Source organism: Escherichia sp. R1, assembly GCF_003000935.1.
Classification (GTDB): Bacteria; Pseudomonadota; Gammaproteobacteria; order Enterobacterales; family Enterobacteriaceae; genus Escherichia; species Escherichia coli.
On record NZ_PSRU01000012.1, the window covers coordinates 115344 to 173014 of the forward strand.

Sequence of the window (57671 nt, forward strand, 5' to 3'; positions counted from 1 at the left end):
CGAAATAGTAATCACGAGGTCAGGTTCTTACCTTAAATTTTCGACGGAAAACCACGTAAAAAACGTCGATTTTTCAAGATACAGCGTGAATTTTCAGGAAATGCGGTGAGCATCACATCACCACAATGAAGCAAATTGTGAACATCATCACGTTCATCTTTCCCTGGTTGCCAATGGCCCATTTTCCTGTCAGTAACGAGAAGGTCACGAATTCAGGCGCTTTTTAGACTGGTCGTAATGAAATTCAGCAGGATCACATTATGACCTTTCGCAATTGTGTCGCCGTCGATCTCGGCGCATCCAGTGGGCGCGTGATGCTGGCGCGTTACGAGCGTGAATGCCGCAGCCTGACGCTGCGCGAAATCCATCGTTTTAACAATGGCCTGCATAGCCAGAACGGTTATGTCACCTGGAATGTGGATAGCCTGGAAAGTGCCATTCGCCTTGGATTAAACAAGGTGTGCGAGGAAGGGATTCGTATCGATAGCATTGGGATTGATACCTGGGGCGTGGACTTTGTGCTGCTCGACCAACAGGGTCAGCGTGTGGGCCTGCCCGTTGCTTATCGCGATAGCCGCACCAATGGCCTAATGGCGCAGGCACAACAACAACTCGGCAAACGCGATATTTATCAACGTAGCGGCATCCAGTTTCTGCCCTTCAATACGATCTATCAGCTACGTGCACTGACAGAGCAGCAACCAGAACTTATTCCACACATTGCTCACGCTTTGCTGATACCGGATTACTTTAGTTATCGCCTGACCGGCAAGATGAACTGGGAATATACCAACGCCACGACCACGCAACTGGTCAATATCAATAGCGACGACTGGGACGAGTCGCTACTGGCGTGGAGCGGTGCCAACAAAGCCTGGTTTGGTCGCCCGACGCATCCGGGTAATGTCATAGGTCACTGGATTTGCCCGCAGGGTAATGAGATTCCGGTGGTCGCCGTTGCCAGCCATGATACCGCCAGCGCGGTTATCGCCTCGCCGTTAAACGGTTCACGCGCCGCTTATCTCTCTTCTGGCACCTGGTCATTGATGGGCTTCGAAAGCCAGACGCCATTTACCAATGACACGGCGCTGGCAGCCAATATCACCAATGAAGGCGGGGCGGAAGGTCGCTATCGGGTGCTGAAAAATATTATGGGCTTATGGCTGCTTCAGCGAGTGCTTCAGGAGCGGCAAATCAACGATCTTCCGGCGCTTATCGCCGCAACACAGGCACTTCCGGCCTGCCGCTTCATCATCAATCCCAATGACGATCGCTTTATTAATCCTGACGAGATGTGCAGCGAAATTCAGGCTGCGTGTCGGGAAACGGCGCAACCGATCCCGGAAAGTGATGCTGAACTGGCGCGCTGTATTTTCGACAGTCTGGCGCTGCTGTATGCCGATGTGTTGCATGAGCTGGCGCAGCTGCGTGGTGAAGATTTCTCGCAACTGCATATTGTCGGCGGCGGCTGCCAGAACACGCTGCTCAACCAGCTGTGTGCCGATGCCTGCGGTATTCGGGTGATCGCAGGGCCTGTTGAAGCCTCGACGCTCGGCAATATCGGCATCCAGTTAATGACGCTGGATGAACTCAACAATGTGGATGATTTCCGTCAGGTCGTCAGCACTACCGCGAATCTGACCACCTTTACCCCTAATCCTGACAGTGAAATTGCCCACTATGTGGCGCAGATTCACTCTACACGACAGACAAAGGAGCTTTGCGCATGACCACTCAACTGGAACAGGCCTGGGAGCTTGCGAAACAGCGTTTCGCGGCAGTAGGGATTGATGTCGAGGAGGCACTGCGCCAACTTGATCGTTTACCCGTTTCAATGCACTGCTGGCAGGGCGATGATGTTTCCGGTTTTGAAAACCCGGAAGGTTTGCTGACCGGTGGTATTCAGGCTACTGGTAATTATCCGGGCAAAGCGCGTAATGCCAGTGAGCTACGTGCCGATCTGGAACAGGCTATGCGGCTGATTCCAGGGCCGAAACGGCTTAATTTACATGCCATCTATCTGGAATCAGACACGCCAGTCTCGCGCGACCAGATCAAACCAGAGCACTTCAAAAACTGGGTTGAATGGGCGAAAGCCAATCAGCTCGGTCTGGATTTTAACCCCTCCTGTTTTTCACATCCGCTAAGCGCCGATGGCTTTACGCTTTCCCATGCCGACGACCGCATTCGCCAGTTCTGGATTGACCACTGTAAAGCCAGCCGCCGTGTTTCAGCCTATTTTGGTGAGCAACTCGGCACACCGTCGGTGATGAACATCTGGATCCCGGATGGCATGAAAGATATCACCGTTGACCGCCTCGCCCCGCGTCAGCGTTTGCTGGCAGCACTGGATGAAGTGATCAGCGAGAAGCTAAACCCTGCGCACCATATCGACGCCGTTGAGAGCAAATTGTTTGGCATTGGCGCGGAGAGCTACACGGTTGGCTCCAATGAGTTTTACCTGGGGTATGCCACCAGCCGCCAGACGGCGCTGTGCCTGGACGCCGGGCATTTCCACCCGACTGAAGTGATTTCCGACAAGATTTCCGCCGCCATGCTGTATGTGCCGCAGTTGCTGCTGCACGTCAGCCGTCCGGTTCGCTGGGACAGCGATCACGTAGTGCTGCTGGATGATGAAACCCAGGCGATTGCCAGTGAGATTGTTCGTCACGATCTGTTCGACCGGGTGCATATCGGCCTCGACTTCTTCGATGCCTCTATCAACCGCATTGCCGCGTGGGTCATTGGTACACGCAATATGAAAAAAGCCCTGCTGCGTGCGTTGCTGGAACCTACCGCTGAACTACGCAAGCTGGAAGCGGCGGGCGATTACACTGCGCGTCTGGCGCTACTGGAAGAGCAGAAATCGTTGCCGTGGCAGGCGGTATGGGAAATGTATTGTCAGCGTCACGATACGCCAGCGGGTAGCGAATGGCTGGAGAACGTGCGGACTTATGAGAAAGAAATTTTGAGTCGCCGCGGGTAAACACTGCCGGATGCGGCACAAGTGCCTTATCCGGCCTACAGGTCGGCAATAGTTGTAGGCCTGATAAGACGCGACAGCGTCGCATCAGGCATTGATTGCCGGATGCGGCACAAGTGCCTTATCCGGCCTACGGGTCGGCAATAGTTGTAGGCCTGATAAGACGCGACAGCGTCGCATCAGGCATTGATTGCCGGATGCGGCACAAGTGCCTTATCCGGCCTACGGGTCGGCAATAGTTGTAGGCCTGATAAGACGCGACAGCGTCGCATCAGGCATTGATTGCCGGATGCGGCACGAGTGCCTTATCCGGCCTACGGGTCAGCAACAGTTGTAGGCCTGATAAGACGCGACAGCGTCGCATCAGGCATTGATTGCCGGATGCGGCACAAGTGCCTTATCCGGCCTACAGATCGTACATCCGGCAACAGGCACGGACGTCCAATTAACAGGAACACAGAACATGCAAAACATAACCCAGTCCTGGTTTGTCCAGGGAATGATCAAAGCCACCACCGATGCCTGGCTGAAAGGCTGGGACGAGCGCAACGGCGGCAACCTGACGCTGCGCCTGGATGACGCCGATATCGCACCATATCACGACAATTTTCACCAACAACCGCGCTATATCCCGCTCAGCCAGCCCATGCCTTTACTGGCAAATACACCGTTTATTGTCACCGGCTCCGGCAAATTCTTCCGTAACGTCCAGCTTGATCCTGCGGCTAACTTAGGCATCGTAAAAGTCGACAGCGACGGCGCGGGCTACCACATTCTTTGGGGGTTAACCAACGAAGCCGTCCCCACTTCCGAACTTCCGGCTCACTTTCTCTCCCACTGCGAGCGCATTAAAGCCACCAACGGCAAAGATCGGGTGATCATACACTGCCACGCCACCAACCTGATCGCTCTCACCTACGTGCTGGAAAACGACACCGCGGTCTTCACTCGCCAACTGTGGGAAGGCAGCACCGAGTGTCTGGTGGTATTCCCGGATGGCGTTGGCATTCTGCCGTGGATGGTACCCGGCACGGACGAAATCGGCCAGGCAACTGCACAAGAGATGCAAAAACATTCGCTGGTGTTGTGGCCCTTCCACGGTGTGTTCGGTTCCGGACCGACACTGGATGAAACCTTCGGTTTAATCGACACCGCAGAAAAATCAGCACAAATATTAGTGAAGGTTTATTCGATGGGCGGCATGAAACAGACCATCAGCCGTGAAGAGTTGATAGCGCTCGGCCAGCGTTTCGGCGTTACACCACTCGCCAGTGCGCTGGCGCTGTAAGGAGCAAACATGATCCGCAAAGCCTTTGTCATGCAGGTTAACCCCGACGCCCACGAAGAGTATCAGCGTCGGCATAATCCAATCTGGCCGGAACTGGAAGCAGTGCTGAAATCTCACGGTGCGCATAACTACGCCATCTATCTCGACAAAGCGCATAATCTGCTATTTGCCACGGTAGAGATTGAATCTGAAGAACGGTGGAATGCGGTTGCCAGTACAGATGTTTGCCAACGTTGGTGGAAATATATGACCGACGTTATGCCCGCTAATGCGGATAACAGCCCAGTCAGTAGCGAACTGCAAGAAGTGTTTTACCTGCCTTAATGAGTTGCGGTGCCGGAAAATATCCAGCACCGCCCTTTCATCAGAAGAAGTATTTAAAGCGAACGCGTGCGCCGTAACGGTCATCACTATCGTCGCCGTGTATCTTATCGCCGTCGCTATCCAGAATGGAGTAATACGTGCCGAGGTAAATATTAAAGTTCTCCATATCCATCACATTAGCGAACTGATAAGACGCATGAATGGTGTGAATGTTGTATGTTCCTTCATCATCAATCCAGCAATCGTTATCACAAACCACGCCACTAAATTCATCAATCTTATTATGTGCATAGATATAACCCAGCTCGAAACGTTTCCACAGCGCGTTAATCCCTGCCGTGAAATCTTTTTCATTATTAGCATCTAAATAGGCGGTATTAAGATTAACCACGATGCCATTTTCCGGATCGGTTTTCAGGCCATTCCAGGTCATACTCATGCCATAACCGGTACGATCGGACTGATCGACAAAATTACCCTTGCTATCGGTATAACCATAAGCATTATTTACCACATTCGCTTCCATCGCTGCGGAAACGGTGAATTCTTCCGTCGGCGACCAGGCAATTACCGGACGCAGATAAGCAACATTTTTCTGCTGTTCCATATCGCGTCCATGATAATTACCGTCGTTATATAAAGATGTTCCGTCTTCCAGTAACGTGTTTAATTCAAAATACCAGTTATCGAGTTGTTTGCTGACGAGGAAATTACCGCCAGCGTTAGAACGTCCGCGGCCCTCTTTCATCATATAGATATAACCGCTGCCATCGTCATAAAGATCGTTCGCAGTATTACCGGAATGTTCAACAAAGGTATCCTGATTCAGCGGGAACATATCGTAGGCTTCAAAACGGCCTACTTTGACCTTCCAGTCGTTTTCTTTGCCAAAGAAGAAAACCGCATCATCGATATTTACTGAACCGTGCATATCCCCCAGCGGTTGTGCGGAGAACCCAGCGAAATAGCCATTATCCAGTTTTCGCATACCATCAAAACCTAACAGAATACGACCATTGAGATTCCACTGTTCATTAGTGGGATCGCTATTCACATCAGCGTTGGTCATTGCCAGCAGGCCATGATTACTTTCCGCATCCATATTAAATTCTACGTCACCGTAGATTTTTAAATCGCCATACCCTGAAAGCAGGAGATTAGGCGGGGTGGCGTTTTTCTTCTCTGACTCCGTCGTTGATTGACCGTTTACCGGCGTGTTGCCCTGTGCGGTTTTAATTTCGCGGATCTCGGCGGCTTGTTGTGTCTGAAGCTGTTTAACCTGCCCCTCTGCTTTTGCTGCCCGCATTTCTGCCGCTTCCAGGCGTTCTTCCAGCAATGCCATGCGTTGTTCCAGCGTTAAATGCTGTGTTTTTGCCATACCGGTACTACATGCCAATAATAAACCGATGGCTAAAGATAATGTCGATTTTTTCATTATTTACGTTCCCTGAAATAAAGGAGACCCTACGCTTTCCAAAAGGAATACGTATATAGAGAAATATAAGGTGTGCACTTTCGAATTTTTAATCCAACTTCAGCAGGCCGATGGATAGTATCCCGCCGCATAATATGAGTAAATCCGCTGATTTCCTGGAACGTGAGGAATATAACAATAGTGCCGTTTTTAACTAAATATCGTAAAAAATATTAGATATGATTCACGCTGACTCATAAGCCACAAATATAAATAACGCTTAAACAAATTATCTGAGACATTTTAACATTCACAAAATCATTAAATAATGATACTTTATTCACAAAATTTATCCTTCACTCTGCTTTATATTGTTACGACTTCGTGACATATCCGTGCTCATCACAAACCCGCCCCGCGATTACAATTAACTGAAATATTTCATCGACCATTTCGTTGTAATCGCATAACGCTCGTGGAAATGAGTCTTCGGCCATCCAGCTTGAGTTTGCGTCCTGAAGTTGCTCTTTATCCCAGTCAGAGTACGGGACTTTATCTCTGATGCGGCGAACGTATTTTTTAGCCTCGAGTTGATACTGGCCTGCCGAATTAATAAACGAGAAATTCATGCCGCTTTTATCCGCTTCTTTGGCCTGCGCCACCAGCGTTTCCAGTTCAGACACTTTCTTCATTGCCGCTTCTGCATCAAACTTATCTTGCGATATCAGGTTATTAATTTGTTTCGCTGAAATCATGACTGCCAGAGAGTAGTAGTGGAATGTTTTCCCTTTCTCAAACGCATCGTCTTTATAATTTTCCTGGGTGTAATATTTATCCATTTCGTTAATGGTATTACCCAACGCTACGGCAGCATCAATATAACTCACCGCCACGCCATCAATAGGTTGCAGCGCAGGCGTTAACGCCACTACACGCGTTTTGTTTATAAAAAAATAACAAAATTCACGAAATGAATAAGTCCTGTAATTTAATATATATCGCAGGACTTATTTTAATTAATTGCTCAAACGCTGCGGATGGGTATAAACCGTTGCCCGACCCGGTTTACAAAAACCTACCAGTGTCAGATTACAGCACTCAGCCACTTCTACAGCAAGCGTGGTCGCGGCAGACACCGCAAACAAAATCTCTACGCCGCACATCGCCGACTTTTGCACCATTTCATAACTGGCACGGCTGGAAACCAGCACCGCACCTTGCTGCCAGCTTTCCCCTTCTTGTGACCGGCGGCCTAACAGTTTATCCAGCGCCACATGGCGACCCACGTCTTCATGCCCGCCGACCAGTTCGCCAGATGGCAACATCCAGGCGGCGGCGTGAGTACAACCGGTCAGTTGCCCCACTGGCTGAAAATCATTGAGATGACGTAATGCATCATCCAGTTTGTTGAGATCAAACGTCTGGGTGAACGGTAGCGGCTGCACCGGTTTTCCGATGTCATTAAGTTGCTCCACGCCGCACACGCCACATCCCGTACGTCCCGCCAGTGCCCGGCGACGCTCCTTCAACCCCATAAAGCGGCGGCTGGAAAGCTCAATTTGCACTTCCAGACCATTACAGGAAGGAACGACATCCATACCGAAGATATCGCGCGGACTTTCGATAATCCCCTCGGAAAGCGAAAAACCGAGCGCAAAGTACTCAAGGTCTTTGGGTGACGCCATCATCACTACATGCGAAATGCCGTTGTAGACCAGCGCAACGGGAACCTCTTCCGCCACCTCATCTAACCGTGGGTGTTGTAAATCATCACGCCGCCATAACTCAATTTGACGAACACCTGTGACACTTGTCACATTTTCGATTTCTTTTTGCTGTGTTTTTTTCACTTTCTCTTAACCAGATAAGAACACACACACCAACATTATGGTATTCTGTTACAAACCCTTCCTGGATGGAGGGAAATTGAGCCAATTCTGGACCTTTGCGGCCCCTTCCGCAAAGAAAAATAACTCCCACTCCCTGCACACGCAGCAAGCGAATGTAAATGGGACGTGACAATGTCGAAACAAGGAGCAATCCATGCAGGTCAGCAGAAGGCAGTTCTTTAAGATCTGCGCTGGCGGTATGGCAGGCACCACGGCAGCGGCACTGGGTTTTGCACCCAGCGTAGCACTCGCGGAAACCCGGCAGTATAAACTGCTGCGCACCCGCGAAACCCGTAATACCTGCACCTATTGTTCCGTAGGCTGTGGGCTGTTGATGTACAGCCTCGGTGACGGAGCAAAAAACGCCAAAGCATCTATCTTCCATATCGAAGGTGACCCGGATCACCCGGTCAACCGCGGAGCACTTTGTCCGAAAGGCGCTGGCCTGGTGGATTTCATCCACTCCGAAAGCCGCCTGAAGTTTCCGGAATACCGTGCGCCAGGTTCTGATAAATGGCAACAAATCAGTTGGGAAGAGGCGTTTGATCGCATCGCCAAACTGATGAAAGAAGACCGCGATGCGAACTACATTGCGCAAAACGCCGAAGGCGTGACTGTTAACCGCTGGCTCTCCACCGGGATGCTGTGTGCTTCCGCGTCGAGTAACGAAACCGGCTATTTAACGCAAAAATTCTCCCGCGCGCTGGGTATGCTCGCGGTCGACAACCAGGCGCGTGTCTGACACGGACCAACGGTAGCAAGTCTTGCTCCAACATTTGGTCGCGGTGCGATGACCAACCACTGGGTCGACATCAAGAATGCCAACCTCGTCGTGGTGATGGGCGGTAATGCCGCTGAAGCTCACCCGGTCGGGTTCCGCTGGGCGATGGAAGCCAAAATTCACAACGGCGCGAAGCTGATTGTGATCGATCCTCGCTTTACGCGTACGGCGGCGGTGGCTGACTACTATGCCCCTATTCGTTCCGGGACTGACATTGCTTTCCTGTCAGGCGTATTGCTGTACCTGCTGAACAATGAAAAATTCAACCGCGAATACACCGAAGCCTATACCAACGCTAGCCTGATCGTGCGTGAGGATTACGGCTTTGAAGATGGCCTGTTCACCGGCTACGACGCGGAAAAACGCAAGTACGATAAATCCAGCTGGACCTACGAGCTGGACGAAAACGGCTTCGCCAAACGCGATACCACGCTGCAACATCCGCGCTGCGTGTGGAACTTGCTGAAACAGCACGTTTCCCGTTATACGCCAGATGTGGTTGAAAACATCTGTGGTACGCCGAAAGACGCGTTCCTGAAAGTCTGCGAATACATCGCAGAGACCAGTGCTCACGATAAAACTGCCTCGTTCCTTTACGCGCTCGGCTGGACGCAACACTCCATTGGTGCGCAAAACATTCGTACGATGGCGATGATCCAGCTGCTGCTCGGCAACATGGGGATGGCAGGCGGCGGCGTTAACGCCCTGCGCGGTCACTCCAATATTCAGGGGCTGACCGACCTGGGGCTGCTGTCGCAGAGTCTGCCAGGTTACATGACGTTGCCAAGCGAGAAGCAGACCGATCTGCAAACTTACCTCGCTGCCAACACGCCAAAACCACTGCTGGAAGGCCAGGTCAACTACTGGGGCAACTACCCGAAATTCTTCGTCTCTATGATGAAGGCCTTCTTTGGTGATAAAGCGACGGCGGAAAATAGCTGGGGCTTTGACTGGTTGCCGAAGTGGGATAAAGGCTACGACGTCCTGCAATACTTCGAGATGATGAAAGAGGGCAAGGTCAATGGCTATATCTGCCAGGGCTTTAACCCTGTTGCCTCATTCCCGAACAAAAACAAAGTGATCGGCTGTCTGTCGAAGCTGAAATTCCTCGTGACTATCGACCCGCTGAACACTGAAACCTCTAACTTCTGGCAGAACCACGGTGAGCTGAACGAAGTTGACTCGTCGAAGATCCAGACCGAAGTGTTCCGTCTACCATCGACCTGCTTCGCGGAAGAGAACGGTTCTATCGTTAACTCAGGTCGCTGGTTACAGTGGCACTGGAAAGGTGCGGACGCCCCGGGGATTGCGCTGACTGATGGCGAGATCCTCTCCGGTATCTTCCTGCGCTTGCGCAAGATGTATGCCGAACAGGGTGGCGCGAACCCGGACCAGGTGCTGAACATGACCTGGAACTACGCCATTCCGCATGAGCCATCTTCAGAAGAAGTGGCAATGGAGAGCAACGGCAAAGCGCTGGCCGATATTACCGACCCGGCAACCGGTGCGGTTATCGTCAAGAAAGGCCAACAACTTAGCTCGTTCGCCCAACTGCGCGATGACGGCACAACCTCCTGTGGCTGCTGGATTTTCGCCGGTAGCTGGACGCCGGAAGGCAACCAGATGGCGCGTCGTGATAACGCCGATCCGTCTGGCCTCGGTAACACGCTGGGCTGGGCATGGGCATGGCCGCTTAACCGCCGCATTCTGTATAACCGCGCCTCCGCAGATCCGCAGGGTAACCCGTGGGATCCGAAGCGTCAGTTGCTGAAATGGGACGGCACTAAGTGGACCGGCTGGGATATTCCGGATTACAGCGCAGCGCCTCCGGGCAGCGGCGTAGGGCCGTTTATCATGCAGCAGGAAGGCATGGGACGTCTGTTTGCCCTCGATAAGATGGCGGAAGGTCCGTTCCCGGAACACTACGAGCCGTTTGAAACGCCGCTGGGAACTAACCCGCTGCATCCAAACGTTATCTCGAATCCGGCGGCGCGTATCTTTAAAGACGATGCCGAAGCATTAGGTAAAGCCGATAAGTTCCCGTATGTCGGAACCACCTATCGTCTGACCGAGCACTTCCACTACTGGACCAAACACGCGCTGTTGAACGCGATTTTGCAACCAGAGCAGTTTGTGGAAATCGGGGAGTCGCTGGCGAATAAACTTGGCATTGCCCAAGGCGATACTGTGAAAGTCTCCTCCAACCGTGGCTATATCAAAGCCAAAGCGGTAGTGACCAAACGTATTCGCACGCTGAAAGCAAACGGCAAAGATATCGATACCATCGGTATTCCGATTCACTGGGGCTATGAAGGTGTTGCGAAAAAAGGCTTTATTGCCAATACGTTGACGCCATTCGTCGGTGATGCGAACACGCAGACGCCGGAGTTTAAGTCCTTCCTTGTGAATGTGGAAAAGGTGTAACGGAGACGACATATGGCTTATCAATCGCAAGATATCATTCGTCGTTCCGCGACTAACGGTCTGACCCCCGCGCCTCAGGCGCGGGACTTCCAGGAAGAAGTGGCGAAACTCATCGACGTCACCACCTGTATCGGCTGTAAAGCCTGTCAGGTGGCGTGTTCAGAGTGGAACGACATTCGCGATACCGTCGGCAATAACATTGGGGTGTACGACAACCCCAATGATTTAAGTGCCAAATCGTGGACGGTGATGCGATTCTCGGAAGTGGAGCAGAACGACAAACTGGAATGGCTGATCCGCAAAGACGGCTGTATGCACTGTTCCGATCCAGGCTGCCTGAAAGCGTGCCCGGCGGAAGGGGCAATTATTCAGTATGCCAACGGTATCGTCGACTTCCAGTCCGAGCAGTGCATCGGCTGCGGTTATTGCATTGCGGGCTGTCCGTTCGACATTCCGCGCCTCAACCCGGAAGACAACCGCGTCTACAAATGTACGCTGTGCGTTGACCGCGTGGTGGTTGGGCAAGAACCGGCCTGCGTGAAGACCTGCCCAACGGGCGCGATTCACTTCGGTACGAAAGAGTCGATGAAAACGCTGGCGAGCGAGCGCGTGGCGGAGCTGAAAACCCGTGGTTACGACAATGCGGGTTTGTACGACCCGGCAGGCGTCGGTGGTACACATGTTATGTACGTGCTGCACCATGCTGACAAGCCAAATCTGTATCATGGCTTGCCGGAGAACCCGGAAATCAGCGAAACCGTGAAATTCTGGAAAGGCATCTGGAAACCGCTCGCAGCTGTTGGCTTTGCGGCTACCTTCGCAGCCAGTATCTTCCACTACGTGGGTGTCGGTCCGAACCGTGCGGATGAGGAAGAGAATAATCTGCACGAAGAGAAAGACGAGGAGCGCAAATGAAACGACGTGACACCATCGTGCGCTACACCGCGCCGGAACGTATCAACCACTGGATCACCGCCTTCTGCTTCATCCTGGCGGCGGTGAGCGGGCTGGGCTTTTTGTTCCCGTCCTTCAACTGGTTGATGCAAATCATGGGCACACCGCAGCTGGCGCGAATTCTGCACCCGTTTGTCGGCGTGGTTATGTTTGCCTCGTTCATCATCATGTTTTTCCGTTACTGGCATCACAACCTAATCAATCGGGATGATATCTTTTGGGCGAAGAATATTCGTAAGATCGTCGTCAACGAGGAAGTAGGTGACACCGGGCGTTATAACTTCGGTCAGAAATGCGTTTTCTGGGCGGCGATTATTTTCCTGGTCCTGTTGCTGGTGAGCGGCGTGATTATCTGGCGTCCTTATTTTGCGCCTGCTTTCTCAATCCCGGTGATCCGATTCGCGTTAATGCTGCATTCATTTGCCGCAGTGGCGTTAATTGTGGTTATCATGGTGCATATCTACGCCGCCCTTTGGGTGAAAGGCACGATTACCGCCATGGTGGAAGGATGGGTGACCAGCGCATGGGCAAAGAAACATCACCCGCGCTGGTACCGTGAGGTCCGCAAGACAACGGAAAAGAAAGCTGAATGAGTATTCGCATAATCCCGCAAGATGAGCTGGGTTCGAGCGAGAAACGTACGGCGGATATGATTCCGCCGTTATTGTTCCCTCGGCTCAAGAATTTATACAACCGCCGCGCCGAGCGTCTGCGCGAGCTGGCAGAAAATAATCCGCTGGGTGATTACCTGCGCTTTGCTGCGCTTATCGCCCACGCCCAGGAAGTGGTGCTGTACGACCATCCGCTGGAGATGGATCTGACCACGCGCATTAAAGAAGCCAGCGCACAAGGCAAGCCCCCGCTGGATATTCACGTTCTGCCGCGTGATAAGCACTGGCAAAAGCTGCTGATGGCGCTGATTGCTGAGCTGAAACCTGAAATGAGCGGCCCGGCGCTGGCAGTGATTGAGAATCTGGAGAAGGCATCGACTCAGGAGCTGGAAGATATGGCCAGCGCACTGTTTGCCTCTGATTTCTCGTCCGTCAGCAGCGATAAAGCGCCGTTTATCTGGGCTGCGCTGTCGCTCTACTGGGCGCAGATGGCTAATCTGATCCCCGGCAAAGCCCGCGCTGAATACGGCGAACAACGTCAATATTGCCCGGTATGTGGCTCTATGCCGGTGTCCAGCATGGTGCAAATTGGCACCACTCAGGGTCTGCGTTACCTGCACTGCAACCTGTGTGAAACTGAATGGCACGTAGTGCGCGTAAAATGCAGCAACTGTGAACAAAGCGGCAAACTGCATTACTGGTCGCTGGATGACGAACAGGCCGCGATTAAAGCCGAAAGCTGCGATGACTGCGGCACTTACCTGAAGATTCTTTATCAGGAAAAAGAACCGAAAGTTGAAGCCGTGGCAGATGACCTCGCCTCTCTGGTACTGGACGCGCGAATGGAGCAAGAAGGCTATGCCCGTAGTTCCATTAACCCGTTCCTGTTTCCGGGTGAAGGGGAGTAATCTCTGACGTTTTCCGGGTGGCGCTGGTCGCCCGGATTACAGCTCATAGGGTGTGACGACACCTGCTATTCCCGCAAAATCTCTCGTATTTCGCGAGGCGTTTTCCAGATATGATGTAACAGTTGCAGTTATTATAAGTTCAAGTAAAACAGCCTTGTATTAATACCAGAATAAGGGCATCTGGTTTTTTATATTCATGAATAAAAAAACTTTTGTCATTCCTTATGCTGCTTACATAGTTCTTCAACACCAACTGCCTCGTCCCTTTGCCTGCCGCCTTTTGCCTTACGCACCGGAAATTGCTGCCGCTCCAGATATTGCTCTACCGCTTCGCGTAAAATTGCAGAGCGCGAAACCTTACGCCATCCCCGAAGCTTGTTCAGCCGTTTAATTGCCTCTTCTGATAAATGAAGAAAAACCGTATTCATCGCCATTACCACCACCTTACATATATTACTCATTAATGTATGTGCGAAAATTACGCCGGAAAGTTAATTAACGAAAGCGGATTTTTTCATATTGTTTTGTTTTTGCGAGACGGCATCCAAAGATAATGTAACAGTTTCAGTTATTTCAATTGTTACTCAAAAATGGTTTATTACTTTTAATTAAGCGGGGGCACATCTACAGAAAAGAAACAACAAATAATAAGGATGAATTATGGATGCTATAAATATTTTATATTCAAGAATATTTTTTGATTGGGTCTTCATTTGCTTCATCAGGATGGTGTACCCGAAAAAGTCAGCAGCTTTACCGCACCAGGGTTTAAGGTGAAATCTACCATTCATAACGACCGGTCAGTGCCGCACCAACCGGTCTTTAATTGTTAGTAGTAGTAAATTTGTGGATAACAGTCCGGGAACCAGACGATTCCTTCCGGATCATCCCCCTGCATTACCCGATGACATTGGCGTCGATCATCTGCGCGACGGCGAAGCGTAGTATAGAGCCGCTTCCATTCATGATCGCCCGGTGTACTGTAGTTTACCCAACAATCCATTGAAGGGTGACGCCATTTACCTGTAAGTGTTGGGATCCCTGAATGCTTATGCGGCTTCGCTTTACCATTACGATCCCTATCTTTACGCGTATTAAACGTGGACATTTTTAGTCTCCTGTTAAGAGTTCTAAAAATGTGCTTCCTTAAAATAGTTCATCATTTTCCCTTAATTCGCATAGCGTGCTTTTGCACGAATTTCCGATACGCGGGGACCATTATGATAGCGTCGATGCCCACACATCCAACAAGAACAAATACAGGGAGTACGAAAGCAAATACCTGATGCTTTTTTGCTTCCATCGCCTGCAGTGCGATAACGACAGCGGATTTTTTTTAATCGCACCATATGATGGCGACGTTCAGCACGATTACGGGTCATAGCAAAACTCCTGAGCAGGCGGCACTATGCCGCTTTCATAGGAGTTCTGAATGCTGGTGCTTTCTGTATGGCATAACCATGCCTCTAACGGTTAAGTGCTTGCAGCACATGTTGCGGATCATTGGCAATCGCTCGCAGCAAAGCCTTTGCAGGCCCGGTCGGTGAACGTCGCCCCTGCTCCCAGTTACGCAACGTGTCTACGCTTACGGAAATAAGATCGGCAAATTTAGATTGTGACAACCCTGAAGCGCGGCGTATTTCTTTGATTTTCATAGCATCAACTTCAAAAGTACGTGAAGGCTGTCGCGTTCCTTCAATAATTTCATTCATCTGGGCCATGCTGTGAGTCAACCGCTCAAAAAGTGCCTTATCCATTTACCACCTCGTATTTAACAACCGGAGCATTGCTTTTTCCTGGGGAGACAGATCATCTTTAATACCCTTACGATAAATAAGCAGTAATCTGATCTCATAATGTTTAACCTGATGAAAGTAAATAACCCTGACACCAGCACGTTTCCCCTTTCCTCCTGAGACCCATCGAACCTTTCTTAACCCACCAGTTTCAGGTATTACCTCACCATAGTCAGGATTCAAGGCCAGGAAAAACTGAAAACGACTGAATTCATCGTCGTTCAGCAGTTTTTGAACATCTTCAGTAAAAATTTCCGTTTCGATGAAGAGCATAATTATACACCATTGGCTTAGAGTAACAATCCTTTTTGTACGTCATTGACGTACCATTGAAACCACTAGCTTACTGATAGTGCTCCAGCAAAACCACGTCTCTGCCGGGTTTGTCTTTACATTTGCGAGGTGCTTTCCAGATTTTTCACGCCCGTGAATTTCCCTGTATCCATCCAGCAAAAACGGGTGTATAAAACTGTACATTCATACAGCAAAATGAGTTCTACTATGGCACTGGAAAAAGGAATTGCAGAGTTAGTCGAAGAGTTTATCGCTGCGGGTCGCCCCTCATCGCGCCAACAAAGTATTACGCAGCGCAGAGAGGGCTATATCGCCAGCGCTGTCCTTGCGGGTGAGACAGAAACGCGGGTAGATATTCAGACTATCGAACTTGAAGGGATGACCTTACGAATAGTGTCACCGCTGAATGCCCCGACATTACTCCCGACGATAATTTATTACTACGGTGGCTGTTTTGTTAGCGGCGGGTTCGCAACTCACGACAACCAGCTGCGCCAGTTAGCCTATTACGGGCAATGTCGGATTATTGCCGTCCAGTATCGGCTGGCACCGGAACATACTTTCCCCGCCGCCCATGATGATGCACAACGAGGTGCAGAATTAGTCCGGCAACACGCCGAACAACTCGGCGTTGATAAACAACGAATAACTCTTGCCGGTGACAGTGCGGGAGGGCATCTGGCGCTGGTAACTGCTTTGCGATTGAAGCGTGCTGGCGAGTGGCAACCAGCACAACTCATCTTAATTTATCCTATGCTTGATGCGACTGCGCATTTCGAAAGCTACATACGCAATGGTCACGATTACATCATCACACGCGACACTTTACTGAGCGGCTTTGAGATGTACCTGCCAGGCATTGAACGCAGGCATCCTGAAGCCAGCCCTATTTGGCGCAATGATTTCAATGGCTTGCCACCTGTACATATCATTACCGCTGAATACGACCCACTTTGCGATGAAGGTGAAGCGTTGTATCACCGCATGACAGGGCAAGGAGTGCAATGCACCTGCCAACGCTACCTTGGCGTTATCCACGGATTTTTTCAGTTAGGTGGTATCAGTGAGGCTGCGCGATCGGCGCTACGGGATGTTGCCTGGAGAGCGGGAAGGTAACTCCGGACCAGGGCCCAGAAAAGGTTTTCAGATTGAAAACCTTTTCAGTCAAGTAAAACGCCCCTACTCTTCTTCGTTTCCGCCCTCTTCATACGGACCAAATGGCTTCGCGGGCAGAACGATATACGTGCCTTCAAACACTGCACCCGGCGTCTCGTCGCCAAAGATTTCTACTTGCATCTGCACCCGTGCTTTTCGTCCGCGCGCCAGACGGTCGAGATCGCCACTTAAGGCACCAAGGTCGGCTACCGCATGGGGTTTTCCGCTAATCGGTTTGCTATAGCGGATATGCGCATCCGCCAGAATAATCGTTCCGCCGAGGTGGCGTTCGCGCAGCATCAGCCAGATAAGCCCCCAACCAGTGAGCGTTGCCAGCGAGAATAAACTCCCGGCAAACAGCGTGTGATGCGGATTCTGATTGCCTGTTTCCGGCATGGTGGTGATAAATTTTTGCCCGGTATATTGCTGAATGCGCACGCCCATTTTTTCGCTTAGCGGGATATGTTCGTACCACGCCTGTTGCAGCTGCGCGCACCAGTCGCCGCGATGCAAAATATCATCCAGAGTGGCGACAGGTTTAATCATCAAAAAATGGCGAATCGGCGTGGTGGTTGGCGTGGTGATTTCTCCCTGATTAACAAACCCCAGCTTGGCGAAAAACTCCACCGCGTCTTCACGGGCGCTACAGGTCACGCGCTTAACGCCTTCCTGACGCGCCACCGACTCCAGAGTCATCGCCATCAGCGTGCCTAACCCTTTGTCCTGCACGTCGGGATGAACGGCCATAAAACGGATGGACGCTTCGTTATCGGCATTAATATACAGCCGCCCTACTGCCACCAGATTACCCTGCTCGTCGACGACCATCTGGTGATGCGCCATCGCATCCCACGCGTCGCGTTCCGAACCTTTCGGTTGATGCAGGGGTTTACGCAACATCTCCCAGCGGAACTGATAGTAGCGCTCTAATTCTTCTTCTGTTTGTGGAACCCGAAGGTGATACATAGCGATACTCTCTCTTGTTTCCCGTGACACACCTGGAAGCTGGCTCATACCTGCAACCAGAATGTCACGGGGCCATCATTGACCAGCGATACCTGCATATCCGCAGCGAAGCGCCCTGTTTGCGTGTTCATCTCCTGCTGACGGCAGCGTTCGACGAAATAGTCATATAACGCCTCTGCGCGATCCGGTGATGCGCCTTTTGAGAAGCTTGGGCGCATCCCCCGTTCGGTATCTGCGGCGAGGGTAAACTGGGAAACCACCAGCACACTGCCGCCCGCCTGTTGCACGTTGAGATTCATCTTGCCATCGGCATCGCTGAAGATGCGATAGCCAAGCACACGCTCGCACAGACGGTTTGCTTTCTGTTCGTCGTCATCCTTTTCGACACCCAATAACACCAAAAGTCCCGCGCCAATTTCGCCCGTCACTTCTCCCTCCACGGTGACGCTGGCACGGGTTACGCGTTGAATTAATGCAATCATGGTTCGTCGTCTTCTTCTTGTTCAGCAGCTTGTTTTAATTTTCGGTATTCCCCGAGAGTGACAGTAATTTCCGCGCCAAGCAAGACGATACACCATGTCCAGTAGACCCAAACAAAGAGAATGGGGATCACCGCCAGCACACCGTAAATGAGCTGATATGATGGGAACATGGTGATATAAAGCGCGAAACCTTTCTTTCCTGCTTCGAACAGGAGCGCGGCGACAAACGCGCCGACAATCGCGTCGCGGTTAGGTACACGGATGGTAGGAACGATGCTGTACAGCAGCCAGAAAGAGATCCACGACAACAGCAGCGGAAAAATACGCAACACATTATCGATGACAGTATTGAGATCGCTCGCCCAGCGCAGAGAGAGCAGATAGGAGCTGATCGCCAGACTGGCCCCTGCCAACAGCGGCCCCAGCGTTAAAATCATCCAGTACACGGCAAACGAGTAAATTTTGGGTCGCGCTCGTTTACTGCGCCAGATGGTATTCAACGCGCTATCGATGGAGTACATCAACAATAACGCCGTGACGATCAGCCCGCACGCCCCGACGGCGGTCATTTTGTTGGAATTGGCGACAAACTGTTCGATATATCGCTGGATAACATCGCCAGTAGCAGGCAGAAAGTTGGCAAAAATAAAGTGACGCAACTGAATGCTGACGTCGGAAAACATGGGAAAAGCGGCGAAAAGCGCAAAAACAACGGCAACCAGCGGCACTAATGAGAGCAACGACACATAGGCAAGGTTACCTGCCAGGGTTGTCATGTTGTCCTCATCAATGCGTTGCCAGAGTAGTTTTAGCCAGGCCCATAGTGGACGGGTACGATGCCTGGCTTTGTCCTGAATGGTTTTTAGCATAACACCTTCGCGAAATAGTCCGGGATGGTGGTTTTATCTTTCACCAGAATACTAGTAATGCCTAGCTGATTAGCTCCTTCTATATTATCGGCGTTATCGTCGAAAAAGACCGTATCGTCTGGTGAAAAACCTTCTGCCTGCAAAACATGCTGATAAATTCGTGCTTCAGGTTTGCGCATACCCAAGTCTTGCGACAGATAGATATGGTCAGCAGCATCACGGATTTCCGGGTATTCCTCCGGCCAGAAGGTAGTATGCAGGCGGTTAGTATTGGAAAGCACCACCACGCGATGCCCCTGCTCACGCAGTTTATGCATGATGGCGATCACTTCCGGGCGCAGCGCGACAAACACCGCCTGCCAGCCGTGAGAGAACTGCTCGTAGCTTAGCGGTAGAGCCATCTCATGACACAGCGCCTCTGCGAACGCTTCGTCGCTAATTTCCCCACGCTCATGCTGATGAAACGCCTCGCCCATGTGGAAACTCTTCTTAAGCGTAGCCAGTGGAACACGCGTTAAATCGCTCCAGGCTCCCAGCACACGGTTAAAGTCGATATCGACAATCACATTACCTAAATCAAAGATATAGAGCATTTTTGCCTCCTTTCGCGCCACAAGAAATTAACTGTAGCGGGAAAGGATGGGTTTGGCTATGTGGTCAGGTATGAAGCCAGGTCAACGGTCACAAAATTCTACGCGTCTTCCTGGGGAAGGATGATTTCAATTTGGCTGTCTTGTAAGCGTGATTTTAGCGCAGCGGGCGGCAGCTCGTCGGTAAAGAGCGCAGTGACCTGTGCCACATTACCAATTTCAACCGCCGCCGAAGCATGATACTTAGTGTGATCGGCGACCAGCAGAATATTTCTCGCGTGCGCCATCATCGTTTTCACCACGTTAGCTTCGTTAACATCAAACTCCATCAACGCGCCATCGCTCTCAATTGCGCCTACACTTGTTACCAGATAATCGGCGCGAAAATCGGCCACAAAGGACGCCGCTGAAGGGCCAATGATCCCACTGTTATGGGAACGCAGCGTTCCGCCAGGCACCATCACTTCAAAGCGCGGGTTGTGGTAAAGAATATGCGCCACACGCAGGCTGTTGGTGATTATCCGCAAATGGTTATGGTTAAGTAACGCCCGGGCAACATGCTCAACGGTCGTACCAATGGTGATAAATATTGTTGAACCATCAGGAATATAATCTGCCACCGCTTCGGCAATCGCTTTTTTTTCTTCGGTTTGCGAAACCTCACGCTGCTCGAACGCCGTATTAACGACGCTGGAAGCCCGACCCGCGCCACCGTGATGGCGCGTAATCAGTCCTTGCTCGCTTAATTTACGAATATCCCGGCGGACCGTCTGCGTGGAGACATCCAGCAGATTTGCCAGCTCATCAATATTCATATACCCACGCTCGGCGATCAGCATGAGGAGTTGGTCGTGCCGCGGGTTACCGGTTAGTTCGGTAAGGCTCATGAAAATTCCTCGAAAAACCATCACCCTGGCATTTTATACAAAAAGTGACAAAAAAGATCGGGTTTGATCACAGTCAGGGATCCCAGCTCGTCCACCGGGACGTGTGCATTTTAACGCCGCTACACCGCTGGCGAAGCGGACTGACTCCGCTAAATCCCCACCTGTGGCCAGCGCCACCGCCAAAGCGCCGTGAAAAACATCACCCGCTCCTGTGGTATCTACCACATCAACTTTGAAGGCCGGTTGATGTTGACGCCCGCCATTTTCCAGCCAGTCGCAGCCTGCGCTGCCCTGGGTCACATAGACATGACCATTTGTGAGCGTTTGTGCCTGTTTTAGCGCACTGGCCATCTCTTTCACCCCCGTTAAGCGCGCCAGACCCGGTTCTGAAAAGGCCGCATGATCGCTTAATGCCACCAGCTCACTGATATCCTGCGGCGTAATGTCCCCGTCCAAAACAGTCATCACGCCCGCCTGCCGGGCCAGGGTGAAGGCTTTTTTAGCACCTTCGTGCCAGCGTACATCCGCCAGCACAACATCCCACTGAGAGAAATCAATTTCCTCCAACCACTCTGCGTCAGGCAGCAAGTCCGGGCTGGGGTAGTTAATGATTATCCGCTCGCCTTTGGTATCCACCATGATGGCGGATTGCGAAGATTTCGCCTCGTTATACCGTTTGGTATAACGGGTGTTAACGCCCCAGGATTCCAGCTCTGCCAGCAGGCTGTTGCCTGTGTCGTCGTCACCGACGCGACCAATAAAATCGACCTGCGCACCTAGTCTGGCCGCCGCAACTGCTGCTGTAGCCGCTGGCCCGCCGCCAACTTCCGTATAATTTTTCGCCACGTATTTACCGCTCTCCGTCGGCAATCCTTCCACGTAATAGATGCGATCCATCACGGTAATTCCTACACAAGCAACACGAATCATGGTCATTCCTTAAGCATTTTGGGATGCGTTCATTTTAATTTCACCAATTGTTTAAAAAGTGACGGCTGTCAATTTTTTGACGATAAATTACAAATACGATCAAAAACAGACAAGCAAGGCATGTCATAAATGACAAAAAGTGACATTACTGTATTCAGGAGAGGGTTATGGCAGCAATCGCGTTTATCGGTTTAGGGCAAATGGGTTCGCCAATGGCGAGCAATTTATTGCAGCAAGGGCATCAACTTCGCGTCTTTGATGTGAACGCCGAAGCTGTGCGGCATCTGGTAGACAAAGGTGCGACTCCCGCCGCCAACCCGGCGCAGGCCGCTAAAGATGCCGAATTTATCATTACCATGTTGCCGAATGGTGATCTGGTGCGCAGCGTGTTGTTCGGTGAAAACGGTGTCTGTGAGAGCTTATCTTCCGATGCGCTGGTCATTGATATGTCGACCATCCATCCGCTGCAAACCGATAAATTGATTGCTGATATGCAGGCCAGAGGCTTCAGCATGATGGATGTTCCGGTAGGCCGTACTTCTGCAAATGCCATTACCGGTACTCTGCTACTGCTGGCTGGCGGCACTGCTGAACAAGTTGAACGCGCCACGCCGATCCTGATGGCGATGGGCAGCGAGTTGATCAACGCGGGCGGTCCGGGCATGGGGATCCGCGTTAAGCTTATCAACAACTACATGAGCATCGCGCTCAATGCGTTGTCGGCAGAAGCCGCCGTTTTGTGCGAAGCCCTGAATCTTCCCTTCGATGTTGCCGTCAAGGTGATGAGCGGTACCGCCGCCGGTAAAGGCCACTTCACCACTTCCTGGCCGAACAAAGTCCTCAGCGGGGATCTTTCTCCCGCCTTCATGATCGATCTTGCCCATAAGGATCTTGGCATCGCCCTTGATGTCGCCAACCAGTTGCATGTGCCGATGCCACTGGGGGCCGCCTCACGGGAGGTTTATAGCCAGGCGCGCGCAGCGGGTCGCGGTCGCCAGGACTGGTCCGCCATTCTGGAGCAGGTCCGTGTCAGTGCCGGGATGACTGCCAAAGTAAAAATGTAACGACTGGATAAAGGAATAAATGAATGAATAAGTACACCATCAACGACATTACGCGCGCATCGGGCGGTTTTGCCATGCTGGCGGTCGATCAGCGCGAAGCCATGCGCATGATGTTTGCCGCGGCTGGCGCACCCGCTCCAGTAGCCGATAGCGTTTTAACTGATTTCAAAGTTAACGCCGCGAAGACTCTTTCACCTTATGCATCGGCGATTCTGGTAGATCAACAATTCTGCTACCGCCAGGTGGTTGAGCAAAACGCGATTGCCAAAAGTTGCGCCATGATTGTCGCCGCCGATGAGTTCATTCCTGGCAACGGTATTCCGGTAGATAGCGTGGTCATTGACCGCAAAATCAATCCGCTACAAATCAAACAAGACGGTGGCAAAGCCTTAAAACTGCTGGTGCTGTGGCGTAGTGATGAAGATGCGCAGCAACGCCTGGATATGGTGAAAGAGTTTAACGAAATGTGCCACTCACACGGTCTGGTAAGCATCATTGAGCCAGTCGTCCGCCCACCGCGTCGTGGCGATAAATTCGATCGCGAACAAGCAATCATCGATGCAGCCAAAGAGCTGGGCGACAGTGGCGCTGATCTCTACAAAGTTGAAATGCCGCTTTACGGTAAAGGTCCGCAACAAGAGCTTCTCAGTGCTTCACAACGTCTGAATGACCATATCAATATGCCGTGGGTGATCCTCTCTTCCGGTGTCGACGAAAAACTGTTCCCGCGTGCCGTACGCGTGGCAATGACAGCGGGTGCATCGGGCTTCCTGGCTGGTCGTGCCGTCTGGGCATCGGTCGTCGGTTTACCAGACAACGAGCTGATGCTGCGTGACGTTTGCGCACCGAAATTACAACAACTTGGCGATATCGTCGACGAAATGATGGCTAAACGCCGTTAAGATGGGGATACAAAAATGAAATGGTTTAACACTTTAAGTCACAACCGTTGGCTGGAACAGGAAACCGATCGCATCTTTGATTTTGGTAAAAAATCCGTAGTACCGACCGGATTTGGCTGGTTAGGCAATAAAGGGCAAATCAAAGAAGAGATGGGCACCCATCTGTGGATCACAGCTCGTATGTTGCACGTTTATTCCGTTGCTGCGGCGATGGGCCGACCTGGCGCTTACTCGTTGGTTGATCACGGTATCAAAGCCATGAATGGCGCACTGCGCGATAAAAAATATGGCGGTTGGTATGCCTGCGTGAATGACGAGGGCGTGGTGGATGCCTCCAAACAGGGCTATCAACATTTCTTTGCTCTGCTGGGTGCTGCCAGCGCCGTCACTACCGGTCATCCGGAAGCGCGCAAGCTGCTCGATTACACCATTGAAATTATCGAGAAATACTTCTGGAGCGAAGAAGAGCAGATGTGCCTGGAGTCCTGGGATGAAGCCTTCAGCAAAACCGAAGAGTATCGCGGCGGCAATGCCAATATGCACGCGGTGGAAGCCTTCCTGATTGTCTATGACGTCACCCATGACAAAAAATGGCTGGATCGCGCGATTCGCGTGGCTTCCGTGATTATCCACGACGTCGCCAGAAATAATCATTATCGCGTTAACGAACACTTCGATACCCAGTGGAATCCGCTGCCAGATTACAACAAAGATAACCCGGCGCACCGCTTCCGCGCGTTCGGAGGTACTCCGGGCCACTGGATCGAATGGGGCCGTTTAATGCTGCACATTCACGCGGCCCTGGAAGCCCGTTGCGAACAACCGCCAGCATGGCTGCTAGAAGATGCCAAAGGTCTGTTTAACGCCACCGTGCGCGATGCCTGGGCACCCGATGGCGCGGACGGGATTGTTTATACCGTTGACTGGGAAGGAAAACCGGTGGTCCGCGAACGTGTGCGTTGGCCTATCGTCGAAGCGATGGGTACGGCCTACGCGCTCTACACCGTCACTGGCGATCGCCAGTACGAAACTTGGTATCAGACATGGTGGGACTACTGCATCAAATACCTGATGGACTACGAAAATGGTTCATGGTGGCAGGAGCTGGATGCGGACAATAAGGTCACCACCAAAGTCTGGGACGGCAAACAGGATATTTATCATCTGCTGCATTGTCTGGTGATCCCACGTATCCCGTTAGCGCCAGGCCTGGCTCCGGCGGTTGCGGCGGGTCTGCTGGATATTAACGCGAAATAACTGACTAAAAAAACGACATATCAGGCTGCACGCCGGGTATGTCGTTATTCAATAAAGGTACCTCGTATGCAAATCACCAACATGCATTGCAGTGGACAGACCGTTTCACTTGCCGCGGGGGATTATCACGCGACCATTGTGACCGTCGGTGCAGGTCTGGCTGAATTAACCTTTCAGGGCTGTCATTTAGTTATTCCGCATAAACCCGAAGAGATGCCGCTGGCACATCTGGGCAAAGTCCTTATTCCGTGGCCAAACCGGATCGCCAACGGCTGTTATCGCTATCAGGGGCAGGAATATCAGTTACCCATTAATGAACATGGTTCAAAAGCCGCTATTCATGGGCTGCTCGCCTGGCGTGACTGGCAAATCAGCGAATTAAGCGCCACCAGCGTCACATTAACCGCCTTTCTGCCACCCAGTTACGGCTACCCGTTTATGCTGGCTTCGCAGGTGGTTTATTCGCTCAACGCCCGCACGGGTCTTTCCGTTGAGATCGCAAGCCAGAATATCGGCACTGTCGCAGCGCCTTACGGTGTGGGTATTCACCCTTATTTAACCTGCAACTTAACATCTGTTGATGAATATCTGTTCCAGCTTCCGGCAAACCAAGTTTATGCCATCGATGAGCACGCTAATCCGACAACGCTTCACCACGTTGATGAGCTGGATTTAAATTTCACGCAGGCGAAAAAAATAGCCGCGACAAAAATCGATCACACCTTTAAAACCGCTAATGATTTGTGGGAAATGACTATTACCCATCCACAGCAGGCGCTTTCGGTGAGCCTCTGTTCCGATCAACCCTGGGTGCAGGTTTATAGCGGTGAAAAATTACAACGTCAGGGACTGGCAGTTGAACCAATGAGTTGCCCGCCTAACGCCTTTAATTCAGGTATCGACTTATTATTACTGGAACCAGGGAAAACGCACCGCCTGTTTTTTAATATTCACGGGCAGCACAATTAATTTTATTAAGAAAAGAACGAGATCATTGTTTAGAGTTGTATTTACACAACAGGAAATATTATGGACTTTTTTACGTTATTTTCACCGGATGGGGTCATGCTGGAAACAAACGTGGTATGTATCGTTATCGCGTTAATGTTTCTTTATACCTTTGTGGGGATATGCGCGGGATTTGGCGGTGGTTTAACCACCATGCCGCTCGTCACGTTAATGCTCCCCGTAAAAATGGCAACTCCGCTCTCGGTGATTGTCGGCACCGCGACCGCCTTGTACGCCACCTGGCTGTCACGTAAAGAAACGGATTGGCGATCGGCAATGGTACTGATTATTTTCTCGTTTCTGGGAATACCCGTCGGTTTATATGCGCTGTCGTATTTACCCGACCATTTTATGAAAGTGGGCTTAGGCGGATTCCTTATCCTGTACTCCTTTTACAGTATGTTTATTCCACGCCTGCCGATTTATGACCGTAGCTGGATCGCCGCACCTATCGGCGCCGTGGCAGGAGCGTTAGGGGCAGCATTTTCAACCAACGGACCGCCGATGGTTATCTACGGTATGCTGCGTAACTTAGGCCCGGCGGCATTTCGCGGCACTCTGAACGCTTTCTTCACCGCAAACAACATCGCGGTGATCGGCGGGCTGGCGACCAGCGGAATTTTGACTGTCTCTATCTTTAAACTGGTGCTGTTTTGTATTCCCACCATGATCCTCGGTTCACTGGTTGGACAATATGTGCATAAACGCATTTCGGTCAAAGTGTTCCGTGTGATGGTCTTTTTATTGCTGATTGCCTCCGGTTCTATGTTGATAAAAGGCGCGCTGGGAATTCCCGCCGCTGCCGCACTTCTTCCTCCGTTTACCTTGTTAGTTATACTGCAACTGGCATTTGGTAAAAAAGTGGCGGCAATCCGTCGGGCGGAAGAAAGTAAATAATCATTATGCGGGTTTTAATTTATACCCGCACACATTCTTTAATTAATGAAACCTGTAATAACAGGATGGCATGAAATATTAGTTTTATATCTATGGAGATTATTTATGGATACGCCACGCCCACAGCTATTAGATTTTCAATTTCATCAGAATAACGACAGTTTTACTCTACGTTTTCAAGACCGCCTTATTTTAATCCATAGCAAAGATAATCCTTGTTTATGGATTGGTTCAGGTATAGCGGATATCGATATGTTCCGCGGTAATTTCAGCATTAAAGATAAATTGCAGGAGAAAATTGCGCTTACCGACGCCATCGTCAGCCAGTCACCGGATGGCTGGTTAATCCATTTCAGCCGTGGTTCTGACATTAGCGCCACGCTGAATATCTCTGCCGACGATCATGGCCGTTTATTGCTGGAACTACAAAACGACAACCTTAACCACAACCGCATCTGGCTGCGCCTTGCCGCACAGCCGGAAGATCATATCTACGGCTGCGGCGAACAATTCTCCTACTTTGATCTGCGCGGCAAACCGTTCCCGCTGTGGACCAGTGAACAAGGCGTTGGTCGCAACAAACAAACCTATGTCACCTGGCAGGCCGACTGCAAAGAGAATGCGGGAGGGGATTACTACTGGACCTTCTTTCCACAACCCACGTTTGTTAGCACGCAGAAGTATTACTGCCATGTTGATAACAGTTGCTATATGAACTTCGACTTTAGCGCGCCGGAATACCATGAACTGGCGCTGTGGGAAGACAAAGCAACACTGCGTTTTGAATGTGCTGATACATACATCTCCCTGCTGGAAAAATTAACCGCGCTGCTGGGACGCCAGACAGAACTGCCCGACTGGATTTATGACGGAGTAACGCTCGGCATTCAGGGCGGCACTGAGGTGTGCCAGAAGAAACTGGACACCATGCGTAACGCGGGCGTGAAGGTCAACGGCATCTGGGCGCAGGATTGGTCCGGTATTCGTATGACCTCTTTTGGCAAACGCGTAATGTGGAACTGGAAGTGGAACAGCGAAAACTACCCGCAACTGGATTCACGTATCAAACAGTGGAACAAAGAGGGCGTACAGTTCCTTGCCTATATCAACCCGTATGTTGCCAGCGATAAAGACCTCTGCGAAGAAGCGGCAAAGCGCGGCTATCTGGCAAAAGATGCCGCCGGCGGCGATTATCTGGTGGAGTTTGGCGAGTTCTACGGCGGCGTTGTCGATCTCACTAATCCGGAAGCCTACGCCTGGTTCAAGGAAGTGATCAAAAAGAACATGATTGAACTCGGCTGCGGCGGCTGGATGGCTGACTTCGGCGAGTATCTGCCCACCGACACTTACCTGCATAACGGCGTCAGCGCCGAAATTATGCATAACGCCTGGCCTGCGCTGTGGGCGAAATGTAACTACGAAGCCCTTGAAGAAACGGGCAAGCTCGGCGAGATCCTCTTCTTTATGCGCGCCGGTTCCACCGGTAGCCAGAAATACTCCACCATGATGTGGGCGGGCGACCAGAACGTTGACTGGAGTCTGGACGATGGACTGGCGTCTGTCGTCCCGGCGGCGCTGTCGCTGGCAATGACCGGACATGGCCTGCATCACAGTGATATTGGCGGTTACACCACCCTGTTTGAGATGAAGCGCAGCAAAGAGCTGCTGCTGCGCTGGTGCGATTTCAGCGCCTTCACGCCGATGATGCGCACCCATGAAGGTAACCGTCCTGGCGACAACTGGCAGTTTGACGGCGACGCGGAAACTATCGCCCATTTTGCCCGTATGACCACCGTCTTCACTACCCTGAAACCTTACCTGAAAGAGGCCGTCGCACTGAATGCGAAGTCCGGCCTGCCGGTTATGCGCCCTCTGTTCCTGCATTACGAAGACGATGCACAGACCTACACCCTGAAATATCAGTACCTGTTAGGCCGCGACATTCTGGTCGCCCCGGTACACGAAGAAGGTCGCAGCGACTGGACGCTCTATCTGCCGGAGGATAACTGGGTCCATGCCTGGACGGGTGAAGCGTTCCGGGGCGGGGAAGTTACCGTTAATGCGCCCATCGGTAAACCGCCGGTCTTTTATCGCGCCGATAGCGAATGGGCGGCACTGTTCGCGTCATTAAAAAGCATCTAATCACATCCGCCCGTGGGGAAACTCACGGGCAAAGGGAGAACAACGATGAGTCACATCACAACGGAAGATCCGGCTACTTTACGCCTGCCCTTTAAAGAGAAACTCTCTTACGGTATCGGCGATCTGGCCTCTAACATCCTACTGGATATCGGCACGCTTTATCTTTTGAAGTTTTATACCGATGTTCTGGGGCTGCCTGGCACCTATGGCGGCATTATCTTTTTGATTTCAAAATTCTTTACCGCCTTTACCGATATGGGTACCGGCATTATGTTGGATTCCCGACGCAAGATCGGTCCAAAAGGTAAGTTCCGTCCTTTTATTCTGTATGCGTCATTTCCGGTCACCCTGCTGGCGATCGCCAACTTTGTCGGCACACCGTTTGATGTCACCGGTAAAACGGTGATGGCCACCATCCTGTTTATGCTTTACGGACTGTTTTTCAGCATGATGCACTGCTCGTATGGCGCGATGGTCCCCGCTATTACTAAAAACCCCAACGAACGTGCATCGCTGGCAGCATGGCGTCAGGGTGGCGCTACATTGGGCCTGCTGCTGTGTACGGTGGGATTCGTGCCGGTTATGAATCTTATCGAGGGTAATCAGCAACTTGGCTATATCTTCGCCGCCACGCTGTTTTCACTGTTCGGCCTGCTGTTTATGTGGATCTGCTATTCGGGCGTGAAAGAGCGTTATGTCGAAACCCAACCTACCAATCCGGCGCAAAAGCCTGGCTTGTTGCAATCTTTCCGCGCAATTGCGGGGAACCGCCCACTGTTCATTTTGTGCATTGCCAACCTCTGTACCTTAGGGGCGTTTAACGTCAAGCTCGCCATTCAGGTCTATTACACCCAGTACGTGCTTAACGATCCCATCCTGTTGTCATATATGGGATTTTTCAGCATGGGCTGTATTTTCATCGGCGTGTTCCTGATGCCTGGTGCAGTCAGACGTTTTGGTAAGAAGAAGGTCTATATCGGCGGTCTGCTGATCTGGGTGCTGGGCGATCTGCTCAACTATTTCTTCGGCGGCGGCTCGGTCAGCTTTGTGGCTTTCTCCTGCCTGGCGTTCTTTGGTTCGGCGTTTGTTAACAGCCTGAACTGGGCGCTGGTTTCTGACACCGTCGAGTATGGCGAGTGGCGCACCGGTGTGCGTTCGGAAGGTACGGTCTACACCGGTTTCACCTTCTTTCGCAAAGTATCTCAGGCGCTGGCAGGTTTCTTCCCAGGCTGGATGCTGACGCAAATTGGCTATGTGCCAAACGTCGCCCAGGCTGACCACACTATCGAAGGGTTGCGCCAACTGATCTTCATCTACCCAAGCGCACTGGCAGTAGTCACCATTGTGGCAATGGGTTGCTTCTACAGTCTGAACGAGAAGATGTACGTCCGCATTGTTGAAGAGATAGAAGCCCGTAAACGCACGGCGTAATTATAATAAACAACGCCCTGCGGGGCGTTATAAGGAGTGATTATGTCTAACCATAATCCACTGACATTAAAACTGAATCTGCGGGAAAAAATCGCCTATGGTATGGGCGACGTCGGTTCGAATTTAATGCTTAGCATCGGCACTCTGTATCTCCTCAAATTTTATACCGATGAATTAGGGATGCCTGCTTACTATGGCGGGATTATCTTTCTGGTGGCGAAATTCTTTACCGCATTTACCGATATGCTCACCGGATTTTTACTCGACTCGCGGAAAAATATTGGACCTAAAGGAAAATTCAGGCCGTTTATTTTATACGCAGCGATTCCGGCGGCGTTAATTGCAACGCTCCAGTTTATCGCCACCACTTTTAGTTTGCCGGTTAAAACGACGATTGCCACCGCGCTGTTTATGATGTTTGGACTTTCATACAGTCTGATGAACTGCTCGTATGGCGCGATGATCCCGGCCATTACCAAAAACCCGAATGAGCGCGCGCAACTCGCTGCTTACCGCCAGGGTGGTGCAACCATAGGGCTATTGATCTGTACCGTGGCGTTTATTCCTTTGCAGTCACTATTTTCTGACTCCACCGTCGGCTACGCCTGCGCGGCACTGATGTTCTCCATTGGCGGCTTTATTTTTATGATGCTGTGCTACAGAGGTGTCAAAGAGCATTATGTGGACGCGACGCCAACCGGACATAAGGCCAGTATTCTCAAATCATTTTACGCAATATTTAGTAATCCACCTTTGCTGGTATTGTGCATTGCTAACCTGTGTACCCTGGCGGCATTTAATATCAAACTGGCGATTCAGGTCTATTACACCCAGTATGTGCTGAATGATATTAACTTATTGTCGTGGATGGGATTCTTTAGTATGGGATGCATTCTCGTCGGCGTATTACTGGTGCCACTAACTGTAAAATGTTTTGGTAAAAAACAGGTTTATCTGGCTGGCATGGTGCTGTGGGCGGTGGGGGATATCCTGAATTATTGCTGGGGCAGTAACTCATTCACTTTCGTCATGTTCTCTTGTGTCGCCTTTTTTGGCACGGCCTTTGTAAACAGCCTGAACTGGGCACTGGTACCAGATACCGTAGATTATGGTGAATGGAAAACAGGTATACGTGCCGAAGGTTCTGTTTATACCGGTTATACCTTCTTTCGTAAAATTTCAGCCGCACTTGCTGGCTTCTTGCCAGGCATTATGCTGACGCAAATCGGTTATGTTCCCAACATCGCGCAAAGCGATGCAACATTACAGGGTTTGCGTCAGCTCATTTTTATCTGGCCTTGTGCGCTGGCAATTATTGCTGCATTGACGATGGGGTTCTTTTACACGCTCAATGAGAAACGGTTTGCACTGATTATTGAGGAAATTAACCAACGCAAAAATAAAGAAATTGAGACAGAAGAAAAAACGGCTTCCGTAACGTTATAAATGTCAATAGCCGCTATTTCCATCCTGATGGGTGGCGGCCTCCCTACGTTTAAAAAATGGACTTATTATGAAAAATATTAATGCAATAATTTTATTATCTTCTCTGACCTCTGCCTCGGTATTCGCTGGCGCATACGTCGAAAACAGGGAAGCATATAATCTCGCCTCCGATCAGGGTGAGGTTATGCTACGTGTGGGTTATAACTTCGATATGGGCGCGGGTATTATGCTAACCAATACCTACACCTTTCAGCGAGAAGATGAACTCAAACATGGCTATAATGAAATTGAAGGTTGGTATCCTTTATTTAAACCTACCGATAAATTAACCATCCAGCCCGGTGGCTTAATTAATGACAAGAGTATCGGTTCGGGTGGTGCTGTTTATCTGGATGTTAACTACAAATTTACTCCGTGGTTTAACCTGACGGTGCGTAATCGCTATAACCATAATAATTACAGCTCTACAGATTTGAACGGCGAATTGGATAATAACGACACCTATGAAGTTGGCACCTACTGGAACTTTAAAATAACAGAAAAATTTTCCTATACATTTGAACCACATTACTTCATGCGAGTGAATGACTTTAATAGTAGCAACGGGAAAGATCATCATTGGGAAATCACTAACACCTTCCGTTACCGTATTAATGAACACTGGCTTCCTTATTTCGAATTGCGCTGGTTAGACCGCAACGTCGAGCCGTACCACCGCGAGCAAAACCAGATTCGTATCGGAACGAAGTATTTCTTCTGATATGAAAATGTAAAAAGCCGCTGATATTTAAGCGGCTTTTTACACAGATATTCACAATATAAATAACTCCCCATAATTATATAACCCCATTGATTATAAAATATTCCTCATCCTCTCTATCAAAGCCATTGACTACCCGGTAAGATCTTTTCCACTGCAACACCCACAAGGAATGAGAAAATGGAAAAGAAATTTTTTATAGATTGGAATAATGAGATCCCGCAAGAAGAATTTATTAATAATATTTTAGCTGATGAAGACTTGGTAAAAATTCGCTCTTTGGTCATTAGTCGTTGGGGGGAATGCTACGAGGAAAGTTGTCAACCGATAATCGACATGTTTGCTGAACATGCAGAACGCTTTGCTCATCTTGAGTCCCTGTTTATCGGCGATATGGAAAGCGAAGAGTGTGAAATTTCGTGGATAAAACAAGGCGATTATTCTCGTCTGTATGCCGCACTGCCGAACCTCAAAAAGCTGACGATTAAAGGTACTCAAGACCTGGAACTGGGAGAAATCGCCCACGACAAACTGGAGCACCTGGAAATCATCTCTGGCGGTACACCGTGTAATGTGTTTGCGTCATTGCAAAACTCTCAACTGCCTGCGTTAAAAACACTTATCGTTTATATTGGCGTTGAGGATTATGGTTTTGATACATCGCTGGATATCGTGATGAAACTGGCGTCGAAATCCCTCTTCCCAAGCCTGACGCATCTTGGTCTGGTGAACAGCGAAGAGCAAAACGAAATCGTCCGCCGCGTGCTGGAAAGCGACATTCTGCCGCAACTGGAAGTGTTGGCACTCTCCTGCGGTACGCTTACCGACGAAGGTGCAGAGCATCTTCTCAAACATGCCGATCGCCTTAGCCATCTAAAGTTGCTGGATTTGTATCATCATTACCTGACAACAGCGATGCAGAAAAAACTGCAAAAAACACTGACATGTACTGTTGAATTATCAGAAGCGCTAACGCCTGAAGTCTATGATGACGAAGTTTATATGAATCCGATGTTTACTGAATAAATAACATTTTTGGGAGAGAGTCATCTCTCCCATTATTTATCACAGAAAAGGAATTCTTCGTGATTACGCTAATTGGTCATCCTGAAAGCAAGCGCACATTTTATTTTTGCCAGGCAGCGTCACGCTTACAGGAACATATCAACGTGGTGAACTATGATCAAGCGCTTACCCTGCCGCTAAATAAAAGCATGGTAAAAATCGATCCCCCCTTACATCAGGAAACAGATATTCGCTTAATTAATACGGTTAGCCAAAACTATATTACTTTTTTACAAAAAATGGCTAACCGAAGGGAAATCCGTTTTATTAACTCACCAGAAAGTATTATTCATCTTCTGGATAAACGCCACTGTAAACAGCGATTAATAGAACACGCGATCCCGACACCGCCGATATTAGCGGATGATATCCGTAGCTACGATCAACTGATCGCCTGTATGCGCAGCGAAAAGGTTTATCGCGTGTTTATTAAGCCGAATTTCGGATCAGGGGCCGCCGGGGTGCTGGCTTTGAGTCTACATCCCGGCGATAACCGTCAGGTGCTTTATTGCGCCATCCAGGTTGCAGGTAACAGGCTGGTGAACAGTAAACACATTATCCGCTATGAAAACAGCGATGATATTACGTTGATTGTGAATACTATTTTACAACAAGAAAATATTATCGAACGCTGGCTGGCAAAAGCCAGAGTGGGCAATAAAAGCTACGATTTACACATCGTGTATGTTAATGGCGAAATCGTCTGGCGGGTTGTCAGAACATCATCACAGCCGATCACCAATTTGCATCTGCAAAATGAAGCTATCCGTTTTGCCGATCTTAATTTACCCGCCGAAAAAGTGGCTGAAATTGACACGCTTTGTCTCAACGCCATGAAACTCTATCCGGACGTACACATTGCCGGGCTTGACGTATTACTCACGCAAAATTTAACACCCTATATTATCGAAATTAACGGCCAGGGCGATCTTATTTATCAGGACACCTGCGAACAAAACATAATTTATCAACGCCAGATTCAGGTAATGAGAGAACACCATGTATAACGTAACAGACGAAGTACCGGAAAATACCCGCACGGCAATCCATTCCTGCGATGGCGAAATCAATATGAATGATTTGATAGCCAGGGAGGCGAATGTTCTGTTTGTAGTGCTTGATTCCCTGCGTTTTGATATTGCGGTTCAGGAACAAGAGGCGGGCAATACGCCGAACATTAACCGCTATGGTCGCTGGATCAAGTGCGAAGCCGCTGGCAATTTTACCTGGCCTTCGCATCATTCGATGTTCTCTGGTTTTATGCCTAAGCCGCTGGAAGCGGCACCGGGTCATTCAATGCTCTTTTTCCCGAAAGATATTGGTTTAGGGCGTTTAGGGCCAAAAAATGCGTTCGCATTCAGCGAAGAGACGTGGATTAAAGGGCTGGAAAACAAAGGTTACCGCACTATCTGCGTGGGTGGCGTCTCCTTTTTTAATAACCGTTCAGGGATGGGGAAAGTGTTCCCGGCGATGTTTAAAGAGAGTTACTGGTATCCTAATTTCTCCTGCACGGTAAAAGAGAGCATGGATAATCAACTCACCTTAATTAATAAAAAGGTAAATGCTGAACATCCGCTGATGATGTATATCAATATCGACACCATTCATTATCCCAATCATTTTTATATTGAAAATGCCAAGCCTGGCGATACGGTAGAAACTCACGCCGCTGCCCTGCATTATATTGATGCGAGAATCGAAAAACTTTTCGATATCTTTCGGCAAACCGGGCGGGAGACGTTAGTTATTCTCTGCTCCGATCATGGTACCTGCTACGGGGAAGACGGTAAATATTTCCACAGTTTTAACCATCCGATTGTCAATACCGTACCCTATTTTCACTTTGTGTTAGACGGCAAAACCCATGAATAATGAATCGATTTATCAGCAATATATGTACAGTTACCCGCATAAGACCGCTTATCGGGAATTAAACAATATTGCTTTTGCAGATGTGAAGTCGCGTATTTACGAGCATAAAACACATCTCTATATTCATATGCCTTTTTGCCAGAGCCGCTGCGGGTTTTGTAATCTTTTTACCTGCACGGGCGCAGACAATGCTTTTATCGACAACTACATAGAGGCGATTATCGTCCAGGCCCGGCAAATGCAACTTGCGCCTGTAGACTGGGCCAGTTTTACCATTGGCGGCGGTACGCCACTGCTGCTTAATGTCGGGCAACTGTCGCGATTGTTTCGCGGGGTGTTTGACGAATTACAGGTCGATGCGCAGATTTTTAAGGCCATTGAAACATCGCCTTCCGATACCACTGCCGAAAAAGTCGCGTTGTTGCGCCAGCTTGCGGTAAACCGTGTCAGTATTGGTGTTCAGAGTTTTAACGATCTGGAACTTGCCACATTACACCGCCGCCATAGCACTAAAAATGCCCATCGGGCGCTGGAGCTACTGCGCACGGGTAATTTCCCGATACTCAATATTGATATTATTTACGGTATTCCCGGTCAAACAGCCGCAAGTTTATTGGCGTCGCTTAATCAGGCATTAGATTATCAACCTGACGAACTGTTTCTGTACCCACTGTATAACATGCCTCGCCAGCCGGATATGTATAGCCTCTATATTGAAGCCCGCGATCGCTTATTGCATGAAGGTTATACGCAAACGTCAATGCGCCGTTTTGTGCGGGTGAATAATCATTCGGCGGTTGAAAGTTGTGGCTTTGAAAATTCGCTGGCGCTTGGCGCGGGCGGGCGCAGTTACCTTGGCAATTTACATTACTGCACGCCGTGGTCGCAAAACCAGCCTGCATCGCGACAAATTGTCGCGGATTTTATCGCCCGACAAGATAAAACCCTTATTAACCACGGCTATGTGCTTTCGCAAGCAGAGATGAAGCGGCGTTTTGTTATCAAGAATCTCTTTTTCTATAAAGGGCTTTCGTTACGTGATTATCAGCGCCAGTTCTCCTCTGAGGTATTAAGCGATTTTCCCCTGCTGGGCGATTTTATCAAACAAGATTATTGCCACCAGCAGGATAATCGCATTCAGCTCACCGCGCAGGGTATGGCGCTTTCGGACCAGCTTGGCCCGCTGTTTATTTCCCCGGAAGTTCGCAGGCTGGAGACGCATAAACGATGACGCTCAAGCAGATCCAGACGCTGATTTATCGCGGCGAGATAAAGTCGTGTAATTATCGCTGTGGCTATTGTCCGTTTCATAAACAAGACCGCAATGATAAGCAGCAGGATGAAGCGGCATTATGGCGCATGGTTGAGCATTTACCGGCGCTGGGTTCACCGTTAAATGTGTTGATTACGCCCTACGGCGAAGCATTGCGTTATCGGTATTATATGGCGGCGATGGCGGTAATCAGCCGTTATTCCCATGTGCAAGCGGTGGGTATTCAGACCAATGCCTCGTTTAATTTATCTGCGTTAATTGCGACTTTTCAACATCATCTGGGCGATCTGGCAAAGCTGCGGCTGTGGTGTTCATTTCATCCTTCCCAGGTCAGTAAAGAAGTTTTCCTTAAACAGATACTGGCAATTAAGGACGCAGGGATTGCCTGTTGTGTGGGGGCCGTTGCCAGCGTAACCGACTATGACGCATTCCAGTGGTTACGCGCGCATCTTCCTGCCGATATCTATTTCTGGCTAAACGCCAATGAGCGCGATAAAAGGCCCACCAGCGACGAAAGAAATAGCCAGTTTCAGAGGTTGGACCCGCTTTATCATCTGGAAACCAGCCTCTGGCCTGCCAATGTTGCGTTTTGTCTCGGCGGCAAAAAGAGCGTGTTTATGAATGCCGAAGGCGATCTCTTCGCCTGTAATATCAGCAAAATTAAAATCGGCAATTTATATCAGCAGCAACTTTCATCTCCAGCCTGTATGGCCAGGCACTGCCACTGTTATCTGGCTTATCATCTGCGTCAGGATATCCCGGCCCTCTCACAATTTGATGCTGAACGCTGTTTTCGGATCTTCCCTTAATGATCTGCCGGTTAATCGCGCTCGATCTAGACGGCACATTGCTGAACAGCAAGAAGATGATTTCCCCTGCGTCGGTTTCGGCGCTGCAAAGCGCACAACAGGTAGGTGTGAAGATTATTCTCGCCACCGGACGTTCGCACAGCGAAGCCCTGCCGTATTACCAGCAATTGCAGTTAACCGGGCCGATGATTTGCTGTAACGGCAGCTATCTTTATCATCCGCGCCAGCGGCAAATATTGCGTCCGCTGCCGCTTGATATCCACAAGGTGGAACGGCTACGACGCTGGTTTTCACAACAGGCATTACAGCCACATTTTTATACGTATGATGATTTTGTTTTGCAGATTAGCCTGGTACATCGCAAGGCTTCGTTATTGCGCCAGGCTGAGGAATTTGCCCGGCAAGAATTATCGCTGGCCTGTAGCTGGTCCTGGCATCATCAACTGGATATTACACAGGCGGGGTGTGAGAAAGGCAAAAGTCTGGCCTGGTATGCACAGCAGCAAAATATCGCTCTGGATGAAATCATCGCCTTTGGCGATAACGATAATGATGCGGGGATGTTGCAGATGGTAGGGAAAGGTATTGCGATGGGCAATGGTAGCTTTCTGGCAAAAGCCAGCTCTAACTGCGTTATCGGTCACAACAACACTGACGCGATTGCGGATTTTCTTTATGCGCAGGGGTTCAGTTCATGATGCCTCTTATCAGGTCTACAAAAGCAAAAAAACCTGCCATCGCTGGCAGGTTTTTTTATGACTAAAAAACGAAATTAATCGTCTTTCGGTGCGCGGTTGGCGCGACGACGATCGTTTTCCGTCAGGTGACGTTTACGAATACGGATAGAGGTCGGAGTCACTTCTACCAGTTCGTCATCATCGATGAACTCCAGAGCTTGTTCCAGAGTCATGCGGATAGGCGGAACCAGAACAACGGCTTCGTCAGTACCGGAAGCACGCATGTTGGTCAGTTTCTTACCGGTCAGGCAGTTTACAGTCAGGTCGTTAGAGCGGCTATGAATACCGATAATCTGACCTTCGTAAACTTCTGCACCGTGACCGAGGAACAGCTTACCACGGTCCTGCAGACCGAACAGCGCGAACGCGACCGCTTTACCCTGACCGTTAGAGATCAGTACACCGTTCTGACGCTGACCCACTTCGCCCGGACGTACGTCGTCGTAGTGGCTGAAGGTGGAGTACAGCAGACCAGTACCGGAAGTCATGGTCATGAACTCAGAACGGAAGCCAATCAGACCACGGCTTGGGATCACGTAGTCGAGACGTACGCGGCCTTTACCGTCTGGATTCATGTTTTTCAGGTCGCCTTTACGTTCGCCCAGCGCCTGCATCACAGAACCCTGATGCTGTTCTTCAACGTCCAGCGTCACGTTTTCATACGGCTCTTGTTTACGACCGTCGATTTCACGGAAGATTACTTTCGGACGGGATACCGCCAGTTCGAAACCTTCACGACGCATGTTTTCGATCAGAACAGACAGGTGCAGTTCGCCACGACCAGAAACGCGGAACGCATCGGCGTCTTCGGTTTCTTCTACGCGCAGCGCAACGTTGTGTACCAGTTCTTTGTTCAGACGATCCAGGATCTGACGAGACGTTACGAACTTACCTTCTTTACCGCAGAACGGCGAGGTGTTAACGCAGAAGAACATAGAAACGGTCGGCTCATCAACGGAGAGTGCCGGCAGCGCTTCAACGTTTTGCGTGTCGCAAACGGTGTCAGAAATGTTCAGTTCGCCAAGGCCCGTGATCGCCACGATATCGCCAGCTTCCGCCAGATCGGTTTCGATACGTTCCAGACCGAGGTGGCCCAGCACTTTACCGACTTTCGCGTTGCGGGTTTTGCCTTCGCTATCGATGATAGTAACCTGCTGGTTCGGCTTCACTTTACCGCGCTTGATGCGGCCAATGCCGATAACGCCAACATAGCTGTTGTAATCGAGCTGAGAAATCTGCATCTGGAACGGACCGTCAAGGTCAACGTCCGGCGCAGGAACGTGGTCAACAATCGCCTGGTACAGCGGGGTCATGTCTTCCGCCATATCTTCGTGGTCCAGACCCGCGATACCGTTCAGCGCAGAAGCGTAAACGATCGGGAAGTCCAGCTGCTCGTCGGTCGCGTCGAGGTTAACGAACAGATCGAATACCTGATCCACAACCCAATCAGGACGCGCGCCAGGGCGGTCAACTTTGTTGATAACAACAATCGGCTTCAGGCCGTAAGCAAACGCTTTTTTGGTTACGAAGCGCGTTTGCGGCATCGGGCCGTCAAATGCGTCAACCACCAGCAGCACTGAGTCTACCATGGACATTACACGTTCAACTTCACCACCGAAGTCGGCGTGCCCCGGGGTATCAACGATGTTGATACGGTAATCATTCCATTTGATAGCGGTGTTTTTCGCGAGGATGGTAATCCCACGCTCTTTCTCCAAATCGTTGGAGTCCATCACGCGCTCTTGGGTTTCGGCACGAGAGTCGAACGTACCGGATTGTTGGAGCAGCTTGTCTACCAGGGTGGTTTTACCATGGTCTACGTGCGCGATGATGGCGATATTACGCAATTTTTCGATCACAACTTTGCCTCAGGCATTAGAAATAGCGCGTTATTGTACACGGATTAATCGCACTACAAAACAGGATCACAAACATCCTCCGCAAACAAGTATTGCAGAGTCCCTTTGTGATCGCTTTCACGGAGCATAAAAAGGGTTATCCAAAGGTCATTGCACCAATATGGTGCTTAATGTTCCCATTGAAGCACTATATTGGTGCAACATTCACATCATGGTGCAGCCCTTTTGCACGATGTTAAGCATGATAACGCCTTTTAGGGGCAATTTAAAAGTTGGCACAGATTTCGCTTTATCTTTTTTACGGCGACACGGCCCATTTAATTGCAGATTTCGTTACCACGACGACAATGACCAATCCAGGAGAGTTAAAGTATGTCCGCTGAACACGTACTGACGATGCTGAACGAGCACGAAGTGAAGTTTGTTGATTTGCGCTTCACCGATACCAAAGGTAAAGAACAGCACGTCACTATCCCTGCTCATCAGGTGAATGCCGAATTCTTCGAAGAAGGCAAAATGTTTGACGGCTCCTCGATTGGCGGCTGGAAAGGCATTAACGAATCCGATATGGTGCTGATGCCAGACGCATCCACCGCAGTGATTGACCCGTTCTTCGCCGATTCTACCCTGATTATCCGTTGCGACATCCTTGAACCTGGCACCCTGCAAGGCTATGACCGTGACCCGCGCTCTATTGCGAAGCGCGCTGAAGATTACCTGCGTTCTACTGGCATTGCCGACACCGTACTGTTCGGGCCAGAACCTGAATTCTTCCTGTTCGATGACATCCGTTTCGGATCGTCTATCTCCGGTTCCCACGTTGCTATCGACGATATCGAAGGTGCATGGAACTCCTCCACCCAATATGAAGGTGGTAACAAAGGTCACCGTCCGGCAGTGAAAGGCGGTTACTTCCCGGTTCCGCCGGTAGACTCAGCTCAGGATATTCGTTCTGAAATGTGTCTGGTGATGGAACAGATGGGTCTGGTAGTTGAAGCTCATCACCACGAAGTCGCTACCGCAGGTCAGAACGAAGTGGCTACCCGCTTCAATACCATGACCAAAAAAGCTGACGAAATTCAGATCTACAAATATGTCGTGCACAACGTGGCGCACCGTTTCGGTAAGACCGCGACCTTTATGCCAAAACCGATGTTCGGTGATAACGGTTCCGGTATGCACTGCCACATGTCGCTGTCTAAAAACGGCGTCAACCTGTTTGCTGGCGACAAATACGCAGGTCTGTCTGAACAGGCACTGTACTACATTGGCGGTGTAATCAAACACGCGAAAGCGATTAACGCCCTGGCAAACCCGACCACCAACTCTTACAAGCGTCTGGTCCCGGGCTACGAAGCACCGGTAATGCTGGCTTACTCTGCGCGTAACCGTTCTGCGTCTATCCGTATTCCGGTGGTTTCTTCTCCGAAAGCACGTCGTATCGAAGTACGTTTCCCGGACCCGGCGGCTAACCCGTACCTGTGCTTTGCTGCCCTGCTGATGGCCGGTCTTGATGGCATCAAGAACAAGATCCATCCGGGCGAAGCCATGGACAAAAACCTGTATGACCTGCCGCCAGAAGAAGCGAAAGAGATCCCACAGGTTGCAGGCTCTCTGGAAGAAGCACTGAACGAACTGGATCTGGACCGCGAGTTCCTGAAAGCTGGTGGCGTGTTCACGGATGAAGCGATCGATGCGTACATCGCTCTGCGTCGCGAAGAAGATGACCGCGTGCGTATGACTCCGCATCCGGTAGAGTTTGAGCTGTACTACAGCGTCTAATAGTTGAAGTTGTACTACCCGGCGCAACAACGCCGGGATTTAGTTGCCGTGGAAACTTTCAGCCCATCTCTGCATGGGCTTTTTTCTCCGTCAATTCTCTGATGCTTCGCGCTTTTTATCCGTAAAAAGCTATAATGCACTAAAATGGTGCAACCTGTTCAGGAGACTGCTTTATGGCAACAGGCACGCAGCCCGATGCTGGGCAGATCCTCAACTCGCTGATTAACAGTATTTTGTTAATCGATGACAATCTGGCGATCCATTACGCCAACCCCGCCGCGCAACAACTGCTCGCCCAAAGCTCCCGCAAATTGTTTGGTACGCCGTTACCGGAACTGTTGAGCTACTTCTCATTAAATATCGAGCTGATGCAAGAAAGTCTGGAGGCGGGGCAAGGTTTTACCGATAACGAAGTGACGCTGGTCATCGACGGGCGCTCGCATATCCTTTCTGTGACGGCTCAGCGTATGCCGGACGGCATGATCCTGCTGGAGATGGCACCGATGGATAACCAGCGCCGCTTAAGTCAGGAACAGCTACAGCACGCCCAGCAGGTTGCTGCCCGTGATTTAGTGCGCGGCCTGGCACATGAGATTAAAAATCCGCTTGGCGGTTTACGTGGCGCGGCGCAGCTGCTCAGCAAAGCATTACCTGACCTGTCACTACTCGAATATACCAAAGTGATTATCGAACAGGCGGACCGGCTGCGAAATCTGGTCGACCGTCTGTTGGGGCCGCAGCTGCCCGGTACGCGCATTACCGAAAGTATTCACAAAGTGGCTGAACGCGTGGTGACGCTGGTGTCGATGGAACTGCCGAACAACGTGCGGTTGATTCGGGATTACGACCCCAGCCTGCCGGAACTGGCGCACGACCCGGATCAAATTGAACAGGTCTTGCTGAATATTGTGCGCAATGCGCTACAGGCGCTGGGGCCGGAGGGTGGTGAAATCATTCTACGTACCCGCACAGCGTTTCAACTGACCTTACACGGCGAGCGCTATCGGCTGGCGGCGCGGATTGATGTGGAAGATAACGGGCCGGGCATTCCGCCTCATTTGCAGGATACGCTGTTTTACCCGATGGTCAGCGGCCGCGAAGGTGGCACCGGGCTTGGCTTATCCATCGCCCGTAATTTGATTGATCAGCATTCAGGCAAAATTGAATTTACCAGTTGGCCAGGTCATACCGAGTTCTCGGTTTACCTGCCTATCAGGAAATAAAGGTGACGTTTATGCAACGAGGGATAGTCTGGGTAGTCGATGACGATAGTTCCATCCGTTGGGTGCTTGAACGTGCGCTCGCTGGAGCGGGTTTAACCTGTACGACATTTGAGAACGGCGCGGAAGTACTGGAGGCGCTGGCGAGCAAAACGCCGGATGTGCTGCTTTCAGATATCCGTATGCCGGGAATGGACGGGCTGGCGCTGCTCAAGCAGATTAAACAGCGCCATCCGATGCTTCCGGTCATCATTATGACCGCACATTCCGATCTGGATGCTGCCGTCAGCGCCTATCAACAAGGGGCATTTGATTATCTGCCCAAACCGTTTGATATCGACGAAGCCGTGGCGCTGGTTGAGCGCGCCATCAGTCATTACCAGGAACAGCAGCAGCCGCGTAATGTTCAGCTTAACGGCCCAACGACCGATATCATCGGTGAAGCGCCAGCCATGCAGGACGTGTTCCGGATTATCGGTCGGCTTTCGCGTTCTTCTATTAGCGTGCTGATTAACGGCGAATCCGGCACCGGTAAAGAACTGGTCGCTCATGCCCTGCATCGCCACAGTCCGCGAGCCAAAGCGCCGTTTATCGCGCTCAATATGGCGGCTATCCCGAAGGATTTGATCGAATCCGAACTGTTTGGTCACGAGAAAGGCGCATTTACCGGCGCGAATACCATTCGTCAGGGGCGTTTTGAACAGGCTGATGGCGGTACATTATTTCTCGATGAAATTGGCGATATGCCGCTGGATGTGCAGACGCGTTTGCTGCGCGTGCTGGCAGACGGTCAGTTTTATCGCGTTGGCGGCTATGCGCCGGTGAAAGTAGATGTGCGGATTATCGCTGCCACTCACCAGAATCTTGAACAGCGGGTGCAGGAAGGCAAGTTCCGTGAGGATCTGTTCCACCGCCTGAACGTCATCCGCGTTCATCTGCCGCCGCTGCGCGAACGTCGGGAAGATATTCCCCGTCTGGCGCGCCATTTTTTACAGGTTGCCGCGCGAGAGCTGGGCGTAGAAGCGAAGTTGCTGCATCCGGAAACCGAAGCCGCGCTGACGCGTCTGGCGTGGCCAGGCAACGTGCGCCAGCTGGAAAACACCTGTCGCTGGCTAACGGTGATGGCCGCCGGGCAGGAAGTGTTGATTCAGGATTTGCCTGGCGAACTGTTTGAATCAAACGTACCGGAAAGCACTTCACACATGCAGCCGGACAGTTGGGCAACGCTGTTAGCACAGTGGGCAGACAGAGCGCTGCGTTCCGGTCATCAAAACCTGCTTTCCGAAGCACAGCCAGAGCTGGAACGGACGTTACTGACCACCGCGCTGCGACATACGCAGGGGCATAAACAGGAAGCGGCGCGGCTACTTGGCTGGGGTCGCAACACCCTGACGCGTAAGTTAAAAGAGCTGGGGATGGAGTGATTCACGGCTTGTGTGTAAAGATTGATTATTGAGCGCAAATTGCTGGTATTTTGCGCTTTACTGTTCCGATAAGTTCAGTATGATCTTGCCCGGAAAACGGGGAGAGTCATTATGCTGGAATCAATAATTAATCTGGTATCGAGTGGCGCAGTTGACAGCCACACACCGCAAACTGCTGTTGCTGCCGTGCTGTGTGCCGCGATGATTGGTCTGTTTAGCTGAAGCTCGTTGTTTACGCCGGATGCGGAGAAAGTCGTAGGCCTGATAAGACGCAACCAGCGTCGCATCAGGCGTTGATTGCCGGATGCGGCGTAAACGCCTTATCCGGCCTACAAAAGCAATAATTTCAACAGATTTTGCAGGCCTGATAAGCGTAGCGCATCAGGCAATCTTGTTCTCAGCACATTGATGGCGCTTTCGTTTTCTACTTTGTAAACGAAGCGCCATTCACAATTTAAATCACCCGAGAGAACTGCTGCATCCGCGCTTTCTGGCGCAGATAGGTATCAAAGCACATGCAAATGTTGCGGATCAGCAAGCGACCTTTCGCCGTCACCTGTATTCCCTTCTCATCCACATCCACCAGCCCATCTTTTGCTAACGGGGCGAGCAGCTTGAGATCTTCCGCAAAGTAATCAGCGAAGAGCAAATCCCACTGTTGCTCAATAGGGGCGTAATCCAGACGGAAGTTGCAGATGAGCGACTTAATCACATCGCGGCGAATACAGTCATCACGCGTTAGCGCAATACCACGCCACAGCGCATTGCCTTGTTCATCCACTTGCTGATAGTACTGCTTCAACTCTTTCTGGTTCTGCGCGTAGCAGTCGCCAATCATGCTGATGGCGGAAACGCCCATCCCAAGCAGATCGGTATCGCCCTGGGTGGTGTAGCCCTGGAAGTTACGATGCAGCACGCCTTCACGCTGGGCCACCGCCAGCTCGTCATCCGGACGGGCAAAGTGATCCATACCGATAAACTGATAGCCCGATTGTGTCAGGAAGGCGATGGTTTCCTGCAGGATATCGAGTTTTTGCTGCGGACTCGGCAGGTCAGCGTCTTTGATTTTGCGCTGAGCAGCAAAAATGGTCGGCAAATGCGCGTAGTTAAAGACGCTCAGACGATCGGGGTTCAGCTCCGCCACGCGTTTCAGGGTAAAGGCGAAACTCTCCGGCGTCTGTTTCGGCAGGCCGTAAATCAGGTCGATGTTGGTGGAGGTAAAGCCAATCTCACGCGCATGGTTAAGCAGTGCAAAGATGAACTCTTCATCCTGCTCGCGGTTAACCAGACGTTGCACTTCTTTGTTGAAGTCCTGCACGCCCATGCTCAGCCGATTAAAGCCTTCGGCGCGTAAATGATCGAGTACATCCAGTTCGATTTCCCGCGGATCGACTTCGATCGAGATCTCCGCATCGGCATTGAACTGGAAGTTTTCGCGCAGCAGCTTCATCAGACGGCTGATTTGCGCTTTATTCAGATACGTCGGCGTTCCGCCGCCCCAGTGCAATTGGCTGACGTGACGCCCGGCGAACAGCGGTGCACGATGGACGATTTCTTGCTCCAGCGCGTCCAGATACTGATCGGCCTTGTGCTGCTGGCGAGTAACAATCTTATTGCAACCGCAGAAGTAACAAAGCTTATGGCAGAACGGAATATGTACGTAGAGAGATAATGGACGCTCAGGATAGCGCGCCACGGCTTGTAAAAACGCCTGTTCGCCGAAGTCTTCTGAAAACTCCAGCGCGGTCGGGTACGAGGTGTATCGTGGCCCGGAATAGTTATATTTCTGGATCAGGGCCAGATCCCAGTCGATTTGCTGTACAGACATGCTCACTCCTTCCGATGGCGTCTCTGGCGGCTACGGCGTACCGGCGGATGCCCGTTTCGAGTCATCAGCCGGTTGCGCAGCCACTTTTGTCGCCGCGACAACCGCTGTAGTTTAACGAATAACCACACCAGATAACATATAACCGGAAGGGTTATCAGCAGAACGGGAAGGCCCACGGCGGCAATCCGTTAGTTGCCCCGCAGCAGACGCATCATGTCTTCTTGCTTCTCGTCTTCTTCCTCTTCTTCGTCATCGTCATAAGAGAGGCCGAGTTTCTGCATCAACTCATCAATACGATCCAGTTTGGCATCCACCCAGGATTGCTCTTCGGCGCTCAGGGTTTCGCCTGCTTCCAGACGTTCCAGCAGCGCATCCAGACGCTCATCCGTTTCCAGTAACTCCAACTCCGCCTGCGGTGAAAGCATAGGTTTCTCACTCTTCGGTTTGTGCTGCTTGGTGACTTTTTCAGTCACGCCCAATGGAATAGGGGTTTTACTGCCAATACGTGGATCTTTTGGTGCGTTCTGACCTTTGCTGCCTGACGTGGTGTTACCGCCCGCTGCGCGGCTGCCCGGCGCATGACCACGACGTTTTTTCTGACGCTTACGGTCACGAGCTTCCTGATCCAGCTCCTCGCGTGTTTTTCGACGCGCTTTTGCATGACCTTTGCTGCGTGAGTTTGAAGATGATGGTTTCATAATGGTTCGTCTTTTAGCCGTTTTATTCAGTATAGATTTGCGGCGGAATCTAACAGAAAGCAAGCAAAGAAAAAAGGCGACAGATTACTCTGTCGCCTTTTTTCCTGACTCATAACCCTTAACGGGTCTTACAATCCTTGCAGGCCGCCAACACACCCTGTTTTTCCATTAGCCGGAACAATCCGTGTTGATTCCATTTCCATTTAATTACGTCTCCGGACGTTTATCTTCCTGACAATCCTCTGTCTTCGCCTCCTGGCGCTCCTGACCCTCATCCTGAGTCATTGTTCCTGTTAGCGTCCTCGCTCTATGGGTGCTACTTTACGCCTTTGCTTTAAATAAACAATCAACCGCCATCAGTATTTGCACATTTTCAGAGTTTTATATAAAAGCAATTCACTGATTTATATAGCTTATTTGACATACGTCGCAGAATTTTCTCTGCTATTTCGCATAAAGACTATCGGCAATGTCTCACAAAGCGTATGGCTTTTACTTACAACGCTCACGCCGAAAAATCCGCCTTTTATTATGGTTCAGGTATAATCGCCGCAAAGCTTTGACTGATGGAGACGACCGCTTTGACTAATTTGAATTATCAACAGACGCATTTTGTGATGAGTGCGCCTGATATTCGCCACCTACCTTCCGATACCGGAATTGAAGTGGCTTTTGCAGGCCGTTCCAACGCAGGTAAATCCAGCGCGCTGAACACGCTGACTAACCAGAAAAGCCTGGCTCGTACCTCAAAAACCCCAGGGCGCACCCAGCTTATCAACCTGTTTGAAGTGGCTGACGGCAAGCGTCTGGTTGACTTGCCTGGGTACGGTTATGCGGAAGTCCCGGAAGAGATGAAGCGCAAATGGCAGCGCGCGCTCGGCGAGTACCTCGAAAAACGTCAGAGCCTGCAAGGTCTGGTGGTGCTAATGGATATTCGCCATCCGCTGAAAGATTTGGATCAGCAGATGATTGAGTGGGCGGTAGACAGCAATATCGCCGTGCTGGTACTGCTGACCAAAGCGGACAAACTGGCAAGCGGCGCACGTAAAGCGCAATTGAATATGGTGCGTGAAGCGGTGCTGGCGTTTAACGGTGATGTGCAGGTTGAAACGTTTTCTTCGCTGAAGAAACAAGGCGTGGACAAGCTGCGGCAGAAACTGGATACCTGGTTTAGCGAGATGCAGCCTGTAGAAGAAACGCAGGACGGCGAATAATTTTCTTGCCTTAATGCTTGTGCCGGATGTGGCGTATCCGGCCCGTAAATTCAATAGATTACAATTCTACCGTTGGCCTGATAAACATGGCGTATCAGGCATTACGGATCTTTTCTTTCGCCCAATAAAAAACGCCCCAGTCATTACTGACTGGGGCGGCTAAAATATTCAGCCAAATCCGATTACGTGAAGTAAAAGGTCTGAAAGATAGAACATCTTACCTCTGTACCCTACGCGACTAACTTTACTCTTTTTTGTTCAGTTCAGAAAGCATTTTTTGTAATTTTTTTTCAGTTGTTGCATAGGAATTTCTAATAGCCATCACAAAACGTGACAGCTTATGTTGCTTACTTACGAAAAAAGGGCATGTTCAGGCAAATCTTAGTGCGCCTGATCCCAGTTTTCGCCACTCCCCACTTCCACCAGCAACGGCACATCCAGACGGGTACAGTTTTCCATCAGTTGATGAATCTGCTTCGCGACGGCATCGACATCATCTTTATGGACTTCAAATACCAGTTCATCGTGTACCTGCATGATCATACGAACGCGCGGTTGCTCAGCCTGTAGCCACGCATCAACGGCAATCATCGCCCGTTTGATAATGTCGGCGGCGGTTCCCTGCATTGGCGCGTTAATGGCTGCACGTTCAGCCGCTGCACGACGAGCACCATTGCTGGATTTGATATCCGGCAGATACAGACGGCGTCCGTCCAGCGTTTCAACGTAGCCCTGCTCTTTCGCCTGAGCACGGGTGCGTTCCATATACTCCAGCACGCCAGGGTAGCGTTCGAAGTAAAGGTCCATGTACTTCTGCGCTTCTTTACGCGGAATGTTCAATTGCCGCGCCAGACCGAAAGCACTCATGCCATAAATCAGACCAAAGTTGATCGCTTTCGCGCTACGACGTTGCTCGCTGGTGACGGTTTCCAGTGGCAAACCAAACACTTCTGCCGCCGTTGCACGGTGGATATCTTTTCCTTCGGCGAATGCGGTCAGCAAGCCTTTGTCACGCGAGAGATGCGCCATAATGCGCAGTTCAATCTGCGAGTAGTCCGCTGAGACAATCACATAATCCTCTGGCGCAATAAACGCCTGGCGGATACGGCGACCTTCTTCGTTACGCACCGGAATGTTTTGCAGGTTAGGATCGGTTGACGATAAACGTCCCGTTGCGGTTACTGCCTGGTGATAAGAGGTATGTACACGCCCGGTTTTCGGGTTGATCATCAACGGCAGCTTGTCGGTGTAGGTCGATTTCAGCTTCGCCAGACCACGATACTCCAGAATCACTTTTGGCAACGGATAGTCCAGCGCCAGTTCTTCCAGTACCTCTTCCGACGTTGACGGCGCGCCACCCGGAGTTTTCTTCAGCGGTTTAATGCCCTGTTTTTCAAACAGAATGGTTTGTAACTGCTTGGTGGAAGAAAGGTTAAATTCTTCACCTGCAATTTCATGCGCTTTCTTTTCCAGCTCAGCCAGACGCAAGGTGAGCTCTTCAGAGTGATTGTGCAGCACTTTCGGATCGATCTTCACACCGTTACGTTCAATGCGTGAAAGCACCGGCACCAGCGGCATTTCGATATTCTCGAAGACGTTCAACGGCCCTTTGTGTTTTTGCAGATCCGGCCACATTTTCAGATGCAACTGCAAGGTGACATCTGCATCTTCGGCGGCGTAACGTCCGGCTTCTTCGAGGGCAATCTGGTTAAAGGTCAGTTGATTTTTGCCTTTACCCGCAATCTCTTCAAAAGTGATGGTTTTGTGCTTCAACCAACGTTCCGCGAGGCTGTCCATATCGTGACGTCCGGCAACGCTATTGAGAATGTAGGACTCCAACATGGTATCAAACGCAATCCCACGTAGTTCAATGCCGTAGTTCGCCAGAATACCGCGATCGTATTTCAGGTTTTGCCCGACCTTCAGCGCCTTTTCATCTTCCAGCAGCGGTTTTAGCAGCTCGAGTGCACGCTCGCGAGAGATTTGATCGGGCGCATCAAGATAATCATGAGCAACCGGAATATATGCCGCTACGCCTGGCTCGATAGCAAAAGAAAGCCCGACCAGGTTAGCAGAGATGTTATCAAGGCTGTCAGTTTCGGTATCAAATGCAAATACCGGCGCTTTTTCCAGCTTCGCAATCCACTCTTTCAGTGTTTCTTCATCAAGGATGGTGACGTAGTTGTCATAAGAAATCACCGTTGCCGTCACTTCTGGCGCTTCGTCTGCAACACTGGTTTCCTGCGGCCTGGCTGCGGGTTTCGCCCCTTTAGCCTGTAGCCATTTTCCCGCTTCGACATCAGCAGTCCAGCGTTTGAACTCATACTTTTTGAACAGCCCTAACAACTCTTCCGCCGCCGGTGGCTGCACTTCCAGTTGTTCACAGGTCAGCTCCAGTTCAACGTCGGTTTTAATCGTCGCCAGCTGGTATGAGAGATAAGCAACTTCTTTGTTTTGCTCGAGCTTCGCTGCCATTGTTTTCGCGCCACGGAAGCTCAACCCAGCAATTTTTTCTGGCTCGGCATACAGCGTATCCAGCCCGCCAAGACCTTGCAGCAATGCCTGCGCGGTTTTTTCACCGACGCCCGGTACGCCAGGAATGTTATCAGAGGAGTCACCCATCAGCGCCAGGAAATCGATGATCAGTTCTGGCGGCACGCCGTACTTATTCACCACCTCTTCCGGTCCGAGGATGGTATTCGTCATGGTGTTGATAAGCGTGATATTTGGTGTCACCAGCTGCGCCATATCTTTATCGCCAGTGCTGATCAGCACCGGACGCCCGGCTTTTTCGGCTTCGCGCGCCAGAGTACCAATAACGTCGTCCGCTTCTACGCCAGAAACCGCCAGCAGCGGCAGTCCCATCGCTTTAACCATCGCGTGCAGAGGTTCGATTTGTGCTCGCAGATCGTCCGGCATTGGCGGGCGATGTGATTTGTAATGTTCAAACAGTTCATCACGAAAGGTTTTTCCCTTGGCGTCAAAGACCACCGCTGCATGCGTCGGTTTATATTGCATGATCAGACTGCGCAGCATGTTGAGGACACCATACATCGCACCGGTCGGCTCGCCTGCGCTGTTAGTCAGCGGGGGAAACGCGTGATATGCGCGATAAAGGTAAGATGAACCATCTACAAGGATAAGTGGATTTTGGGGGATCTGAACCATAATGTCCGTGCCTGTTTATCAGATTATGGGTAAAGGATGCCACAGACAGGATGAAAACATGAGTTTTTCACCGCTTTTCGTGAAAATCTTTTGTAGATCTTCTGGATCGCTCGCAAATCGTCATGTGGATAACTTTGTGCATAAATTATTTACATCGCTTTTAATTTATTATCATGCTTTTTACAGCATGGTGTTTGTCTTTGTTTTTCATGCAGTTAAAAATAAAGCCATCCCTAATAATTGAGATAATGGGATTTTTTCTAATGTGGATAGATATGAATTATTTTTCTCCTTAAGGATCATCCGTTATTTGGGTCGTTTTCTGCTAAAATCTGCGCCTTGCGCTTCTTTAGCGCACTGTCTATGGCTAACCTTTTGAATAAATTCATTATGACGAGAATACTCGCTGCGATAACCCTTTTGCTGAGTATCGTATTGACCATTTTGGTCACTATTTTTTGTTCCGTCCCGATCATCATTGCCGGGATTGTAAAACTATTGCTACCTGTGCCAGTCATTTGGCGAAAGGTTTCGCGTTTTTGTGATTTTATGATGTATTGCTGGTGTGAAGGTCTGGCGGTATTACTGCATCTGAACCCACACCTGCAATGGGAAGTTCACGGGCTGGAAGGGTTAAGTAAGAAGAACTGGTATCTGCTTATTTGTAACCACCGTAGTTGGGCAGATATTGTCGTACTGTGCGTGCTGTTTCGTAAGCACATTCCGATGAATAAATATTTCCTCAAGCAGCAGCTGGCCTGGGTGCCTTTTCTTGGCCTGGCGTGCTGGGCGCTGGATATGCCGTTTATGAAGCGTTATTCCCGCGCTTATTTATTACGTCATCCGGAGCGACGTGGTAAAGATGTTGAAACCACTCGGCGTTCTTGTGAAAAGTTTCGCCTGCATCCCACCACTATTGTCAATTTCGTTGAAGGCTCCCGTTTCACGCAAGAAAAACATCAGCAAACCCACTCCACTTTTCAAAACTTGTTGCCACCAAAGGCGGCAGGCATTGCAATGGCGCTAAATGTACTGGGTAAACAATTCGATAAACTGCTTAATGTTACGCTGTGTTATCCGGACAATAACCGTCAGCCGTTCTTCGATATGTTAAGCGGTAAACTGACGCGAATTGTCGTACATGTGGATTTACAGCCTATTGCCGATGAGTTACATGGCGACTACATCAATGACAAAAGCTTTAAGCGCCATTTTCAGCAATGGCTTAACTCATTGTGGCAGGAAAAAGACCGGCTTCTGACATCGTTGATGTCATCACAGCGGCAGGAAAAGTAAGTTTTACTCGCCTCTGAATGAGCAGAGGCGAGTGAGTATTTTAATGAACAAAACGTCCGGCACGAGACATAAATTCTTCTTCGCTCATCTCCTGACCGTTAAAAAAAACTTTACCCGGTGTATAACGCAGTTGCAGCGAGGCGGTATTGTTGTCAATCGTGATTAACTGCAACATCTGACCTAATGTCATCATCCCGCTGATTTGTTTATCAGCCCGCTTTTGCGCTTTTTCCGCATCCATCCCTTCAGATAAATTAAGCTGTTTTGCGGTTTCTGTGGCGACATTAAGCGGTAACTTCATATTAAAATTGAGCGATTTAATATCTTTGTTTGTGGATGATGAAGATTTGGCGGGGTCGGCAATACTGATATCCAGATTGGCATTTAGTTCGCCGAGTGCGTTCTTCCATCTTACTGGTTGTTTAATGGTCGGCTCACTTTTTTGTAATAACGGTAAATACTCTTTGAACAATGCAGCATTCACTTCTTGCAGAGCAACTTCATCGTTTGCTAACTCAGGGTGTGCAGCAAGCTGCTTCTGCATCGCAATGTTATACTGGATGATAAATTGGCGCACCGCTGAGGGATCAATAGACTCAGCAATCAATGACCACTCACCACTACCGAGTTGCTGATTCCCTTTTGTTAACTTATCAAGTTCGTAGGTCAGATTGACATTGATATAATCTTTGTCTTTAACGCGATCCAGCCTGGTTTTTGCAACGAAAGCATCGATTTGGGCAACGACTTCCCCCTGGTTGATAATATTAACCTGATTAAATTTCGACTCGCTTTCACCAACCGGAAATTTCTTTTCTTCTAATCGTGTCAGAGAATCAATGGTAAAACTTTTCGCCGTTACTTTGTTCATTGGTGAAAATTGCAGAACAATATCTTCGACTTTGCCTTCAATATCCAGGTTAGACAATGAACTATCATCACCATTAAAAGTAAACTGGCCTTCACCAAAAGAAAACTTTCCATACTCTGCAGGGGCAACATCTAATGTCGTGGAGAATGAGCCACCAAACGCGAATCGCAATGTCGCTTCCACGGGCGATTTATTTTTCGCGGCGATAAATAGCGGTTGTGTCAGCTCATTATTCACTAAGTTCACTTTTGCCGCTGCCAGTGCTGGGATGACATTACCATGCATTAACATTGTGATGGGCAACGGACCGTGCTCAACATCCACATCAAATACAATTTTCTGGCCTGGCTTGATATTGAGATCGGGTGCACCGTTATCAAATGTCATTTGCATTTGAAAACGGGAATTAAAAAAGCCTTTGTCAAAATTTTTATAACTTAACATCATATCGTAGGCATGTTCACCTTTCTTTTTAGCATCGTTAAAACCTTTAATAAACTTTTCGACACCAGGCTGAATTTGCGTACCTGTGTACCATGTGCCACCACCCCAGATTACGGCTAACGCAACAATGGCACCTGTAGCTGACTTACGTATCATATAAATATTCCCTGATAAAACAGCAAAACTTTGAATATCCACTTATGCTGAAATAATGTCCAGCAGCAGGACGCATTATCAGAATGTATTTATATTTATTAAATAATAAAAAAAGCCCGTGAATATTCACGGGCTTTATGTAATTTACATTGAATTATTTTTTCTCGGACAGATATTTCACAGTATCAGCATACTGCTGAACAAAAACATCCATATTGCTGGTATCCATACCCTGCGGATTCAGCTGATATTTACCGTTAACAAACATCGCCGGAACACCACGCAATTGCACGTCAGCTGCAGCTTTTTCCTGCTGAGCGACCAGAGATTTCACCACGAAGCTGTTCCACGCCGCGTCGTACTCTTCACCTTTAATACCTGCGTTGATAAATACATCGCGGATATCAGATGCTGAACGAATGGTCTGGGTTTTTTGTACGCCTTCAAACAGCGGAACTGTGACTTTGTCTTCCACGCCCAGCGCCATCGCCACAGCCCATGCCTGAGTCAGCTCTTTGCCCAGGTCCCCCCCCATGAAGTTGACGTGGTATTTAGTCATCTTCACGCCTTCCGGCAGTTTTTTCTTCACGTTATCAGAAATATGCAGAACTTCTTCAAACTGATAGCAGTGCGGGCAAAAGAAAGAGAAAAACTCCAGCACTTGCGGCGCGCCAGCAACTTGTTTTTCCAGGGTAGTGTACTGTTTACCATCTTCATACTGCGCCGCCGATGCGCTAAACGCTAAAACTAAACCAGCCAGCGCCAGCCAAATCTTTTTCATGATCTACTCTCTCCGATTAATACATAGGTGTTAATTGCAAAGGGGGTTCTTGTAGAACTTTTGCCTGTTCTATAAAAGTCACCGTCTGTCGTAGCCAGTAATCTTCCCCGGTTAACCACGGGAAATTTTTCGGGAACGCGGGATCAGCCCAACGCCGCATTAGCCAGGCAAGATAATAAACCAAACGCATGGCGCGTAAAGGTTCAATCAGTCCGATTTCAGCGGTGTCGAACTCGCTAAATTCTTCATAAGCCTCAATAATAGTTTCCAGTTGCATCCGCTGCTCGGCTTTATCACCATTGAGCAACATCCACAAATCCTGAACGGCTGGACCATTACGTGCATCATCCAGATCAACAAACATTGGACCATCGCGCCAGAGAATATTCCCGGCGTGGCAGTCTCCATGTAGCCGCAGAACGGTGAAATCTTCCCGCCAGTGTGCTGTAACGGCGGCAATCAGCTCATCTGTCGCTTTCAGGAATGCCGCTTTCAACCCGGAAGGTATCAGTGTAGCGTCCTCAAACAGCTTGCGTGGCTCAATGAGATATTCATTCAAACCGATGGTCGGGCGATGGATAAAAAGCTGTTTGCGCCCCGTCTGGTGCATACGCCCTAAATAACGCCCAACCGCTTCCATCTGATCGATATTATCAGCTTCGAACTGGCGACCACCGACGCTTGGAAAAACAGCGAAATAAAATCCCTGATGGTTCAATAAAGTCTGACCATTAAAGGCCACAGGTGCTGCGACCGGAACTTCATCGTTAACCAGCTGCAACGCAAATTGATGTTCTTCGAGGATTTGATCGGCTGTCCAACGTTCAGGGCGATAAAATTTGACGACAAAACGTCGACGATCTTCGTCCTGAAATTGATAGACACGGTTTTCATAGCTGTTAAGCGGGGTAAGACCGGAATCCACCCGAATCCCATGCTCAAACAGAGCGTCCATGATGGTATCCGGGTGTAGTGTCTGGAAAGTAAAAGCGCTGTTGTTCATCCCATCATCCGGAAAACATTACGAATGATGAAGGATATCATTTCACGATGATTTTGGTTGCGCCGCTTACAAGCTTTTACTCTTTAATTACGCCACGTGCGCGTAATAGTGCCGTTTTGAAATCTTCTTCATAATCTTTCTGCAAACCCGGGATCACCGCATCTTTCGCGGAATCACGCATTTTCAGGTGATAGATCAGAATGTCATCCGTCAAATCCGCCAGTTCGCCGTCAAAACCTGACTCTTTCGCCAGTTTCTGCAAAAATTGCAGCAGGTTAAGGTCTGGCTCTTTTTGCCAGGCTGGCTGGAGGAGTTCAATAACTTCATTCAGACGTTTACATTTCATAGTAATGCTCCTTACTCTTGAGACAGACACGTTAGCAGGGTCAATCCCACAATAAAAGAGGCGATATCGGTGAATCTGATGACGACGATAACAGGCGTTGTGCTGGCGGGCGGTAAAGCCAGACGAATGGGCGGCGTAGATAAAGGATTGCTTGAATTAAACGGCAAACCATTATGGCAACATGTCGCTGACGCGCTTATGACGCAGCTTTCTCACGTCGTGGTTAATGCTAATCGTCATCAGGAAATCTATCAGGTAAGCGGTCTGAAAGTGATTGAAGATTCACTGGCGGATTACCCTGGCCCTCTGGCAGGAATGCTTTCAGTAATGCAGCAGGAATCGGGTGAGTGGTTTTTGTTTTGCCCGTGCGATACGCCTTACATTCCCCATGATTTAGCCTCCCGGCTTAATCATCAGCGCAAAGATGCGCCTGTCGTGTGGGTCCACGACGGTGAACGCGATCACCCGACTATTGCTCTGGTAAACCGCGCAATTGAGCCTTTATTACTGGAATATCTGCAAGCAGGAGAACGCCGGGTTATGGCATTTATGCGTCTGGCTGGCGGTCATGCGGTTGATTTCAGCGATCGTAAAGAGGCATTTATAAACGTGAATACGCCAGAGGAGCTTGCCCGATGGCAGGAAAAACGATGATACCGTTACTCGCCTTTGCTGCATGGAGTGGCACCGGAAAAACAACGCTGCTGAAAAAATTGATCCCGGCATTATGCGCCAGAGGGATCCGTCCGGGGCTGATTAAGCATACGCACCATGATATGGATGTTGATAAACCGGGCAAAGATAGCTATGAGCTGCGCAAGGCTGGCGCGGCGCAAACCATCGTTGCCAGCCAACAGCGATGGGCCTTGATGACAGAAACACCAGACGAAGAAGAGCTGGATCTACATTTTCTCGCAAGTCGAATGGATACCTCAAAGCTGGATTTGATTCTGGTCGAAGGGTTTAAGCATGAAGAGATCGCAAAGATTGTGCTGTTTCGCGATGGAGCCGGACATCGACCGGAAGAATTAGTGATAGACAGGCATGTTATTGCTGTAGCCAGTGATGTGCCGCTTAATCTTGATGTCGCGTTACTGGATATTAATGATGTTGAGGGGCTGGCTGATTTTGTGGTGGAGTGGATGCAAAAGCAGGACGGATAAGCAAGAGTAGGCTGGAGCAAACGCGCCAGCGTCGCATCCGGCATTTATTCCGCACCAACGCAAAAAAGCCCAGTCTTCCGACTGGGCTCTTCGCTTAATTTGATGCCTGGCAGTTCCCTACTCTCGCATGGGGAGACCCCACACTACCATCGGCGCTACGGCGTTTCACTTCTGAGTTCGGCATGGGGTCAGGTGGGACCACCGCGCTAA

At 50.1% G+C, this 57671-nt stretch carries 53 protein-coding genes, 1 rRNA gene and 2 pseudogenes (1 of these 56 only partly in view); 32 read left to right on the forward strand and 24 right to left on the reverse strand.

The window, feature by feature from the left end; genetic code table 11:
• The first annotated feature begins 260 nt into the window (after positions 1-260).
• From rhaB to rhaM, 4 genes are all read left to right on the forward strand, one after another.
• Positions 261-1730 carry a rhamnulokinase gene (gene rhaB / locus C4F37_RS15740; RefSeq protein WP_000144110.1) on the forward strand — a complete coding sequence of 490 codons (1470 nt, stop codon included), beginning with the start codon at positions 261-263 and terminating at the stop codon, positions 1728-1730.
• Entirely contained in the window at positions 1727-2986 is a 1260-nt protein-coding gene (gene rhaA, locus C4F37_RS15745) for an L-rhamnose isomerase (protein ID WP_001540286.1), read from the forward strand. The genes rhaB and rhaA overlap by 4 nt, the downstream gene beginning before the upstream one ends.
• A 460-nt stretch (positions 2987-3446) precedes the next feature.
• Positions 3447-4271 (forward strand): rhamnulose-1-phosphate aldolase, encoded by an 825-nt coding sequence (gene rhaD, locus C4F37_RS15750; protein WP_001540285.1) that lies wholly within the window; start codon positions 3447-3449, stop codon positions 4269-4271.
• A gap of 9 nt (positions 4272-4280) precedes the next feature.
• Positions 4281-4595, forward strand: coding sequence for an L-rhamnose mutarotase (rhaM, locus tag C4F37_RS15755; protein WP_000619492.1), 315 nt, complete (start codon positions 4281-4283; stop codon positions 4593-4595).
• A 40-nt stretch (positions 4596-4635) separates the two neighbouring features.
• Here rhaM and C4F37_RS15760 read toward each other — a convergent pair whose 3' ends face one another.
• The 3 genes and pseudogenes from C4F37_RS15760 to fdhD all read right to left on the reverse strand — a co-directional run bounded on the left by C4F37_RS15760 (position 4636) and on the right by fdhD (position 7859).
• Positions 4636-6030: a carbohydrate porin gene (locus C4F37_RS15760; RefSeq protein ID WP_000749934.1), complete on the reverse strand. Its 1395-nt coding sequence runs from the start codon at positions 6028-6030 to the stop codon at positions 4636-4638.
• 353 nt (positions 6031-6383) lie between these two features.
• A pseudogene (locus C4F37_RS15765) lies at positions 6384-6938 on the reverse strand (DUF3829 domain-containing protein); the annotation flags it as partial.
• 87 nt (positions 6939-7025) lie between these two features.
• Complete coding sequence (gene fdhD / locus C4F37_RS15770; RefSeq protein ID WP_001774093.1) at positions 7026-7859, reverse strand: formate dehydrogenase accessory sulfurtransferase FdhD; 834 nt, start codon at positions 7857-7859, stop codon at positions 7026-7028.
• 193 nt (positions 7860-8052) lie between these two features.
• On the opposite strand from fdhD, the gene fdnG reads away from it, so the two are divergent.
• Genes fdnG through fdhE form a run of 4 tightly spaced genes read left to right on the forward strand, consistent with a single transcriptional unit; the run spans position 8053 to position 13576 of the window.
• Positions 8053-11103 carry a formate dehydrogenase-N subunit alpha gene (gene fdnG / locus C4F37_RS15785; RefSeq protein WP_012602895.1) on the forward strand — a complete coding sequence of 1017 codons (3051 nt, stop codon included), beginning with the start codon at positions 8053-8055 and terminating at the stop codon, positions 11101-11103.
• A gap of 12 nt (positions 11104-11115) precedes the next feature.
• The gene (gene fdoH / locus C4F37_RS15790) at positions 11116-12018 is read left to right on the forward strand and encodes a formate dehydrogenase O subunit beta (RefSeq protein ID WP_000331377.1); all 903 of its coding nucleotides are present in this window, start codon (positions 11116-11118) and stop codon (positions 12016-12018) included.
• Entirely contained in the window at positions 12015-12650 is a 636-nt protein-coding gene (gene fdoI / locus C4F37_RS15795) for a formate dehydrogenase cytochrome b556 subunit (RefSeq protein ID WP_000829013.1), read from the forward strand. Before fdoH ends, fdoI begins: the two co-directional genes overlap by 4 nt.
• Positions 12647-13576, forward strand: coding sequence for a formate dehydrogenase accessory protein FdhE (gene fdhE, locus C4F37_RS15800; RefSeq protein WP_000027720.1), 930 nt, complete (start codon positions 12647-12649; stop codon positions 13574-13576). Before fdoI ends, fdhE begins: the two co-directional genes overlap by 4 nt.
• Positions 13577-13791: 215 nt before the next feature.
• Here the strand turns inward: fdhE and C4F37_RS15805 are convergent, their stop codons facing one another.
• The 4 genes from C4F37_RS15805 to C4F37_RS15830 form a co-directional block, all read right to left on the reverse strand.
• A complete protein-coding gene (locus C4F37_RS15805; protein WP_001314326.1) occupies positions 13792-14010 on the reverse strand; it encodes a CopG family transcriptional regulator in 219 nt (72 codons plus the stop codon).
• A 395-nt stretch (positions 14011-14405) separates the two neighbouring features.
• Complete coding sequence (locus tag C4F37_RS15815) at positions 14406-14684, reverse strand: hypothetical protein (RefSeq protein ID WP_001296612.1); 279 nt, start codon at positions 14682-14684, stop codon at positions 14406-14408.
• Positions 14685-15042: 358 nt separating this feature from the next.
• A complete protein-coding gene (gene nadS / locus C4F37_RS15825) occupies positions 15043-15333 on the reverse strand; it encodes a NadS family protein (protein WP_000356397.1) in 291 nt (96 codons plus the stop codon).
• A complete protein-coding gene (locus tag C4F37_RS15830; protein WP_000897302.1) occupies positions 15334-15645 on the reverse strand; it encodes a hypothetical protein in 312 nt (103 codons plus the stop codon).
• 228 nt (positions 15646-15873) lie between these two features.
• On the opposite strand from C4F37_RS15830, the gene C4F37_RS15835 reads away from it, so the two are divergent.
• On the forward strand, positions 15874-16782 hold the full coding sequence (locus C4F37_RS15835) for an alpha/beta hydrolase (RefSeq protein ID WP_001774092.1): 909 nt from the start codon (positions 15874-15876) through the stop codon (positions 16780-16782).
• A 63-nt stretch (positions 16783-16845) separates the two neighbouring features.
• Here C4F37_RS15835 and fabY read toward each other — a convergent pair whose 3' ends face one another.
• The 6 genes from fabY to yihV all read right to left on the reverse strand — a co-directional run bounded on the left by fabY (position 16846) and on the right by yihV (position 21545).
• Positions 16846-17787: a fatty acid biosynthesis protein FabY gene (fabY, locus tag C4F37_RS15840; protein WP_001297068.1), complete on the reverse strand. Its 942-nt coding sequence runs from the start codon at positions 17785-17787 to the stop codon at positions 16846-16848.
• 44 nt (positions 17788-17831) lie between these two features.
• Positions 17832-18269: a D-aminoacyl-tRNA deacylase gene (dtd, locus tag C4F37_RS15845; RefSeq protein ID WP_000560978.1), complete on the reverse strand. Its 438-nt coding sequence runs from the start codon at positions 18267-18269 to the stop codon at positions 17832-17834.
• Positions 18266-19138 (reverse strand): virulence factor BrkB family protein, encoded by an 873-nt coding sequence (locus C4F37_RS15850; RefSeq protein ID WP_000920762.1) that lies wholly within the window; start codon positions 19136-19138, stop codon positions 18266-18268. Before C4F37_RS15850 ends, dtd begins: the two co-directional genes overlap by 4 nt.
• On the reverse strand, positions 19132-19731 hold the full coding sequence (yihX, locus tag C4F37_RS15855; RefSeq protein ID WP_001314324.1) for a glucose-1-phosphatase: 600 nt from the start codon (positions 19729-19731) through the stop codon (positions 19132-19134). Before yihX ends, C4F37_RS15850 begins: the two co-directional genes overlap by 7 nt.
• A 98-nt stretch (positions 19732-19829) precedes the next feature.
• Positions 19830-20615, reverse strand: a complete 786-nt coding sequence (locus tag C4F37_RS15860; RefSeq protein ID WP_000059678.1) for a DeoR/GlpR family DNA-binding transcription regulator — start codon at positions 20613-20615, stop codon at positions 19830-19832.
• A gap of 33 nt (positions 20616-20648) precedes the next feature.
• Entirely contained in the window at positions 20649-21545 is an 897-nt protein-coding gene (yihV, locus tag C4F37_RS15865) for a sulfofructose kinase (RefSeq protein WP_000621622.1), read from the reverse strand.
• A 167-nt stretch (positions 21546-21712) separates the two neighbouring features.
• Between yihV and yihU the strand changes: the two genes are divergently transcribed.
• From yihU to C4F37_RS15940, 15 genes are all read left to right on the forward strand, one after another.
• On the forward strand, positions 21713-22609 hold the full coding sequence (gene yihU, locus C4F37_RS15870) for a sulfolactaldehyde 3-reductase (protein ID WP_000718898.1): 897 nt from the start codon (positions 21713-21715) through the stop codon (positions 22607-22609).
• 23 nt (positions 22610-22632) lie between these two features.
• Entirely contained in the window at positions 22633-23511 is an 879-nt protein-coding gene (gene yihT / locus C4F37_RS15875; RefSeq protein ID WP_001046463.1) for a sulfofructosephosphate aldolase, read from the forward strand.
• A 15-nt stretch (positions 23512-23526) separates the two neighbouring features.
• Positions 23527-24768, forward strand: coding sequence for a sulfoquinovose isomerase (gene yihS / locus C4F37_RS15880; protein ID WP_000870894.1), 1242 nt, complete (start codon positions 23527-23529; stop codon positions 24766-24768).
• Between the two features lie 66 nt (positions 24769-24834).
• Positions 24835-25737 carry an aldose-1-epimerase gene (locus tag C4F37_RS15885; RefSeq protein ID WP_001167545.1) on the forward strand — a complete coding sequence of 301 codons (903 nt, stop codon included), beginning with the start codon at positions 24835-24837 and terminating at the stop codon, positions 25735-25737.
• Between the two features lie 60 nt (positions 25738-25797).
• A complete protein-coding gene (locus C4F37_RS15890; RefSeq protein WP_000345435.1) occupies positions 25798-26673 on the forward strand; it encodes a sulfite exporter TauE/SafE family protein in 876 nt (291 codons plus the stop codon).
• Positions 26674-26778: 105 nt separating this feature from the next.
• Positions 26779-28815: a sulfoquinovosidase gene (gene yihQ / locus C4F37_RS15895; protein ID WP_001540274.1), complete on the forward strand. Its 2037-nt coding sequence runs from the start codon at positions 26779-26781 to the stop codon at positions 28813-28815.
• Between the two features lie 45 nt (positions 28816-28860).
• Positions 28861-30246 (forward strand): MFS transporter, encoded by a 1386-nt coding sequence (locus C4F37_RS15900; protein WP_001774091.1) that lies wholly within the window; start codon positions 28861-28863, stop codon positions 30244-30246.
• 42 nt (positions 30247-30288) lie between these two features.
• Positions 30289-31692 carry an MFS transporter gene (locus C4F37_RS15905; RefSeq protein ID WP_001540271.1) on the forward strand — a complete coding sequence of 468 codons (1404 nt, stop codon included), beginning with the start codon at positions 30289-30291 and terminating at the stop codon, positions 31690-31692.
• Positions 31693-31759: 67 nt separating this feature from the next.
• Entirely contained in the window at positions 31760-32452 is a 693-nt protein-coding gene (gene ompL, locus C4F37_RS15910) for a porin OmpL (protein WP_000789940.1), read from the forward strand.
• Positions 32453-32632: 180 nt separating this feature from the next.
• Positions 32633-33478, forward strand: coding sequence for an STM4015 family protein (locus tag C4F37_RS15915; protein WP_000412109.1), 846 nt, complete (start codon positions 32633-32635; stop codon positions 33476-33478).
• Between the two features lie 59 nt (positions 33479-33537).
• On the forward strand, positions 33538-34524 hold the full coding sequence (locus C4F37_RS15920) for an STM4014 family protein (RefSeq protein WP_001540269.1): 987 nt from the start codon (positions 33538-33540) through the stop codon (positions 34522-34524).
• Entirely contained in the window at positions 34517-35389 is an 873-nt protein-coding gene (locus C4F37_RS15925; RefSeq protein ID WP_001540268.1) for an STM4013/SEN3800 family hydrolase, read from the forward strand. The genes C4F37_RS15920 and C4F37_RS15925 overlap by 8 nt, the downstream gene beginning before the upstream one ends.
• Positions 35382-36620 (forward strand): STM4012 family radical SAM protein, encoded by a 1239-nt coding sequence (locus tag C4F37_RS15930; RefSeq protein ID WP_001540266.1) that lies wholly within the window; start codon positions 35382-35384, stop codon positions 36618-36620. The genes C4F37_RS15925 and C4F37_RS15930 overlap by 8 nt, the downstream gene beginning before the upstream one ends.
• Complete coding sequence (locus C4F37_RS15935) at positions 36617-37471, forward strand: STM4011 family radical SAM protein (RefSeq protein ID WP_001540263.1); 855 nt, start codon at positions 36617-36619, stop codon at positions 37469-37471. Before C4F37_RS15930 ends, C4F37_RS15935 begins: the two co-directional genes overlap by 4 nt.
• Positions 37471-38169, forward strand: coding sequence for a Cof-type HAD-IIB family hydrolase (locus C4F37_RS15940; RefSeq protein ID WP_001540262.1), 699 nt, complete (start codon positions 37471-37473; stop codon positions 38167-38169). The genes C4F37_RS15935 and C4F37_RS15940 overlap by 1 nt, the downstream gene beginning before the upstream one ends.
• A gap of 74 nt (positions 38170-38243) precedes the next feature.
• Here the strand turns inward: C4F37_RS15940 and typA are convergent, their stop codons facing one another.
• Positions 38244-40067: a ribosome-dependent GTPase TypA gene (gene typA / locus C4F37_RS15945; protein WP_000570668.1), complete on the reverse strand. Its 1824-nt coding sequence runs from the start codon at positions 40065-40067 to the stop codon at positions 38244-38246.
• A gap of 372 nt (positions 40068-40439) precedes the next feature.
• Between typA and glnA the strand changes: the two genes are divergently transcribed.
• From glnA to C4F37_RS15970, 4 genes are all read left to right on the forward strand, one after another.
• Positions 40440-41849: a glutamate--ammonia ligase gene (gene glnA, locus C4F37_RS15955; protein WP_001271717.1), complete on the forward strand. Its 1410-nt coding sequence runs from the start codon at positions 40440-40442 to the stop codon at positions 41847-41849.
• Between the two features lie 173 nt (positions 41850-42022).
• Positions 42023-43072: a nitrogen regulation protein NR(II) gene (gene glnL, locus C4F37_RS15960; protein WP_001540261.1), complete on the forward strand. Its 1050-nt coding sequence runs from the start codon at positions 42023-42025 to the stop codon at positions 43070-43072.
• 11 nt (positions 43073-43083) lie between these two features.
• On the forward strand, positions 43084-44493 hold the full coding sequence (gene glnG / locus C4F37_RS15965) for a nitrogen regulation protein NR(I) (RefSeq protein ID WP_001315107.1): 1410 nt from the start codon (positions 43084-43086) through the stop codon (positions 44491-44493).
• Between the two features lie 111 nt (positions 44494-44604).
• The gene (locus C4F37_RS15970; protein ID WP_000893994.1) at positions 44605-44715 is read left to right on the forward strand and encodes a YshB family small membrane protein; all 111 of its coding nucleotides are present in this window, start codon (positions 44605-44607) and stop codon (positions 44713-44715) included.
• A 232-nt stretch (positions 44716-44947) separates the two neighbouring features.
• Here the strand turns inward: C4F37_RS15970 and hemN are convergent, their stop codons facing one another.
• The 3 genes and pseudogenes from hemN to C4F37_RS27875 all read right to left on the reverse strand — a co-directional run bounded on the left by hemN (position 44948) and on the right by C4F37_RS27875 (position 47304).
• The gene (gene hemN, locus C4F37_RS15975) at positions 44948-46321 is read right to left on the reverse strand and encodes an oxygen-independent coproporphyrinogen III oxidase (RefSeq protein ID WP_000116096.1); all 1374 of its coding nucleotides are present in this window, start codon (positions 46319-46321) and stop codon (positions 44948-44950) included.
• A 188-nt stretch (positions 46322-46509) separates the two neighbouring features.
• The gene (yihI, locus tag C4F37_RS15980; RefSeq protein WP_001295266.1) at positions 46510-47019 is read right to left on the reverse strand and encodes a Der GTPase-activating protein YihI; all 510 of its coding nucleotides are present in this window, start codon (positions 47017-47019) and stop codon (positions 46510-46512) included.
• A 118-nt stretch (positions 47020-47137) separates the two neighbouring features.
• Positions 47138-47304, reverse strand: a pseudogene (locus C4F37_RS27875) (hypothetical protein).
• A gap of 296 nt (positions 47305-47600) precedes the next feature.
• Here C4F37_RS27875 and yihA point away from each other — a divergent pair.
• Positions 47601-48233 carry a ribosome biogenesis GTP-binding protein YihA/YsxC gene (yihA, locus tag C4F37_RS15985; protein WP_000183349.1) on the forward strand — a complete coding sequence of 211 codons (633 nt, stop codon included), beginning with the start codon at positions 47601-47603 and terminating at the stop codon, positions 48231-48233.
• A 168-nt stretch (positions 48234-48401) separates the two neighbouring features.
• On the opposite strand, the gene C4F37_RS28415 is transcribed toward yihA, so the two are convergent.
• Both C4F37_RS28415 and polA read right to left on the reverse strand, forming a co-directional pair.
• On the reverse strand, positions 48402-48449 hold the full coding sequence (locus C4F37_RS28415; RefSeq protein WP_071892919.1) for a spot 42 RNA, inhibition of DNA synthesis: 48 nt from the start codon (positions 48447-48449) through the stop codon (positions 48402-48404).
• 165 nt (positions 48450-48614) lie between these two features.
• Positions 48615-51401 carry a DNA polymerase I gene (polA, locus tag C4F37_RS15990; protein WP_000249991.1) on the reverse strand — a complete coding sequence of 929 codons (2787 nt, stop codon included), beginning with the start codon at positions 51399-51401 and terminating at the stop codon, positions 48615-48617.
• A 363-nt stretch (positions 51402-51764) separates the two neighbouring features.
• On the opposite strand from polA, the gene C4F37_RS16000 reads away from it, so the two are divergent.
• Entirely contained in the window at positions 51765-52697 is a 933-nt protein-coding gene (locus tag C4F37_RS16000; protein WP_001443189.1) for an acyltransferase, read from the forward strand.
• Between the two features lie 40 nt (positions 52698-52737).
• Here the strand turns inward: C4F37_RS16000 and C4F37_RS16005 are convergent, their stop codons facing one another.
• The 4 genes from C4F37_RS16005 to C4F37_RS16020 all read right to left on the reverse strand — a co-directional run bounded on the left by C4F37_RS16005 (position 52738) and on the right by C4F37_RS16020 (position 56298).
• Positions 52738-54168 carry a YdgA family protein gene (locus C4F37_RS16005; RefSeq protein ID WP_001540257.1) on the reverse strand — a complete coding sequence of 477 codons (1431 nt, stop codon included), beginning with the start codon at positions 54166-54168 and terminating at the stop codon, positions 52738-52740.
• Between the two features lie 154 nt (positions 54169-54322).
• On the reverse strand, positions 54323-54949 hold the full coding sequence (gene dsbA / locus C4F37_RS16010) for a thiol:disulfide interchange protein DsbA (protein ID WP_000725354.1): 627 nt from the start codon (positions 54947-54949) through the stop codon (positions 54323-54325).
• A 16-nt stretch (positions 54950-54965) separates the two neighbouring features.
• Positions 54966-55952: a stress response kinase SrkA gene (gene srkA / locus C4F37_RS16015; protein ID WP_001065498.1), complete on the reverse strand. Its 987-nt coding sequence runs from the start codon at positions 55950-55952 to the stop codon at positions 54966-54968.
• A 76-nt stretch (positions 55953-56028) separates the two neighbouring features.
• Entirely contained in the window at positions 56029-56298 is a 270-nt protein-coding gene (locus C4F37_RS16020) for a YihD family protein (RefSeq protein ID WP_001295263.1), read from the reverse strand.
• A gap of 69 nt (positions 56299-56367) precedes the next feature.
• On the opposite strand from C4F37_RS16020, the gene mobA reads away from it, so the two are divergent.
• On the forward strand, positions 56368-56952 hold the full coding sequence (mobA, locus tag C4F37_RS16025) for a molybdenum cofactor guanylyltransferase MobA (protein ID WP_001052191.1): 585 nt from the start codon (positions 56368-56370) through the stop codon (positions 56950-56952).
• Complete coding sequence (gene mobB, locus C4F37_RS16030) at positions 56934-57461, forward strand: molybdopterin-guanine dinucleotide biosynthesis protein MobB (protein ID WP_000907613.1); 528 nt, start codon at positions 56934-56936, stop codon at positions 57459-57461. The genes mobA and mobB overlap by 19 nt, the downstream gene beginning before the upstream one ends.
• A gap of 104 nt (positions 57462-57565) precedes the next feature.
• Here mobB and rrf read toward each other — a convergent pair.
• A 5S ribosomal RNA gene (rrf, locus tag C4F37_RS16035) occupies positions 57566-57671 on the reverse strand; it runs 10 nt beyond the window's last position.

What these genes read in the sequence shown, in the direction of transcription:
- C4F37_RS15925 (WP_001540268.1), top strand. Translation starts at nt 34,517, where the DNA reads ATGTATAACGTAACAGACGAAGTACCGGAAAATACCCGCACGGCAATC.
- C4F37_RS15850 (WP_000920762.1), bottom strand. Translation starts at nt 19,138, where the DNA reads ATGCTAAAAACCATTCAGGACAAAGCCAGGCATCGTACCCGTCCACTA.
- fdoI (WP_000829013.1), top strand. Translation starts at nt 12,015, where the DNA reads ATGAAACGACGTGACACCATCGTGCGCTACACCGCGCCGGAACGTATC.
- C4F37_RS16000 (WP_001443189.1), top strand. Translation starts at nt 51,765, where the DNA reads ATGGCTAACCTTTTGAATAAATTCATTATGACGAGAATACTCGCTGCG.
- C4F37_RS15815 (WP_001296612.1), bottom strand. Translation starts at nt 14,684, where the DNA reads ATGTCCACGTTTAATACGCGTAAAGATAGGGATCGTAATGGTAAAGCG.
- srkA (WP_001065498.1), bottom strand. Translation starts at nt 55,952, where the DNA reads ATGAACAACAGCGCTTTTACTTTCCAGACACTACACCCGGATACCATC.
- rhaB (WP_000144110.1), top strand. Translation starts at nt 261, where the DNA reads ATGACCTTTCGCAATTGTGTCGCCGTCGATCTCGGCGCATCCAGTGGG.
- C4F37_RS15830 (WP_000897302.1), bottom strand. Translation starts at nt 15,645, where the DNA reads ATGCTCTTCATCGAAACGGAAATTTTTACTGAAGATGTTCAAAAACTG.
- rhaA (WP_001540286.1), top strand. Translation starts at nt 1,727, where the DNA reads ATGACCACTCAACTGGAACAGGCCTGGGAGCTTGCGAAACAGCGTTTC.
- rhaD (WP_001540285.1), top strand. Translation starts at nt 3,447, where the DNA reads ATGCAAAACATAACCCAGTCCTGGTTTGTCCAGGGAATGATCAAAGCC.
- C4F37_RS15835 (WP_001774092.1), top strand. Translation starts at nt 15,874, where the DNA reads ATGGCACTGGAAAAAGGAATTGCAGAGTTAGTCGAAGAGTTTATCGCT.
- yihT (WP_001046463.1), top strand. Translation starts at nt 22,633, where the DNA reads ATGAATAAGTACACCATCAACGACATTACGCGCGCATCGGGCGGTTTT.
- polA (WP_000249991.1), bottom strand. Translation starts at nt 51,401, where the DNA reads ATGGTTCAGATCCCCCAAAATCCACTTATCCTTGTAGATGGTTCATCT.
- mobB (WP_000907613.1), top strand. Translation starts at nt 56,934, where the DNA reads ATGGCAGGAAAAACGATGATACCGTTACTCGCCTTTGCTGCATGGAGT.
- fabY (WP_001297068.1), bottom strand. Translation starts at nt 17,787, where the DNA reads ATGTATCACCTTCGGGTTCCACAAACAGAAGAAGAATTAGAGCGCTAC.
- fdoH (WP_000331377.1), top strand. Translation starts at nt 11,116, where the DNA reads ATGGCTTATCAATCGCAAGATATCATTCGTCGTTCCGCGACTAACGGT.
- C4F37_RS15935 (WP_001540263.1), top strand. Translation starts at nt 36,617, where the DNA reads ATGACGCTCAAGCAGATCCAGACGCTGATTTATCGCGGCGAGATAAAG.
- yihQ (WP_001540274.1), top strand. Translation starts at nt 26,779, where the DNA reads ATGGATACGCCACGCCCACAGCTATTAGATTTTCAATTTCATCAGAAT.
- C4F37_RS16020 (WP_001295263.1), bottom strand. Translation starts at nt 56,298, where the DNA reads ATGAAATGTAAACGTCTGAATGAAGTTATTGAACTCCTCCAGCCAGCC.
- C4F37_RS15805 (WP_001314326.1), bottom strand. Translation starts at nt 14,010, where the DNA reads ATGGCGATGAATACGGTTTTTCTTCATTTATCAGAAGAGGCAATTAAA.
- dtd (WP_000560978.1), bottom strand. Translation starts at nt 18,269, where the DNA reads ATGATTGCATTAATTCAACGCGTAACCCGTGCCAGCGTCACCGTGGAG.
- yihU (WP_000718898.1), top strand. Translation starts at nt 21,713, where the DNA reads ATGGCAGCAATCGCGTTTATCGGTTTAGGGCAAATGGGTTCGCCAATG.
- C4F37_RS15930 (WP_001540266.1), top strand. Translation starts at nt 35,382, where the DNA reads ATGAATAATGAATCGATTTATCAGCAATATATGTACAGTTACCCGCAT.
- yihS (WP_000870894.1), top strand. Translation starts at nt 23,527, where the DNA reads ATGAAATGGTTTAACACTTTAAGTCACAACCGTTGGCTGGAACAGGAA.
- C4F37_RS15885 (WP_001167545.1), top strand. Translation starts at nt 24,835, where the DNA reads ATGCAAATCACCAACATGCATTGCAGTGGACAGACCGTTTCACTTGCC.
- C4F37_RS15760 (WP_000749934.1), bottom strand. Translation starts at nt 6,030, where the DNA reads ATGAAAAAATCGACATTATCTTTAGCCATCGGTTTATTATTGGCATGT.
- nadS (WP_000356397.1), bottom strand. Translation starts at nt 15,333, where the DNA reads ATGGATAAGGCACTTTTTGAGCGGTTGACTCACAGCATGGCCCAGATG.
- C4F37_RS15940 (WP_001540262.1), top strand. Translation starts at nt 37,471, where the DNA reads ATGATCTGCCGGTTAATCGCGCTCGATCTAGACGGCACATTGCTGAAC.
- ompL (WP_000789940.1), top strand. Translation starts at nt 31,760, where the DNA reads ATGAAAAATATTAATGCAATAATTTTATTATCTTCTCTGACCTCTGCC.
- C4F37_RS15905 (WP_001540271.1), top strand. Translation starts at nt 30,289, where the DNA reads ATGTCTAACCATAATCCACTGACATTAAAACTGAATCTGCGGGAAAAA.
- C4F37_RS15970 (WP_000893994.1), top strand. Translation starts at nt 44,605, where the DNA reads ATGCTGGAATCAATAATTAATCTGGTATCGAGTGGCGCAGTTGACAGC.
- rhaM (WP_000619492.1), top strand. Translation starts at nt 4,281, where the DNA reads ATGATCCGCAAAGCCTTTGTCATGCAGGTTAACCCCGACGCCCACGAA.
- dsbA (WP_000725354.1), bottom strand. Translation starts at nt 54,949, where the DNA reads ATGAAAAAGATTTGGCTGGCGCTGGCTGGTTTAGTTTTAGCGTTTAGC.
- yihI (WP_001295266.1), bottom strand. Translation starts at nt 47,019, where the DNA reads ATGAAACCATCATCTTCAAACTCACGCAGCAAAGGTCATGCAAAAGCG.
- C4F37_RS15915 (WP_000412109.1), top strand. Translation starts at nt 32,633, where the DNA reads ATGGAAAAGAAATTTTTTATAGATTGGAATAATGAGATCCCGCAAGAA.
- C4F37_RS15900 (WP_001774091.1), top strand. Translation starts at nt 28,861, where the DNA reads ATGAGTCACATCACAACGGAAGATCCGGCTACTTTACGCCTGCCCTTT.
- glnA (WP_001271717.1), top strand. Translation starts at nt 40,440, where the DNA reads ATGTCCGCTGAACACGTACTGACGATGCTGAACGAGCACGAAGTGAAG.
- yihV (WP_000621622.1), bottom strand. Translation starts at nt 21,545, where the DNA reads ATGATTCGTGTTGCTTGTGTAGGAATTACCGTGATGGATCGCATCTAT.
- glnL (WP_001540261.1), top strand. Translation starts at nt 42,023, where the DNA reads ATGGCAACAGGCACGCAGCCCGATGCTGGGCAGATCCTCAACTCGCTG.
- fdhE (WP_000027720.1), top strand. Translation starts at nt 12,647, where the DNA reads ATGAGTATTCGCATAATCCCGCAAGATGAGCTGGGTTCGAGCGAGAAA.
- yihX (WP_001314324.1), bottom strand. Translation starts at nt 19,731, where the DNA reads ATGCTCTATATCTTTGATTTAGGTAATGTGATTGTCGATATCGACTTT.
- C4F37_RS15860 (WP_000059678.1), bottom strand. Translation starts at nt 20,615, where the DNA reads ATGAGCCTTACCGAACTAACCGGTAACCCGCGGCACGACCAACTCCTC.
- glnG (WP_001315107.1), top strand. Translation starts at nt 43,084, where the DNA reads ATGCAACGAGGGATAGTCTGGGTAGTCGATGACGATAGTTCCATCCGT.
- C4F37_RS15890 (WP_000345435.1), top strand. Translation starts at nt 25,798, where the DNA reads ATGGACTTTTTTACGTTATTTTCACCGGATGGGGTCATGCTGGAAACA.
- C4F37_RS16005 (WP_001540257.1), bottom strand. Translation starts at nt 54,168, where the DNA reads ATGATACGTAAGTCAGCTACAGGTGCCATTGTTGCGTTAGCCGTAATC.
- hemN (WP_000116096.1), bottom strand. Translation starts at nt 46,321, where the DNA reads ATGTCTGTACAGCAAATCGACTGGGATCTGGCCCTGATCCAGAAATAT.